The 55,272-nt window shown below is 64.0% G+C and carries 54 protein-coding genes; 18 read left to right on the top strand and 36 right to left on the bottom strand.

Annotated features, from left to right (window positions below; all coding sequences use genetic code 11):
* Window positions 1-48 precede the first annotated feature (48 nt).
* Window positions 49-1,173, top strand: a complete 1,125-nt coding sequence (locus tag PQQ53_RS26225) for a methyltransferase (protein WP_408327279.1) — start codon at window positions 49-51, stop codon at window positions 1,171-1,173.
* A 348-nt stretch (window positions 1,174-1,521) separates the two neighbouring features.
* Here the strand turns inward: PQQ53_RS26225 and PQQ53_RS26220 are convergent, their stop codons facing one another.
* Window positions 1,522-2,802 carry a TIGR03862 family flavoprotein gene (locus PQQ53_RS26220; RefSeq protein WP_408327276.1) on the bottom strand — a complete coding sequence of 427 codons (1,281 nt, stop codon included), beginning with the start codon at window positions 2,800-2,802 and terminating at the stop codon, window positions 1,522-1,524.
* A gap of 430 nt (window positions 2,803-3,232) precedes the next feature.
* Between PQQ53_RS26220 and PQQ53_RS26215 the strand changes: the two genes are divergently transcribed.
* Window positions 3,233-3,442, top strand: a complete 210-nt coding sequence (locus PQQ53_RS26215; RefSeq protein ID WP_408146502.1) for a DUF1059 domain-containing protein — start codon at window positions 3,233-3,235, stop codon at window positions 3,440-3,442.
* A gap of 106 nt (window positions 3,443-3,548) precedes the next feature.
* Here the strand turns inward: PQQ53_RS26215 and PQQ53_RS26210 are convergent, their stop codons facing one another.
* Both PQQ53_RS26210 and PQQ53_RS26205 read right to left on the bottom strand, forming a co-directional pair.
* Window positions 3,549-3,869 carry a type II toxin-antitoxin system HicA family toxin gene (locus PQQ53_RS26210; protein WP_042329129.1) on the bottom strand — a complete coding sequence of 107 codons (321 nt, stop codon included), beginning with the start codon at window positions 3,867-3,869 and terminating at the stop codon, window positions 3,549-3,551.
* Between the two features lie 14 nt (window positions 3,870-3,883).
* Window positions 3,884-4,105 carry a hypothetical protein gene (locus PQQ53_RS26205; RefSeq protein WP_408327273.1) on the bottom strand — a complete coding sequence of 74 codons (222 nt, stop codon included), beginning with the start codon at window positions 4,103-4,105 and terminating at the stop codon, window positions 3,884-3,886.
* 145 nt (window positions 4,106-4,250) lie between these two features.
* Here PQQ53_RS26205 and PQQ53_RS26200 point away from each other — a divergent pair, with 145 nt between their 5' ends.
* Entirely contained in the window at window positions 4,251-5,093 is an 843-nt protein-coding gene (locus tag PQQ53_RS26200) for a class I SAM-dependent methyltransferase (protein ID WP_408146602.1), read from the top strand.
* 108 nt (window positions 5,094-5,201) lie between these two features.
* Here the strand turns inward: PQQ53_RS26200 and PQQ53_RS26195 are convergent, their stop codons facing one another.
* On the bottom strand, window positions 5,202-5,756 hold the full coding sequence (locus tag PQQ53_RS26195) for a DUF1415 domain-containing protein (RefSeq protein ID WP_408146506.1): 555 nt from the start codon (window positions 5,754-5,756) through the stop codon (window positions 5,202-5,204).
* Between the two features lie 130 nt (window positions 5,757-5,886).
* Window positions 5,887-6,528: a TetR/AcrR family transcriptional regulator gene (locus tag PQQ53_RS26190; RefSeq protein WP_408146508.1), complete on the bottom strand. Its 642-nt coding sequence runs from the start codon at window positions 6,526-6,528 to the stop codon at window positions 5,887-5,889.
* 159 nt (window positions 6,529-6,687) lie between these two features.
* On the opposite strand from PQQ53_RS26190, the gene PQQ53_RS26185 reads away from it, so the two are divergent.
* Both PQQ53_RS26185 and PQQ53_RS26180 read left to right on the top strand, forming a co-directional pair.
* On the top strand, window positions 6,688-7,971 hold the full coding sequence (locus PQQ53_RS26185; protein WP_408327270.1) for an MFS transporter: 1,284 nt from the start codon (window positions 6,688-6,690) through the stop codon (window positions 7,969-7,971).
* 189 nt (window positions 7,972-8,160) lie between these two features.
* On the top strand, window positions 8,161-8,754 hold the full coding sequence (locus PQQ53_RS26180) for a nitroreductase family protein (RefSeq protein ID WP_175164739.1): 594 nt from the start codon (window positions 8,161-8,163) through the stop codon (window positions 8,752-8,754).
* A 52-nt stretch (window positions 8,755-8,806) separates the two neighbouring features.
* Here PQQ53_RS26180 and PQQ53_RS26175 read toward each other — a convergent pair whose 3' ends face one another.
* Window positions 8,807-10,282, bottom strand: a complete 1,476-nt coding sequence (locus PQQ53_RS26175) for an MFS transporter (protein ID WP_408146513.1) — start codon at window positions 10,280-10,282, stop codon at window positions 8,807-8,809.
* A gap of 186 nt (window positions 10,283-10,468) precedes the next feature.
* Between PQQ53_RS26175 and PQQ53_RS26170 the strand changes: the two genes are divergently transcribed.
* The gene (locus PQQ53_RS26170) at window positions 10,469-11,719 is read left to right on the top strand and encodes an Hsp70 family protein (RefSeq protein ID WP_408146604.1); all 1,251 of its coding nucleotides are present in this window, start codon (window positions 10,469-10,471) and stop codon (window positions 11,717-11,719) included.
* A 113-nt stretch (window positions 11,720-11,832) separates the two neighbouring features.
* Here the strand turns inward: PQQ53_RS26170 and PQQ53_RS26165 are convergent, their stop codons facing one another.
* Window positions 11,833-12,036, bottom strand: coding sequence for a cold-shock protein (locus PQQ53_RS26165; protein WP_007180251.1), 204 nt, complete (start codon window positions 12,034-12,036; stop codon window positions 11,833-11,835).
* Window positions 12,037-12,467: 431 nt separating this feature from the next.
* Between PQQ53_RS26165 and PQQ53_RS26160 the strand changes: the two genes are divergently transcribed.
* Window positions 12,468-14,063: an APC family permease gene (locus PQQ53_RS26160; protein ID WP_408146515.1), complete on the top strand. Its 1,596-nt coding sequence runs from the start codon at window positions 12,468-12,470 to the stop codon at window positions 14,061-14,063.
* A 129-nt stretch (window positions 14,064-14,192) separates the two neighbouring features.
* On the opposite strand, the gene PQQ53_RS26155 is transcribed toward PQQ53_RS26160, so the two are convergent.
* From PQQ53_RS26155 to PQQ53_RS26125, 7 genes are all read right to left on the bottom strand, one after another.
* Entirely contained in the window at window positions 14,193-14,978 is a 786-nt protein-coding gene (locus PQQ53_RS26155) for a DODA-type extradiol aromatic ring-opening family dioxygenase (protein ID WP_408146517.1), read from the bottom strand.
* 163 nt (window positions 14,979-15,141) lie between these two features.
* The gene (locus PQQ53_RS26150; RefSeq protein ID WP_408146519.1) at window positions 15,142-15,741 is read right to left on the bottom strand and encodes a UbiX family flavin prenyltransferase; all 600 of its coding nucleotides are present in this window, start codon (window positions 15,739-15,741) and stop codon (window positions 15,142-15,144) included.
* 44 nt (window positions 15,742-15,785) lie between these two features.
* On the bottom strand, window positions 15,786-16,097 hold the full coding sequence (gene grxD / locus PQQ53_RS26145) for a Grx4 family monothiol glutaredoxin (RefSeq protein ID WP_121315820.1): 312 nt from the start codon (window positions 16,095-16,097) through the stop codon (window positions 15,786-15,788).
* Window positions 16,098-16,189: 92 nt separating this feature from the next.
* The gene (prmC, locus tag PQQ53_RS26140) at window positions 16,190-17,119 is read right to left on the bottom strand and encodes a peptide chain release factor N(5)-glutamine methyltransferase (protein ID WP_408327267.1); all 930 of its coding nucleotides are present in this window, start codon (window positions 17,117-17,119) and stop codon (window positions 16,190-16,192) included.
* A 7-nt stretch (window positions 17,120-17,126) separates the two neighbouring features.
* Window positions 17,127-18,209: a peptide chain release factor 1 gene (gene prfA, locus PQQ53_RS26135; RefSeq protein ID WP_408146523.1), complete on the bottom strand. Its 1,083-nt coding sequence runs from the start codon at window positions 18,207-18,209 to the stop codon at window positions 17,127-17,129.
* 123 nt (window positions 18,210-18,332) lie between these two features.
* Window positions 18,333-19,619, bottom strand: a complete 1,287-nt coding sequence (gene hemA / locus PQQ53_RS26130) for a glutamyl-tRNA reductase (RefSeq protein ID WP_408146525.1) — start codon at window positions 19,617-19,619, stop codon at window positions 18,333-18,335.
* Between the two features lie 73 nt (window positions 19,620-19,692).
* Window positions 19,693-20,403: a response regulator transcription factor gene (locus PQQ53_RS26125; RefSeq protein ID WP_408327265.1), complete on the bottom strand. Its 711-nt coding sequence runs from the start codon at window positions 20,401-20,403 to the stop codon at window positions 19,693-19,695.
* A gap of 204 nt (window positions 20,404-20,607) precedes the next feature.
* On the opposite strand from PQQ53_RS26125, the gene PQQ53_RS26120 reads away from it, so the two are divergent.
* Genes PQQ53_RS26120 through PQQ53_RS26110 form a run of 3 tightly spaced genes read left to right on the top strand, consistent with a single transcriptional unit; the run spans window position 20,608 to window position 23,353 of the window.
* Window positions 20,608-20,862, top strand: a complete 255-nt coding sequence (locus tag PQQ53_RS26120) for a hypothetical protein (protein WP_408146529.1) — start codon at window positions 20,608-20,610, stop codon at window positions 20,860-20,862.
* A gap of 19 nt (window positions 20,863-20,881) precedes the next feature.
* On the top strand, window positions 20,882-22,696 hold the full coding sequence (locus PQQ53_RS26115) for an aminopeptidase P family protein (RefSeq protein ID WP_408327262.1): 1,815 nt from the start codon (window positions 20,882-20,884) through the stop codon (window positions 22,694-22,696).
* Window positions 22,697-22,729: 33 nt separating this feature from the next.
* Window positions 22,730-23,353 (top strand): HAD family hydrolase, encoded by a 624-nt coding sequence (locus tag PQQ53_RS26110; protein WP_408146533.1) that lies wholly within the window; start codon window positions 22,730-22,732, stop codon window positions 23,351-23,353.
* Window positions 23,354-23,538: 185 nt separating this feature from the next.
* Here PQQ53_RS26110 and PQQ53_RS26105 read toward each other — a convergent pair whose 3' ends face one another.
* The 8 genes from PQQ53_RS26105 to ychF all read right to left on the bottom strand — a co-directional run bounded on the left by PQQ53_RS26105 (window position 23,539) and on the right by ychF (window position 33,209).
* Window positions 23,539-24,660: a DUF748 domain-containing protein gene (locus PQQ53_RS26105; RefSeq protein ID WP_408155242.1), complete on the bottom strand. Its 1,122-nt coding sequence runs from the start codon at window positions 24,658-24,660 to the stop codon at window positions 23,539-23,541.
* Window positions 24,661-25,052: 392 nt separating this feature from the next.
* Window positions 25,053-26,720: an energy-dependent translational throttle protein EttA gene (gene ettA, locus PQQ53_RS26100; RefSeq protein ID WP_408146537.1), complete on the bottom strand. Its 1,668-nt coding sequence runs from the start codon at window positions 26,718-26,720 to the stop codon at window positions 25,053-25,055.
* A 268-nt stretch (window positions 26,721-26,988) separates the two neighbouring features.
* Window positions 26,989-27,294, bottom strand: coding sequence for a DUF3761 domain-containing protein (locus tag PQQ53_RS26095; RefSeq protein WP_408146539.1), 306 nt, complete (start codon window positions 27,292-27,294; stop codon window positions 26,989-26,991).
* Between the two features lie 60 nt (window positions 27,295-27,354).
* Window positions 27,355-28,443, bottom strand: coding sequence for a sn-glycerol-3-phosphate import ATP-binding protein UgpC (locus PQQ53_RS26090; protein ID WP_408155238.1), 1,089 nt, complete (start codon window positions 28,441-28,443; stop codon window positions 27,355-27,357).
* Between the two features lie 89 nt (window positions 28,444-28,532).
* Window positions 28,533-29,378, bottom strand: coding sequence for a sn-glycerol-3-phosphate ABC transporter permease UgpE (gene ugpE, locus PQQ53_RS26085; RefSeq protein ID WP_408146543.1), 846 nt, complete (start codon window positions 29,376-29,378; stop codon window positions 28,533-28,535).
* Window positions 29,375-30,259 carry a sn-glycerol-3-phosphate ABC transporter permease UgpA gene (ugpA, locus tag PQQ53_RS26080; protein ID WP_175164754.1) on the bottom strand — a complete coding sequence of 295 codons (885 nt, stop codon included), beginning with the start codon at window positions 30,257-30,259 and terminating at the stop codon, window positions 29,375-29,377. Before ugpA ends, ugpE begins: the two co-directional genes overlap by 4 nt.
* A 94-nt stretch (window positions 30,260-30,353) precedes the next feature.
* Window positions 30,354-31,679, bottom strand: a complete 1,326-nt coding sequence (gene ugpB, locus PQQ53_RS26075) for a sn-glycerol-3-phosphate ABC transporter substrate-binding protein UgpB (protein WP_408146546.1) — start codon at window positions 31,677-31,679, stop codon at window positions 30,354-30,356.
* A gap of 435 nt (window positions 31,680-32,114) precedes the next feature.
* Complete coding sequence (ychF, locus tag PQQ53_RS26070) at window positions 32,115-33,209, bottom strand: redox-regulated ATPase YchF (protein WP_408146548.1); 1,095 nt, start codon at window positions 33,207-33,209, stop codon at window positions 32,115-32,117.
* 328 nt (window positions 33,210-33,537) lie between these two features.
* On the opposite strand from ychF, the gene PQQ53_RS26065 reads away from it, so the two are divergent.
* The 5 genes from PQQ53_RS26065 to PQQ53_RS26045 all read left to right on the top strand — a co-directional run bounded on the left by PQQ53_RS26065 (window position 33,538) and on the right by PQQ53_RS26045 (window position 38,713).
* Window positions 33,538-33,894 carry a hypothetical protein gene (locus PQQ53_RS26065; protein WP_408146550.1) on the top strand — a complete coding sequence of 119 codons (357 nt, stop codon included), beginning with the start codon at window positions 33,538-33,540 and terminating at the stop codon, window positions 33,892-33,894.
* Between the two features lie 91 nt (window positions 33,895-33,985).
* Entirely contained in the window at window positions 33,986-35,158 is a 1,173-nt protein-coding gene (locus PQQ53_RS26060) for a UbiH/UbiF family hydroxylase (protein WP_408327260.1), read from the top strand.
* Window positions 35,159-35,278: 120 nt separating this feature from the next.
* Window positions 35,279-36,004 (top strand): DsbC family protein, encoded by a 726-nt coding sequence (locus tag PQQ53_RS26055; RefSeq protein ID WP_408146554.1) that lies wholly within the window; start codon window positions 35,279-35,281, stop codon window positions 36,002-36,004.
* A 167-nt stretch (window positions 36,005-36,171) separates the two neighbouring features.
* Window positions 36,172-37,962 (top strand): M61 family metallopeptidase, encoded by a 1,791-nt coding sequence (locus tag PQQ53_RS26050; protein ID WP_408327257.1) that lies wholly within the window; start codon window positions 36,172-36,174, stop codon window positions 37,960-37,962.
* Window positions 37,963-38,116: 154 nt separating this feature from the next.
* Complete coding sequence (locus PQQ53_RS26045) at window positions 38,117-38,713, top strand: FMN-dependent NADH-azoreductase (protein WP_408146558.1); 597 nt, start codon at window positions 38,117-38,119, stop codon at window positions 38,711-38,713.
* 131 nt (window positions 38,714-38,844) lie between these two features.
* Here the strand turns inward: PQQ53_RS26045 and PQQ53_RS26040 are convergent, their stop codons facing one another.
* The 8 genes from PQQ53_RS26040 to rpe form a co-directional block, all read right to left on the bottom strand.
* Window positions 38,845-39,675: a uracil-DNA glycosylase gene (locus tag PQQ53_RS26040; RefSeq protein ID WP_408327254.1), complete on the bottom strand. Its 831-nt coding sequence runs from the start codon at window positions 39,673-39,675 to the stop codon at window positions 38,845-38,847.
* Between the two features lie 77 nt (window positions 39,676-39,752).
* A complete protein-coding gene (locus PQQ53_RS26035) occupies window positions 39,753-40,379 on the bottom strand; it encodes a CYTH domain-containing protein (RefSeq protein ID WP_408327251.1) in 627 nt (208 codons plus the stop codon).
* Between the two features lie 31 nt (window positions 40,380-40,410).
* Window positions 40,411-41,196 carry an indole-3-glycerol phosphate synthase TrpC gene (trpC, locus tag PQQ53_RS26030; RefSeq protein WP_408146563.1) on the bottom strand — a complete coding sequence of 262 codons (786 nt, stop codon included), beginning with the start codon at window positions 41,194-41,196 and terminating at the stop codon, window positions 40,411-40,413.
* Between the two features lie 18 nt (window positions 41,197-41,214).
* Window positions 41,215-42,243, bottom strand: a complete 1,029-nt coding sequence (gene trpD, locus PQQ53_RS26025) for an anthranilate phosphoribosyltransferase (protein WP_408146565.1) — start codon at window positions 42,241-42,243, stop codon at window positions 41,215-41,217.
* 17 nt (window positions 42,244-42,260) lie between these two features.
* On the bottom strand, window positions 42,261-42,848 hold the full coding sequence (locus PQQ53_RS26020) for an aminodeoxychorismate/anthranilate synthase component II (protein WP_408327248.1): 588 nt from the start codon (window positions 42,846-42,848) through the stop codon (window positions 42,261-42,263).
* 13 nt (window positions 42,849-42,861) lie between these two features.
* Window positions 42,862-44,355 (bottom strand): anthranilate synthase component I, encoded by a 1,494-nt coding sequence (gene trpE / locus PQQ53_RS26015; protein ID WP_408146569.1) that lies wholly within the window; start codon window positions 44,353-44,355, stop codon window positions 42,862-42,864.
* Window positions 44,356-44,725: 370 nt separating this feature from the next.
* Complete coding sequence (locus PQQ53_RS26010; RefSeq protein ID WP_408155221.1) at window positions 44,726-45,442, bottom strand: phosphoglycolate phosphatase; 717 nt, start codon at window positions 45,440-45,442, stop codon at window positions 44,726-44,728.
* Between the two features lie 27 nt (window positions 45,443-45,469).
* Window positions 45,470-46,153, bottom strand: a complete 684-nt coding sequence (gene rpe / locus PQQ53_RS26005; RefSeq protein WP_408327245.1) for a ribulose-phosphate 3-epimerase — start codon at window positions 46,151-46,153, stop codon at window positions 45,470-45,472.
* Between the two features lie 283 nt (window positions 46,154-46,436).
* Here rpe and apaG point away from each other — a divergent pair, with 283 nt between their 5' ends.
* Window positions 46,437-46,811 carry a Co2+/Mg2+ efflux facilitator ApaG/CorD gene (apaG, locus tag PQQ53_RS26000; protein ID WP_408146575.1) on the top strand — a complete coding sequence of 125 codons (375 nt, stop codon included), beginning with the start codon at window positions 46,437-46,439 and terminating at the stop codon, window positions 46,809-46,811.
* A gap of 111 nt (window positions 46,812-46,922) precedes the next feature.
* On the opposite strand, the gene PQQ53_RS25995 is transcribed toward apaG, so the two are convergent.
* Window positions 46,923-47,084, bottom strand: a complete 162-nt coding sequence (locus PQQ53_RS25995; RefSeq protein ID WP_408146577.1) for a hypothetical protein — start codon at window positions 47,082-47,084, stop codon at window positions 46,923-46,925.
* A 28-nt stretch (window positions 47,085-47,112) separates the two neighbouring features.
* On the opposite strand from PQQ53_RS25995, the gene mltA reads away from it, so the two are divergent.
* Window positions 47,113-48,237 (top strand): murein transglycosylase A, encoded by a 1,125-nt coding sequence (mltA, locus tag PQQ53_RS25990; RefSeq protein WP_408146579.1) that lies wholly within the window; start codon window positions 47,113-47,115, stop codon window positions 48,235-48,237.
* Window positions 48,238-48,433: 196 nt separating this feature from the next.
* On the opposite strand, the gene paaK is transcribed toward mltA, so the two are convergent.
* From paaK to paaN, 5 genes are all read right to left on the bottom strand, one after another.
* Entirely contained in the window at window positions 48,434-49,738 is a 1,305-nt protein-coding gene (gene paaK, locus PQQ53_RS25985) for a phenylacetate--CoA ligase PaaK (protein ID WP_408146581.1), read from the bottom strand.
* 176 nt (window positions 49,739-49,914) lie between these two features.
* Window positions 49,915-50,376, bottom strand: coding sequence for a hydroxyphenylacetyl-CoA thioesterase PaaI (gene paaI / locus PQQ53_RS25980; protein WP_408146583.1), 462 nt, complete (start codon window positions 50,374-50,376; stop codon window positions 49,915-49,917).
* A 1-nt stretch (window position 50,377) separates the two neighbouring features.
* Window positions 50,378-51,169 carry a 2-(1,2-epoxy-1,2-dihydrophenyl)acetyl-CoA isomerase PaaG gene (gene paaG / locus PQQ53_RS25975; protein WP_408155217.1) on the bottom strand — a complete coding sequence of 264 codons (792 nt, stop codon included), beginning with the start codon at window positions 51,167-51,169 and terminating at the stop codon, window positions 50,378-50,380.
* A 50-nt stretch (window positions 51,170-51,219) separates the two neighbouring features.
* A complete protein-coding gene (gene pcaF, locus PQQ53_RS25970; protein WP_408327242.1) occupies window positions 51,220-52,422 on the bottom strand; it encodes a 3-oxoadipyl-CoA thiolase in 1,203 nt (400 codons plus the stop codon).
* Window positions 52,423-52,567: 145 nt separating this feature from the next.
* Window positions 52,568-54,268: a phenylacetic acid degradation protein PaaN gene (paaN, locus tag PQQ53_RS25965; protein WP_408146590.1), complete on the bottom strand. Its 1,701-nt coding sequence runs from the start codon at window positions 54,266-54,268 to the stop codon at window positions 52,568-52,570.
* A gap of 133 nt (window positions 54,269-54,401) precedes the next feature.
* Here paaN and PQQ53_RS25960 point away from each other — a divergent pair, with 133 nt between their 5' ends.
* Window positions 54,402-55,178, top strand: a complete 777-nt coding sequence (locus PQQ53_RS25960; RefSeq protein ID WP_408327239.1) for an enoyl-CoA hydratase — start codon at window positions 54,402-54,404, stop codon at window positions 55,176-55,178.
* Window positions 55,179-55,272: the final 94 nt, after the last annotated feature.

The raw sequence follows: 55,272 nt of genomic DNA, 5'->3' as shown, positions 1-55,272 counted from the left end.
CGCAACGTTTTCCGCGCGTCGCTTCCGCAACACCGATCCCACCTCACCATGACCAGCCCCGCAACCATTTCCTGGCCCGAAGCCGACGGCCCCCGCACCGCACGTTGGCGTTCCGAAGCCGCCGTGCCGCCACCCAAACGCGTGATCGTCGCGGACGATCGCACCACTGCCGACTCGGCCTACCGCCTCGCCTGCGAAGGCACGGCGCTACTGTGGAACAGCGACTTCCAGAACGCTCGTCAGTTGCTGCAGGCGGTCACGCGCCGACTCGAGCGCAAGCCGCGCAAGCGCGGCGAGACGCCGCTCGACGTGTTCAACCTGCATCGCCAGGCCCAGTCGCAACGCGCGCGAACGCTCGGCATGATCCTGATTCCGCTCGACGCCACTTACGGGATTCCACTGCGCCGCGCGCCTGACGTGCAGCAGGCCTGTACGGAAACCTACGGCCCGCCCACCGACGAAGCGTCGGTCGTGTCGCTTCGCGAACTGCTCGGTCTGATTGGCGCGTTCGAGTGGCGCAAGAAGGGTGTCGAGATTCCCGCGCTCGGCGAGCGCATCCATCCCCACTACGGCGTGTTTTCGCCGGTACGCGGCGAGTATGTCGATCTCGTTGCGCGCACGCCGCTGCCGTCGCTGAACAAGGCATTCGATATCGGCACCGGGACCGGCGTGTTGGCCGCGCTGCTCGCCAAACGCGGTGTGAAGAAAATCGTCGCCACTGATCAGGACCCGCGAGCGCTCGCCTGTGCGCGCGAGAACCTCACGCGCCTCGGCTACGATCAGCAAGTCGAGGTAGTACAGGCGGATTTGTTTCCGGAAGGCCGGGCGCCGCTCGTCATGTGCAATCCGCCGTGGGTGCCGGCGAGACCGGCCTCGCCGATCGAATACGCGGTGTACGATCCGGAAAGCCGCATGCTGCTCGGCTTCCTGAACGGCCTCGCGGAGCATCTGTCGCCAGGCGGAGAGGGCTGGCTGATCCTGTCGGATTTCGCCGAGCATCTCGGCTTGCGGTCGCGTGAATGGCTGCTTGCCGCAATCGAGAAAGCCGGGCTGACGGTAGTGGGGCGCGAGGATATTCGCCCGCGTCATCCGAAGTCGACGGATGAGACCGATGCGCTGCACGCGGCGAGGTTGGCCGAGGTGACGTCGTTGTGGCGTCTCAAGGCGCGTTGAGCGGGTGAGACGTGGCGCGATGCGTTGGCGCGGCGAGAGGCGGCGCATTACGCATCACGCGGACGCGACTCGCGTCTTGGGGGCCTCGTAATACGCCGCACGGTAGCGCCGTCGTTGCGGTGCCCAAAGTGCGTTGCGGTCAAAAAGTCGGCAAGAGGTGCGTTTGCCGCGAAACCGGGACGCCGCGTCTCGGCGCATCACGCCTGTGCGCCCCGCGTCTTGAAAGTCTGCGATACGCCACACGTCAGGCGTGTCGCTATGGCGCCCAAGCATCTCAGGTGATCGGGCGACGGAAGAAATGGTGAAGCGTGTTCCCGCGAGACCAGAAAGCGGCAACCCGTGGCGGCATCACGTCGGCGCGCCGCGCGCCTTAAGCGCCTTCAGATACGCCGCTGCCCCCGTGCCGGCCACCAGTCCACTGGCAAAGCAGGCGGTCAGCAGATAACCGCCCGTGGGCGCTTCCCAATCGAGCATCTCCCCCGCACAAAATACGCCGGGCTGCCGCTCGATCATCAGATGCGCGTCGAGCGCCTCGAACGCAATCCCGCCGGCGGTGCTGATCGCTTCCGCGATAGGCCGGGCGCGCGTTAGCCGCACCGGCAGCGCCTTGATCGCATGGGCGAGGCCGTGCGCATCGGCAAACGCCTCCTTCGACAAAATCTCGTGCAGCAAAGCCAGTTTTACGCCGCCAATCCCGATTCGTCCGTGCAGGTGACTTGCCGTCGAGCGCGATCCGCGCGGCCGCGTCACTTCGGCGACGACCCGCTCGAGCGACAAGCCTGGCGCCAGATCCAGCGCGATCGTCACCTCGCCGGCGGCCAGAATCCGCTCGCGGATCGCCGCTGACATCGCATAAATCAGGCTCCCTTCGAGGCCCGTTTGGGTCAGAAGTATTTCACCTTGTCGATTGTGGACGTTTTTGTCTACATCGGTGAGCGTGATGGCAACCGGCTTGACCGGCTGACCGGCAAAACGCTCGCGCAAATAAGGGCTCCAGTCGGCGTCGAAGCCGCAGTTCGCGGGCCGCAGCGGCGTCACCGGCACCTGACGGGCGGCCATCGGCGGCACCCAGGCGGCGTCCGATCCGAGACGCGGCCAGCTTGCGCCGCCGAGCGCGAACACGACAGCATCGCAGCTTACGGTGTGCTCGCCGTCGGGCGTCTCGAACCGCAGCGTGTGCGTGGTGGCGTCGTCCGCGTCAGGACCCCAACCGCTCCACTTGTGCCGCATATGAAACCGCACGCCCGTCTCACGCAGCCGATGCAGCCACGCGCGCAGCATCGGTGCGGCTTTCATATCGGTGGGAAACACGCGCCCGGAACTGCCGACGAAAGTGTCGACCCCCAGATCCTGCAACCACGCCCGCAGCGCGTCGGGTCCGAAGACGTCCAGCAGCGGCGCGATCCGTTCGCGGCGCGCGCCGTAGCGGTTGAGAAACGGCTCGCGCGACTCCGAATGCGTGATGTTCATGCCGCCTTTGCCCGCCATCAAAAACTTGCGGCCGACCGACGGCATCGCGTCGTAGACTCCGACTTGCACGCCCTGGCGGGCGAGTGCCTCGGCCGCCATCAGGCCGGCGGGGCCGCCGCCGATCACGGCGACACGGGCGGAATCCAGGGAAGAGGGCATGCGGACCTGCGGATAAGCGGAAGGAAGAAGCGGCGCGCCGGCCGGACCGACGACCCCGAGCGGCGCGAAGGGCGCTATTTTCACACCGTACACGGCACAGGGCAAACGCACGGCCAGAGCGAGGGGCCGAAAAAAGCCGGGTTCAGGCGCTTGCGTAGTCGTCCGCCGCGCGTTCGCATCTGTGTTCCGGACCCGCGCGACCTATACTTTTCAAACACCTTCCCTCGGACGCCGCGCGCGTCTTTCTCGCGTCAAACCAGCCCATCGACTGCTTACCGCCCCGACGCGGCCACCGCTGCGATCAATGCTGCACGCAAGGCCGGCAAATACCGGGGGCGCAGCGATCGCCGCCGCGCGACGGCCGGCGTCGTGGCTCGCGCGTGCGCCGCTCGCATGGGGGGCGATCGTTTGAAAAATCAAGGAGCCAGCCATGAGCCGCAAATACATCGATTGCCGCGAATTCCCGAGCGAAATGAATTGCACCGTCGCGCTATCCGCCGACAGCGACAGCGAATTGCTCGAAGCCGCCGTGCAGCACGCCGTCGCGATCCACCAGCACACGGATTCGCCGGAACTGCGTGCACAACTCAAGACGCTGTTTCATGAAGGCACACCGCCGGTTGAGGCACCGCGCGGGTGAGTGAATCGTCCTTGTGGACGAAAGATGTCTCGTCCGACCCGGGCAAGCGGCTTGGAGCCGCCGCCCGCGGGTCGCGGCGTTCTCGCGTGAAGCGTTCTCCTGAGCGCTAGCCGGGGTACGCCTCGTCCACCTTCAGCCCGGCGAGCTTGAAGATGACCCGCAGCGTTTGTGGTTTGATGTCGCGCCGCGACGCGAGCGTGGTCATCACGAAGTCGAGCACTTTGGCGTACTTGAGCATGGTCAGACACGTTTCCATGTCGACGCTGCCATCGCGCATGACTTCGGCCAGGCGCAGCATTTCGGTGGAGATGTCGCGCGCCATTTCCAGTTCGAGTTGCTGCTTCTCCGACCAGGCCGGCGTCGCGGTGAGCTTCGCCAGCATTTCCTGAAATTTCTGTTCCACGTTTCCGTTGGGTACCGTATCCATTGCCGCCTCTTCTATCATCCGAGCACGCGTCCGCTTGAAGTCTCGGCGCGCTGCTGGTTACGTAACGTTCGGCCCGCTTTCTGGGTCCGTCCTCCCCACATGCGTTCGGTTCGCGTGATCGGTGCCACGGCCGGCAGCTTCTTGTTATCGGCGACACGGCTCGCGCGATCGGCCAGAGCCGCGGCGCAAGCTGTTTCAGTCACTCCCGGCACGTTTCCGTGATGCTTTTCGAGCATGAAACGTTCCAGGCTGATGCATTTCTCGCATGGTTTCCGTGGCTCGCTGGGTGAGCGAGTCGCACTTTGGGTAAACTGGCAGCAACTTTTCCCTTTTTCCGTCATCTGTCGCACGTTCGCGTTGCAATTGATGGCGGTTCATACGATGTCCAGCAAAACCCACGAAATCCGTCCGAACCAATCCGTCGAGTTGCTGAAGGAGCTCCATATCCTCACGCGCGACGGCAAGATGAATCAGGACAGCCGCCGCAAGCTGAAGCAGGTCTATCACCTGTTCCAGTTCATCGAGCCGCTGCTCAAAGACCTCAAGGACAAGCAAGGCGCCCTGACGCTCGTCGACCACGGCGCAGGCAAGTCATACCTAGGTTTTATTCTTTACGATCTTTTCTTCAAGGAGTTTCAGAGCGCGGCGGGTGGGGCTTCACACATTTACGGCATTGAAACCCGCGAAGATCTCGTTACGAAGTCCGAAGAATTGGCGGCGCGGCTGGGTTTTACAGGGATGTCGTTTCTGAACCTGTCGGTCGCGGAGTCGATTACGTCGACACGTTTGCCAGCGCAGATCGACATCGTGACGGCGCTGCACGCCTGCAATACCGCCACTGATGACGCGATCCGGTTCGCGCTCGAAAAGCGCGCCAAGTACATCGTGGTGGTGCCATGCTGTCAGGCCGAAGTGGCCGGTGTGCTACGGCAGAACAAGGGCAAGTCGCTCGGCAATGCGTTGACGGAAATGTGGCGGCACCCGCTGCACACGCGGGAATTCGGCAGCCAGATCACGAATGTGCTGCGCTGCCTGCAGCTCGAGGCGCATGGGTATCAGGTCAGCGTAACCGAACTGGTCGGCTGGGAGCATTCGATGAAAAACGAACTGATCATCGCCCAATACAAGGATCTGCCGAGGCGTCGGCCGGCCGAACGGCTCAATGAGGTGATGGACACGCTCGGTATTCAGGAGTTGAAAGAGCGGTTTTTTGTTGAGGCCTGATTGGGTTCCGGCTGGCGCGGCGAAGCTTTTTCAATAAGAGAAACGGCCTTGGCGGTCGTGTGCCCATAGTGCCACCGGCACTGCCGCCCTCTGTCCGCGCGCGTACGTTCAGCGCTTCATCAATTCGTTCCAGCCTGCAAGGCCGATTCGCCGCAGCGTTGCCTGATTGCGTTCGTAAATATCTTCCGCATCGGGGAACGCCTGAACGGCCCGCTCGATGCTGTCTTCACGCAGCAGATGCAGGATCGGATAGGGCGCCCGATTGGTGTAGTTCTCGATATCGTCCGGGTCGCTGCCTTCGAACTGGTAAGAAGGGTGAAAGCTCGCGATCTGAACGACCCCTTCGAGCCGAAGCTGCTTGATGAGCCGGTCGGCGAAAAACAGGCAATCGTTGAAGTCGAGAAAATCGCCGAGCGCGCGCGGCAGAATGAGCAGCGTGGTGTCGATGGCTTCCGGATCGGCGGCGATCAGCGTCTGCAACTCCGCTTCGAGATCGGTCAACACGGCCTCCATGTCCGCGGCCTCGCTCACGGCATACCGAATCTGCCCCTTCACGTGCACGGCTTTCGCGAACGGACACAAATTGAGCCCGATCACGGCCTCGGTCAGCCAGTGACGGGTGGCGGCAACGACGGCATCGTGGGATTCGGCGGGCAACGGCATGGCAGGCGACACGGCGGATGAAAGCGGATGGGGAAAAGCACTATTCTAATGGCGCGAACCCGCACCGCTTTGCCCCCGGCGCAATCCTCGGCGCGAACGAGACGCAACCCCGACTCGACCCCGCTTCAGATCAAACCGCCCGCGTCCCGCCGCATGCCGCGGCGATCAACTGCGCGGCGACTTTCGGCGCGGCCCGAATGGGCCCGCATCCCGGGCCGTAAGTCTGGCTGGCCGCATAGACGCCCTCGATTACCACACCCAGTGCATTCGCGAGCGCCTCTGGATCGTCAGCGGCCGCCGCCGTCGACAGTTCGATGAGTCGTGCCATCAAACGCTGCTTGTTGCGAAAGACGAACTGCCGGGCCGGATGCGCGGGGTCCGAAAACTCCACCGACACGTTCACAAACGGACAGCCGCGATAGTCGTCCACCGAAGCGCGCACCGCGAGGTCGTCGAAATACTGCTGAAGCTGCTTTGCCGGTTCACCCGGATGCTTGGCGAAACTCCTCTCGACGTAGCCGAAGAACCGCTCGTCCTGCTGTTCCAGATAAGCCATCACCAATTCGTCTTTCGACGAGAACTGGCGGTACAGACTCATCTTGTTCACGCCCGCGCGCTCGACCACCGCGTCGACGCCGACCGTGCGCACGCCTTCGCGATAGAACAGCTCGCTCGCGGCGTGCAGCAGATTGCGCTGCGCCTGCGGCCCGGCCGTCTGCGCACCGCGCGCACGGGCTTTGCCGGTCGGCTTGGGAGTGTTGCTCTCGGACATGATGGGACACCTGATTGAACTGAATTGACGCCTTGACATGTTACCGACCAGTAACTAACATCGCAACACTATTGTGACTGATCTGTCACAAGTCATTTACGGAACCCGTAATAATACGAACGACGCAGCCGGCGAGGCGGAGCGTCGATTGGAGAACCAATGAACTGGGCAGCGAGACTGATTGGCGGACGGTTCCACTATGGCTGGTTGACAGTCGCGGTGGTGTTTCTGGTATTGCTGGCGGCGGCCGGCACGCGCGCCACGCCGAGCGTGATGATGGTGCCGCTCGAGCACCAGTTCGGCTGGAGCCGCGCCACGATTTCGCTGGCAATCTCCGTGAACATCGCGCTTTACGGTCTGATGGGGCCGTTCGCGGCGGCGGCGATGCAGCGCTTCGGCGTGCGCCCCACGCTGCTCGTCGCGCTCGGCACGATGGCTGCGGGCGTGGCGCTGTCGTCCCTGATGACGCATCCGTGGCAGATGGTGCTGATCTGGGGCGTGATGGTGGGCGGTTCGACCGGCGTCGCGGCGCTGTCGCTGTCGGCGACCGTGGTGACGCGCTGGTTCACCACGCGCCGCGGCCTCGTCATGGGCATTCTCACGGCCAGTTCGGCCACCGGCCAACTGGTGTTCCTGCCGATGCTCGCGGCCATCGCCGAGCATTACGGCTGGCGCCAGGTCGTGTGGGTCGTCGCACTTGCGGCGGCGGTGGTGATTCCGCTGGTCGCGTTTCTGCTGCCCGAACGCCCAGCCGACATGAAACTGCGTCCGTACGGCGAACCGCACGATGCGCCGGTCGCGAGCACCGTGACTAAACAGAATCCGCTCGCCATCGCGTTTGGCACGCTGGCCATGGCGAGCAAAACCCGCGACTTCTGGCTGCTGTTCTTCAGCTTTTTTATCTGCGGCGCGAGCACCAACGGCTACGTCGGCACCCACCTGATCGCGATGTGCGGCGACTACGGCATGACCGAGGTGCAGGGCGCGTCGCTGCTCGCCGCGATGGGCATCTTCGATCTGTTCGGTACGACGCTGTCGGGCTGGCTGTCGGATCGCTTCAATAGCCGCGTGTTGCTGTTTTGGTATTACGGTTTGCGCGGCTTGTCGCTGATGTACTTGCCGCACGCGTTCGGTATCGACTTCTTCGGTCTGCCGCTGTTCGCCGTGTTCTACGGGCTCGACTGGATCGCGACCGTTCCGCCGACCGTGCGTCTCGCAACTGACGTATACGGCAAGGAAGCGGCGCCCGTGGTGTTCGGCTGGGTGGTCGCGGGCCACCAGCTCGGCGCGGCGTTCGCGGCGCTCGGCGCGGGCATGCTGCGCGCGAGCCTCGGCACCTATACGGTGGCGTCGATGATTTCGGGTGGGCTGTGTCTGGTCGCCGCAATGATCGTGTTGCGGATCAATCGGCCTGCGAAGGTGCCGGAGCCGCAGGCGGTGTAAAGCTGCGCTTCGTAATGAAGCAACGAAGCAACAAGCGACGGCCGCTGGGTGAATCCGGTGGCCGTTTCCTTTTGCAAGCCGCGTGGAAACAAACTGACCGCTTGTTGGAGCGCGCGCGCCTAACCCCGGTTATCCTATGTGACCCTGGGCGACCGCCCGGCGATCATGAATTTCGACCGAGAGAAGCGCATGACCAACAAACCCGCCCCTACCGAAGTTGCCATTCACGAACTGATTGCAGGCCGTTGGAGTCCGCGCGCGTATTCGAGCGAGCCGGTGAGTCGCGAGCATTTGCGTTCCGTGCTCGAAGCGGCGCGCTGGGCGCCGTCTGCCTACAACGCGCAACCGTGGCGTTTTCTCGTCTTTGATCGCAGTGTCGATGAAGTCTCGTTCAAGCAGGCTTTCGCGACGCTGGTGCCGTTCAACCAGGGCTGGAACTCGCGCGCGCCGGTGCTGATCGCCGTGACCACGCACACGCTGACCAATAAGGGTGAAGTGAACCGTTGCGCCGCGTACGATGCCGGTTCCGCCGCCATGGCGCTGGTGTTGCAGGCGCATGCGCTCGGGCTGGCCGCGCATCAGATGAGCGGCTTCGATCCGAACGCGTTCCGCACGACATTCGCGCTGCCGAACGACGTCGACGTGATCGCGATCATTTCGCTTGGCCATTACGGCGAAGTCGACAAGCTCGATCCGGTGCTGCGCGAGCGCGAGAAGTCGGTGCGCCAGCGTTTGCCGCTGGCCGACGTCGCCTACGGCGGCGGCTGGAAGAAGGCCCTCTGAGCGGCTCACCACGCTAGATGCGAAGAGCGCGCGGCACCCGTTCGCGCGTTTTTTATTCCACCTCGTCCGCGAGGCTCGACAGCGGCGTTGCCACGTGTTCGAGCGATTTCCGCTCCGCGTCCACGCCCCAGATCGCCGCCACCACGGCCGCCGCGAGCATCAGCCCCGATCCCACCAGGTAGCCCGAGAACACCGCGCTGCGCTGATGCGTGTCGATCAGCCGCCCGAAAAACGCCGGGCCGATGATGCCGCCGAGCGCCGTGCCGAACGCGTAGAAGATTGCAATCGCCAGTGCGCGGATTTCGAGCGGGAACGATTCGCTGACCGTCAGATACGCCGAACTCGCCGCCGCCGACGCGAAGAAGAAAATCACCATCCAGGCAATCGTCTGCGTGACGACGGTGAGCAACTGCTGCTCGAACAGGTAGCCGCTCAGCGTCAGCAGGATCGCGGACATGCCGTAAGTCGCCGCGATCATCTTGCGCCGACCGATCACGTCGAAAAGCCGTCCGAGCAGCAGCGGTCCGAGAAAATTGCCGAGCGCGAAGGGCAGCAGATACCAGCCGATGTGGTCGCCCGGCACCTGGTAGAAATCGGTGAGCACGAGTGCGTAAGTGAAGAAAATCGCGTTGTAGAAGAACGCCTGGGCGGTCATCAACGTGAGGCCGACGAGCGCGCGGCGCCGGTGCACGTTGAACAGCGTATGGAACACCTCGCGCAACGGCGTATGCGCACGGGCGCGCAGCCGCAGACGTGTGAGCTGGTCGTCGGAGAGCGCGTGGCCTTCGGCACGAAAACGCGTTTCGATGCCTTCGACGATCGAGCGCGCGTCGCGCTCATCGCCGTGCGTCAGCAGCCAGCGCGGGCTCTCGGGCACCCAGATGCGCATTGGCAGGATCACCAGGGCGAGCACCGCGCCGATGAAGAAGCACGCGCGCCAGCCCCAGTCGGCCGGCAGCAGGTGAGGATCGAGCAGCACCAGCGAGCCGGCCGCGCCAAGCCCCGCGCCAACCCAGAACGTGCCGTTGATGCCCAGATCGGTCCAGCCGCGCACCCGCGCCGGCGTGAATTCCTGGATCGTCGAGTTGATCGCCGTGTATTCGCCGCCGATCCCCGCGCCGGTCAGGAAGCGAAACAGCATGAAGCTGGCCAGATTCCACGACAGCGCGGTCGCCGCTGTCGCGGCCAGATAGACGGCGAGCGTGATGAAAAACAGCTTGCGGCGGCCGAGCCGGTCGGTCAGCCAGCCGAAGCCGAGCGCCCCGAGCACCGCACCGGCAATGTATGCGCTGCCTGCCAAGCCGACATCGGCGTTGGAAAAGCGCAACGAAGGACTGGACTTCAGCGCGCTCGCGACGGCGCCCGCCAAGGTCACCTCGAGGCCGTCGAGCAGCCACGTGACGCCCAGCGCCACCACGATCAGCGAATGAAAGCGGCCCCACGGCAGCCGGTCGAGCCGCGAGGGCAGGTCCGTTTCGATCAGCGTGGCGTTTTTTTCGTGCACAGCGGCAGTCGGCGGCGCGCTCATTGCTTGAAGTCTCCTCAATCCGGAAATTTGGCGGCGTATCCTGTCGAAAAGAGCAATATTCGTTCCGTCGAGCGACCTCTTGTCTTATTGCGGCCAGCTCGAAAGCCTTAGTTGATGCTGATTGAGCTTTCGTGTTACAAAGCCGCTCCCCTTTATGTCCGCGCCAGCTGAGCGGCGATGCCTGCCATGAACTATTGCGCGATTGACTTCGGTACTTCCAACTCGGCCGTGGCCGTGCCTGACGGCGCTCTGCTCAAGCTCGCGCCAGTCGAAGGCGCCTACACGACGCTGCCCACCTCCGTCTTTTTCAATACCGACGAAGACACCCGCGAATTCGGGCGGGCGGCGCTGGCGGCGTACATCGACGGCTTCGACGGCCGCCTGATGCGCTCGATGAAAAGCATTCTCGGCTCGCCGCTCGCCGAAAACTCGACGGATCTGGGCGACGGTTCCGCGATCAAGTACACGGACGTGATCGCGATTTTCGTCGATCACCTCAAGCGCTCGGCCGAAAAGAGCGTCGGCGGCGCGATCGATCGCGCAGTGCTGGGCCGCCCGGTGTTTTTCGTCGACGACGATCCGCGCGCCGACCGGATGGCGCAGCAGCAGCTCGAAGCCGCGGCGCGCTCGGTCGGCTTGCGGGAGATTCATTTCCAGTATGAGCCGATCGCGGCCGCGTTCGACTACGAATCGCATCTGACGGAAGAAGGTCTCGTGCTGGTGGCCGACATCGGCGGCGGCACGTCGGACTTTTCGCTGGTGCGGGTCGGGCCGGAGCGGATGAAGCGTGTCGAGCGCAAGGAAGACGTGCTGGCGCACCACGGCGTGCACGTCGCCGGCACGGACTTCGACCGCCGCGTCGAACTGGCGACCATTCTGCGCGAGCTCGGCTATCAGTCGCTCGATCCGGAAGGGCGCGAGATTCCGAACCGGGTCTATTTCGATCTGGCGACCTGGCACCTGATCAATACAGTCTACGCGCCGAAGCGGGTCAGCGAACTCGCGCTGATGCGGCACCTTTTTACCGAGGTCAAGCATCACGACCGCCTGATGCGCGTCGTGGAGCGCCGTCTGGGCCACGCGCTGGCGGCCCATGCGGAAGAGGCGAAGATCGGCGTGGCCGCCGGCGGCGAGACCGTCATCGATCTCGACGAAGTGGAAAACGACCTCCGCCTCGCCTTCGACGAAGCCCAGCTCATCAGGGCCGGCCAAGATGAGACGCAGCGCATCGTGCAGGCGGCGCGCGATACGGTCCAGGTGGCCGGCGTCGCGCCGCGCGACGTCAGCGCCGTTTATTTCACAGGCGGGTCGACGGGACTCGCATTTCTATCGGGCGCATTGGCTGCGGCATTTCCGGATGCGAAAGCGGTATTCGGCGATCGACTCGCCAGCGTTGCAACGGGACTCGGTATTCACGCCCGGCGTCTGTTCGGATAACCAACAAACTAATCCCTCGCATACTGCGAAGATAATCAGCGCATTCAGTTGCGACGGATATAAAAAAACCCCGCCGAGGCGGGGTTTTTTGCGTCCAGAAGGAAGCGTGTCGCTTACACCGGCTTGATGTTAGCGGCTTGCTTGCCCTTCGGGCCCGTCTTCACTTCAAACGTAACCTTTTGGTTTTCTTGCAGCGTCTTGAAGCCTTCCGTGCGGATTTCCGAGAAATGCGCGAACAGATCTTCGCCGCCGCCGTCCGGCGTGATGAAGCCAAAGCCCTTTGCGTCATTGAACCACTTGACGGTACCGGTTTCCATATTACTTGTTCCTAAAGATGGTAAATAAGGCCGAAGCCCAGAAGGTGCATGAAAATCAAGGAAGGGGGTAATGGGACCAACCGGAGTACCGTTGATGGGCGAACTACGAAAGACCAATTCACTCGCCGCTTGAAATCCTGCCCGGACGTTATACGGCCATTTCGAGAGAAGGTCAACAGTATCGTCAAATCTTTACCAATATTCGATGTGTAGGCGCAGTTTTTGCTTACAAACCTTGCTGTCGCCTCGATCTTTTTGTCAGGGAGAACCCTTAGTTTCGCTGCATCAAGTCGGTGCAACCGTTAAACTACGCGCCGCGCGTCGGTTGCACCTGTGAGAATGGGTCCGTCGCGCATGCATGCGCGTCACCCGTCTCCAGCGCCACAAGCGATGTCACGCGGTGCCGACATGGTTCTGATACAGGAGAAGACGTGAAAAGTTCTATACAACGGAACATCGGGCCGTTCGCACTACTGCTGACCGGCCTGGGCTCGATCATCGGATCGGGCTGGCTGTTCGGCGCATGGAAGGCCGCCAAAATTGCCGGTCCCGCCGCCATTTGTGCCTGGGTCATCGGCGCTGTCGTGATTCTCGCGATTGCTCTGACCTACGCGGAACTCGGTGCGATGTTTCCGGAATCCGGCGGTATGGTGCGCTACGCGCGCTATTCGCACGGTGCGCTGGTCGGTTTTATCAGCGCGTGGGCCAACTGGATTGCGATCGTTTCGGTGATTCCGATCGAGGCCGAGGCATCCATTCAATACATGAGCACGTGGCCCTACGCGTGGGCGCATGCGCTCTTCGTCGACGGATCATTAACCACTAACGGGTTATTGCTGTCCGCCGGCCTCGTGATCATTTACTTCCTGCTGAACTACTGGGGCGTCAAACTGTTCGCGCGCGCCAATTCGGCGATCACGATCTTCAAGTTTCTGATCCCCGGCGCGACGATTCTCGGCTTGATGCTGACGGGCTTCCACAAGGAAAACTTCGGCGAAGCAAGCACGTTCGCGCCGTACGGCTGGTCGTCGGTGCTGACGGCGGTCGCGACGAGCGGCATCGTGTTCGCGTTCAACGGTTTCCAGAGCCCGATCAACCTCGCTGGCGAAGCGCGCAATCCGGCCAAGAGCGTGCCGTTCGCGGTGATCGGCTCGATCCTGCTGGCGCTGGTGATCTACGTGTTGTTGCAGATCGCGTATATCGGCGCAGTGAACCCGAGCGACGTCATGAAGGGCTGGAGCCACTTCAATTTCGCGTCGCCGTTCGCTGAACTTGCGATCGCGCTGAACCTGAACTGGCTCGCAATCCTGTTGTACGTGGATGCTTTCGTCAGTCCGAGCGGCACGGGTACGACCTATATGGCGACCACCACCCGCATGATCTACGCGATGGAGCGCAACAACACGATGCCGAAGATGTTCGGCAATGTGCACCCGTTCTATGGCGTGCCGCGTCAGGCGATGTGGTTCAACCTGTTCGTGTCGTTCATTTTCCTGTTCTTCTTCCGCGGCTGGAGCTCGCTGGCGGCGGTGATCTCGGTCGCCACGGTGATCTCGTACCTGACGGGCCCGATCAGCCTGATGGCGCTGCGCCGTGCGGCGACGGACCTGGAGCGTCCGCTGCATATCGTCGGCATGAAAGTGATTGCGCCGTTCGCGTTCGTGTGCGCCTCGCTGATCCTGTACTGGGCCAGGTGGCCGCTCACCGGCGAAATCATTCTGCTGATGGTCGTCGCGTTGCCGGTGTACTTCTACTTCCAGGCGAAGTCGGGTTTTGCCGGCTGGGGCCGCGATCTGAAGGCGGCATGGTGGCTGGTCGCCTACCTGCCGATCATGGCGGTTCTGTCGCTGATCGGCAGCAAGGAGTTCGGCGGTTTCGGCATCCTGCCGTACGGCTGGGACATGCTGGTGGTGATCGCGTTCTCGCTGGTGTTCTACTACTGGGGCGTCAATAGCGGCTACCGGTCGGAGTATCTGGAAGAGCGTCAGACCCACGACGAAGTGCTCGAAGGCATGGGCGCGCACTAAGCGCCGCGCTGAGCCTGTCGGCCGGATCGTGGTTGGGTCCGGGACGAGAAAAAGCCCGCCTGAGTTGCTCAGGCGGGCTTTTTTGTTGGCTGCCGCGTGGGTGTTGCGTGCGGCTTACCGGCGCCAGGATCAGGCGGTGCCGAACACGTAGTTTGTCATCGCGAGCGAGCGCTGATAGGTGCCGAGCGACTGGATGGCCAGCGAATAATCGTCGTCTGCCGCGCCCAATGCCGCGAATACGGGCAGCAGATGCTCGTCGGTCGGATGCATCAGCACCGCGTGCGGCGCCTGGCGGCGGTAGTCGAGCAGCGCGTCGATATCGTGCGCGGCGAGTTTCGTTTCGAACCAGTCCGTGAACTCGGTCACGCGCGGATCGGCATCTTCCGGGCGCGCGGAGAAATCGGCGGCGCGCAGATTGTGCGTGATCTGGCCGGAGCCGATCACCATCACGCCATCGTCTCTCAATGCGCGCAGCGCGCGGCCCACGCGGAAATGATGTGCGGCGTCCATGTGCGGCTGGATCGACAACTGCGCGACCGGCAGGTCCGCGTGCGGGAACATCAGCAGCATCGGCACCCACGCGCCGTGGTCGAGCCCGTGCGGCTGGGTGTCTGCGAGGATACCGCTTGCGCCGAGCAGCACGGCGGCGCGGCGCGCGACATCGGGCGCGCCCGGCGCCGGATACTGAATTTCGTACAACTGACGCGGAAAGCCGTAGAAATCGTGGATGGTTTCCGGCGTCGTGGCCGTGCTCGCCAGCGGATGCGCGGTGCCCCAATGGGCCGACAGCATCAGCACGGCCGCCGGACGCGGCAGTTGCGCGCCCAGGACGCCGAACTCCGCGGACGGCATCGACGGATCGATCGGCAGCGTGGGCGCACCGTGGGACAGGAAAAGCGAGGGTAGGCGGTTCATGGCAGCAACGCAGTCGCGAGGACACGGCGCAGAAGTTGGGTTGCTATCAATATAGGCTCACACCACCGTTTGATAAACCGGCGAAAACAGAATTGATTGCGTCGCCATTGTTGACAATTGACGCGCGTCAACATACCTGGCAGAGGCGGCAGGATGCCGTCCGCTACTTCTGAGCGTCGCGCAAACCCGTCCACGAGGGCGACAAAGCCGGCCCGAGCGCGAACAGGTCCAGCACACGCGCCACGGTGTGATCGACCATTTCGTCGATGGATGCGGGTTGGTTGTAGAACGCGGGCAGCGGCGGGAAGATCACGCCGCCCATTTCGGTGACGGCCGTCATATTGCGCAGATGCGCGAGATTGAACGGCGTCTCGCGAACGAGCAACACGAGGCGGCGACGCTCCTTGAGCGTCACGTCGGCGGCGCGGGTGATCAGGTTGTCGGAGAAGCCGTGCGCGACGCTCGCGAGCGTCTTCATCGAACAGGGGGCGACCACCATGCCGTCGGTGGCGAACGAGCCGGACGCGATGCTCGCGCCGACATCGCGCACCGAATGGACGACATCCGCGAGAGGATGCACGTCTTCTTTGCTCAACTGGAGTTCGTGCTGGATATTGAGCCAGCCTGCACTCGAAATCAGCAGGTGGCTCTCGACGCCGCCGAGCCTGCGCAGCGTTTCGAGCAGCCGGACGCCGTAGATGGCGCCGGTCGCGCCGGTGATCGCGACGATCAGCCGGCGTGGCGCCGCAGCGCGTGTTTCCATGGCTCGCGGCGCCTTAGCGGGATGAACGGAACGGCCGGGGCCGCTCAGGCCGCGGCGAACAGTTGTTGCAGTTCGCCCGATTCGTACATTTCCATCATGATGTCCGAGCCGCCGATGAACTCGCCCTTCACGTAGAGCTGCGGAATGGTCGGCCAGTTCGAGAACGTCTTGATGCCCTGGCGGACTTCGTCGTCTTCGAGGACGTTGACGGTCTTGAGTTCACCGACGCCGCACGCTTTCAGAATCTGGATGGCGCGGCCGGAGAAGCCGCACATCGGGAACTGGGCGGTGCCCTTCATGAAGAGGACGACGTTGTTTTCGTCGACGATTTGCTTGATGCGTTGTTGCGTATCCATGACTGACCTTGCGGTTCCGTGATGTGTAGGGAATAGGCTGAAATGATAGCGGATTTCGGTACGGCCGGCCGAAGGTCGATTCGTCCGTGCGTCTATTGTGAGTGTTCGCCCGGGTGTTCGAGGCATGCGGCCGCCTCGCCGAGTCGCCCGCCACTGATCCGCTCGATACCGGCTAGATCCCGTTCCGAGCGCACCTGCGCGAAACCTTGCGCGCTTAGCAGTGCGCGCACCGCTTCGGCCTGATCGTAGCCGTGCTCGATCCACAAGGCGCCATGAGCGGCGAGGCGAGCGGGTGCGCCGGCGACGATCGCGCGGATCGCGCTGAGGCCGTCGGCTTCATCGGTGAGCGCGCCGCGCGGCTCGAAACGCAAATCACCTTCCGACAGATGCGGATCGCCGCTCGCGATATACGGGGGATTGCTGACGATCACGTCGAAGCACAGTGCGGCGTCGAGTGAGTCGTACCAGTCGCTTTGCCTGAGCGACATGGCGCCGCCCGGGCGTTTCGCGTCCAGCAGGCGAGTGACGTTGCGCGTGGCCACTGCCAGCGCTCCGGCGGAACGGTCGAGCGCCCAAACCCGCGCGTCGGGCCGCGTCGACGCAATCGCCACGGCAATCGCGCCGGTGCCGGTGCCGAGATCGAGCACGCGCGGCCGCGTGATGTTTTCCATCGCCGCCAGCGCGGTTTCGACCAGCAATTCGGTTTCAGGACGCGGAATCAGCACGTCCGGCGTGACTTCGAACTCCAGCCCGAAAAACTCCCGCGCGCCGACCAGTTGCGCGACCGGCTCACCGGCCACGCGCCGCGCTTGCAACACCAGGTAACGTTCGACGCTCGCGCTGTCGAGCCCTTCATCGCTGCGCGTGATCAATTGCGTATGCCGCCAGCCGAGCACGTGCGTGAGCAGAATCCGCGCCTCGAGCGGCGGCAGCGGCGAGGCGCGCAGCAGTGCGGCGGGCGTGGCGGCCGTGGCCGTCGGGCTAGCCGGGGTGGTCGGATTGTCTGGCGTGGCGGGTGTCATCGGTGCGTCAGTCCGCGTCGCCCAGCGAGGCCAGCAACTCCGCCTGATGCTCGCTGACGAGCGCCGCGATCAGTTCGTCGAGATCGCCATCCATGATTGCGTCAAGCCGATACAGCGTCAGGTTGATCCGGTGATCGGTCAGCCGCCCTTGCGGGAAGTTGTACGTGCGAATCCGCTCGGAACGGTCGCCCGAGCCGATCAGGCTCTTGCGCGTCGCCGCTTCCTTCGCCTGCTGTTCGTGCGACTGCTTGTCTTTGATGCGCGCGGCGAGCACCTTCAGCGCGCGGTCCTTGTTCTTGTGCTGCGAGCGGTCGTCCTGACACTCGACGACGATGCCGGTCGGCAAGTGCGTGACGCGCACCGCGGAGTCGGTCTTGTTGATGTGCTGCCCGCCCGCGCCGGACGCGCGGAACGTGTCGATGCGCAGATCGGCGGGATTGATCTCGACTTCGCCGATTTCGTCGGCCTCGGGCATCACCGCGACCGTGCAGGCTGACGTGTGAATGCGGCCCTGCGTTTCGGTGGCCGGCACGCGCTGCACGCGATGACCGCCGGACTCGAACTTCAGCTTCGAATACGCGGCTTCGCCGGCGATCCGCACGATCACTTCCTTGTAGCCGCCGAGATCCGATTCGCTCGCCGACATCATCTCGACCTGCCAGCGATTGCGCTCGGCATAGCGCAGATACATGCGCAGCAGATCGCCCGCGAACAGCGCGGACTCGTCGCCGCCCGTGCCCGCACGGATTTCGACGAAGATATTACGATCGTCGTTCGGGTCTTTCGGCAGCAGCATTTTTTGCAGGCCGGCGCCGAGTTGCTCCATCCGGTCGCGTGCCGCGCGAATTTCCTCTTCCGCGAAGTCGCGCATTGACGTGTCCGCCAGCAGCTCCTGCGCGGTTTCCTCGTCGCTGCGCGCCTCGCGCCAGAGCGCGTAATGCTCGACCACCGGCCCAAGCTCGGCGTGCTCGCGCGTGAGCTTGCGGTATTGATCGAGATTCGAGGTGATGTCCTCGCGGCTCAACAGGTCGTTCAGTTCGGCCAGCCGCGTAGTGAGCTGGTCGAGCTTGCGTTGCATGCTCGTTTTCATCGGACGGGTTTCGGAGCGGGCTCCGGCAAGGACGGCGACTAGGGGAGTGGGCGGATGCCCTGATCGGAAGCATGTCGCGCGCCACTGGCGGGCGGCGCGGACAGCGCGGCGCTGGCTGCGCCGCTAACGCTCGGTGGAACCGGAGTGCTTGTAGAAACCGCTCATCAGTTCGATGAGCGTGTCGCGGTTATCGCTGCTCGCGCGATTGAGCGCGTGCGTCGGGCCGTGGATCAGCTTGTTGGTGAGCGCCTGCGACAGCGCTTCGAGTACTGCGGCCGGGTCGTCGCCGCGGGCGAGCATCTTCTGCGCGCGCTCGACTTCGGCGCGGCGCAGCACGTCGGCCTGCGTGTGCATATGGCGGATCACCGGCACGATGCTGCGCGCGTCGAGCCACTGCATGAAATTCTGCACACGCGTTTCGATGATCGCTTCGGCCTGCGCGACCGCGGCTTGCCGCGACGCATTGCCTTCGCGGACGATCGCGCCGAGGTCGTCGACGGTGTACAGGAAGACGTCTTCGAGCTGGCCGGCTTCGGGCTCGATATCGCGCGGTACGGCGAGATCGACCATGAAAATCGGCCGGTGACGGCGCGCTTTGACTGCCCGCTCGACCGCGCCGAGCCCGATGATCGGCAACGTGGACGCGGTGCACGACACGATGATGTCGAATTCGTGCATCCGCGCCGGCAGTTCCGACAGCGGAATCGCCCGGCCGTTGAAGCGCTCGGCGAGCCGCGAACCACGCTCGGCCGTACGATTGGCGACCACCAGTTCACGCGGATGTTGCGCGGCGAAGTGCGTCGCGCACAATTCGATCATTTCGCCCGCGCCGATGAACAGCACGCGCTGGTTCGAGACCTTGTCGAAAATCCGTTGGGCGAGCCGGACGGCGGCGGCCGCCATGGAAACCGACTGCGCGCCGATTTCAGTCGTGCTGCGCACTTCCTTCGCGACGGCGAAGGTGCGCTGAAACAACTGGTTCAGATAGGTGCCGAGCGCGCCGGCTTCGGAGGCGGTGCGCACCGCGTCCTTCATTTGTCCGACGATTTGCGTCTCGCCCAGCACCATGGAGTCGAGCCCCGACGCGACGCGGAACGCGTGGCGCACGGCTTCCGACTGCGGCAGCGCGTAGACGTGCGGCGCGAGTTCGTCGATGGGCAGATTGTGGTACTTCGAAAACCACTGGATCGCGGCTTCGCGCGCGGCCTGGTCGTCGGTGGCGCAGTAGAGTTCGGTGCGGTTGCAGGTGGACAGAATCGCCGCTTCCGGCGCCGTGCGGGCCGTGCGGCCGAGCCAGACGCTCTTGAACGTGTCCAGTGCAGGCTTGATCTGTTCGAGCGGAAACGCCACGCGTTCGCGCAAGGCGACAGGCGCAGTGTGGTGATTGATTCCGATCGTTAGAAGCTGCATTTTGGGGGGCTATGGTTTAGCCCAATATTATAGCGTTTTCACGATTCTTACATCCTGCACCCGTCAAGCCGCCTCAATCCGCCTCGACGACGGTCTCTGGCGGGATCGCGTCGAGCTGATAGCCGTAGCCGTAAACCGGCGTGAGGGCATAGCCGAGTTCGGGGCGCAGCTGCAATTTGCTGCGTACCCGCGATGCGTGCGTGTCAATGGTGCGCGACTTTACGTCGCGGCGGCGCGCCCAGACGGTTTCGAGAATATGCGCGCGCGACACCGGACGTGCCAGATTGTTGAACAGCAGCAGCGCGAGGCGGAATTCCTTGGGGGTCAGGATGACCGTCAGTCCGCGGAAGGTGACGGCGGAATGCGCAGTGTCGAATGCATAGCCGCCGATCGTGTCCCGCCGCCGGTTGGCCGGCCGCCGCAGGCCGGCACGGCGCAGCAGTGCGTCCACCCGGGCCAGCATTTCCGGGCCGCGGACCGGTTTGCTGAGGCAATCGTCGGCGCCGGCGTGCAATGCGGCGACGATCTGGCTTTCGCGCGGCGCCGACATGAGCACGATGACCGGCAGGCTCGGCAGGATGGCGCGGGCGCGCGCGATCACGTCTTCGGCGCAATGGTCGCCGGCCCAGCTTGCGGTGATCAGAAGATCGAAGAACTCGTCCGTGGCGCGCTGCAGGAAGGGCGCGCTGGCGGTGAACTGCTGGCACACATGGCCGCCCGCGAAGATCAGCTGGTCGACCAGTTTGGCATGTCGCACATCCGGTTCGATGAGGGCGATTCGCATGGCGCGGCTTCAGCTGGCAACGACCGGGAATTGGATTTTTCCGCACCGTTTGCGGCTTGCCTAACCTCATCCCGACCCCTAAACTCAACCGCTATGCGGAAAGCGCCGTGCTGAACTTCCTAAAGTTAATGAGACAAAAATGCTAGCTGTCTTGCCCCCTTACGAGTATCAGACAAATCTGAAAATGCACGAGATCGGCCGCTAATGGGTTGGCCCGGCATCATCGTGTTGGGGGTGGCGATCGGACTGGCGGGCTGGTGGCTGCATCCGTTGCGGCGCGCGAGCCGCGCCCGTTGGTGGATGGCGCTGCTGGCCGGCGTGCTCGGCACGAGCGTCGCGCGCATGGCCGGCAACGTGACCGGTCTCTTTCATGACGGCGATACACTGGAATGGCCGGTATGCACCGCCATCGCAGTAATCGCCGTTGCCGCGACGGTCGGCTTGCTTTCCCGTCGATGAATCTTTGCAGGTGACTCCCATGAATGCCCGACTCCCCGAAACTTCCTCCATCCCCGAACGGCTCGCGAGCCTGCGCAGCGCGATGGCGCGCGAAGGCGTCGCCGCCTATCTGGTGCCGTCCTCGGACCCGCACCTGTCCGAGTATCTGCCTGAGCGCTGGCAAGGCCGTCAGTGGCTGTCCGGCTTCACCGGCTCGGCCGGCACGCTGGTCGTCACCGCCGACTTCGCGGGCGTCTGGACGGACAGCCGCTATTGGGAACAGGCCGGTGCGCAACTGGCCGGCACCGGCGTGCAATTGATGAAGATGACCGGCGGCCAACAGACCTCGCCGCATTTCGAGTGGCTCGCGCAGAACGTGGCGACTGGCGGCACGGTCGGCGTGGACGGGACGGTGCTCGGCGTGGCGGCGGCGCGGGCATTGGGCCAGGCGTTGAGCGCGCGCGGGGTGCAACTGCGCACTGACGTCGATCTGTTCGACGCGATCTGGCCGCAGCGTCCGTCGTTGCCGAACGCCGCCGTGTTCGAGCACGCCGCGCCGCATGCGAGCGTCGAGCGCGCGGAAAAGCTTGCGCGGATTCGTCGCGCGATGGCGGACCAGGGCGCGCAATGGCACTTCGTCTCGACGCTCGACGACCTCGCATGGCTGCTGAATCTGCGTGGCGCCGACGTCAGCTACAACCCGGTATTCGTCGCGCATGCGCTGATCGGCGCCGATCGGGTGGCGCTGTTCGTCGCCGACGGCAAAGTGCCGCCGGAACTGGCCGCCGCGCTGGCGCGCGACGGCATCAGCGTCGAGCCGTACGCGAAGGCGGCGGACGCGCTCGCGGCGCTGCCCGCCGGCAGCACGCTGCTGATCGATCCTCGCCGCATTACGTACGGTTCGTTGCGAGCGGTGCCGTCGACGGTCAAGGTGGTCGAGTCCGTCAACCCCTCCACCTTCTTCAAGTCGTGCAAGACCGCGGCGGAAGCCGGGCATGTGCGCGCGACGATGGAGCAGGACGGCGCGGCGCTGGCCGAATTCTTCGCGTGGTTCGAAAGCGCCTTGGGCCGCGAGACGATCACCGAGCTGACCATCGACGAACGCCTGTCGGCCGCGCGTGCGCGCCGTCCGGGCTTCGTGTCGCTGAGCTTCGCGACGATCGCGGGCTTCAATGCGAACGGCGCGATGCCGCACTACCGCGCGACAGAGGAAGCGCATTCGGTGATCGAGGGCGACGGCCTGTTGCTGATCGACTCCGGCGCGCAGTATCTGAGCGGCACGACGGACATCACGCGCGTGGTGCCGATCGGCACGCCCAGCGACGCGCAGCGGCGCGATTTCACGACCGTGCTCAAGGGCACGATGGCGCTGTCGCGCGCGCAATTCCCGCGCGGCATCCGATCGCCGATGCTCGACGCGATCGCTCGCGCGCCGATCTGGGAAGCGGGCGCCGATTACGGCCACGGCACCGGTCACGGGGTGGGCTACTTCCTGAACGTGCATGAAGGCCCGCAGGTGATCTCGCACTACGCGCCAGCCGAACCGTGGACCGCGATGGAGGAAGGCATGATCACGTCGGTCGAACCGGGCATTTACCGGCCCGGCAAGTGGGGCGTGCGGATCGAAAATCTCGTGCTCAACGTACCCGCCGGTAAAACCGAACTCGGTGATTTCCTCAAGTTCGAGACCTTGACGCTGTGCCCGATCGACACCCGCTGCCTTGACCTGTCGCTGCTGCGCGAGGACGAGCGCGCGTGGCTCAACGCGTATCACGAAACGGTGCGCACCCGCCTGTCGCCGCATGTGTCGGGCGACGCGAAGGCGTGGCTGGAACTGCGCACGCAACCCATCTGAGCGCCGCCACCAGAGTTGGCTAACGGAGAACGCATGGCGATCAAGGCAGTGGTGTTCGATTTCGGTGGTGTGCTGATCGACTGGAGTCCGGAGTATCTGTATCGCGAGCTGATTCCTGACGACACCGAGCGTCGCTGGTTTCTGACGCACGTCTGCTCGATGGACTGGGTGATCCGTCAGGACGGCGGCCAGCCGATCGTCGAGGCTACCGAGGAACTGATCGCGAAGTATCCCGATCACGAATCGTTGATCCGTGCGTTTTACGAGCGCTGGCATGAGATGGTGGCTGGCGTGCTGGAGGAGGGCGTCGCGATCATGGAAAAGCTCGAAGCCGCCGACGTGCCGCTATTCGGGCTGACCAACTGGTCGGCTGAGACATTTCCGTATGCGTGGGAGCATTACCCGGTGCTGCGGCGGTTTCGCGACATCGTCGTGTCGGGGCGGGTCGGGCTAGTGAAGCCGGATCCGGCGATCTTCGCGGCCATGTGTGAGCGGATCGACGCGCAGATGCCCGGCATCCAGCCCAGCGAACTCGTTTTCATCGACGACAATCCGAAAAACGCGCAAGCCGCGAGCGCGCTCGGCTGGCACGGCGTGCATCACACCAGCGCCGCGCAGACCGAAGCGAAGCTGCGCGAATTGGGACTGCCGGTTTGAGACGCGCAAAGCTCGTTTGACCGGCGCGAAGAGGGAGAAAGGCGCGTGCGTTTTATTCGCGGCGCCGACTCGTTTCACTATTGCGCCCCGGCCCGCCTGCTTTCACCGGCTTTAGCCTGTCACGGTTTGCAAGCGCGAGCGGGCCCCCACGCCTCACACCCACAAGCCGCACCCCGGCGTCCGATCTACTGACCCAGCAGATTCTTCAACGCATTCTCCAACCCTTTCACCGTCTCCCCCGTGCCCTTCGCGACGCCTTCGACGCTCACGCCCAACGCCTTCGCAAAGCCCGCGCCGAGCCGCATCATGATGCCTTCCCGCACCGAAAATTTCGGGTCGCGCAAATCTCCGTCCAGCACGAAATGCAGTGTGATGTCACCGTTGTGCGCCTTGAGCGCGGCGACGGCCGCCTTGGTCGGGATCGACAGGAAGGTGTCGAACGGATTGCCGCTGTCGGCGAGTTGCAGATTGTGGACCGTCACCGTGCCGGGTGCATGCAGCCGATAGTTGCGCACCGTCGATTCAACCGTCAGGTCGACCGTGCCGCCCGCCACCTGCGTCCGCGTGCCGGCCTTCTTCAGCAGATACGGGTCGAGCATCACGATGTCGACGCCGCGCAGCTGGCTGGTGGTCTGCGAATCCCTGCTGGCGATCTTGATCCAGCCGCCGAACGACACGGTGCCCGTATGCGCCGGGCCTTTGATCGAGCCGCTGACGCTGACGGTGGTCGGCTCGCTGAGCGCGGGCAGTTTCAGATTGTCGACGCTCGCGTTGGCGTTGCTGACCGTCACCTTGAACGGCGGCGGCCCGACCGTCATGTCGTAAAAATGGAAGTTGCCCTGCTCGAAGCGGATGTGATCGACCTGCTTCTCGTGCGAGGCGGGCGTCACCACACCGCCGGTGTCGCCATCGGAGCGGTTCACCGCTTCCCGCAGGTTCGGCAGCAGGTTGATCGAACCGTCCCTGGTGCGCAGCACGGCCATGTCGAAGCCGCGCACCACCACGCTGCGGATATGCATGCGCCGCGCGAGCAGATCGCGGATGTCGGGGGTGAGGGTGATCTCGTCGGCTCTGAGCGGGTCGCCGGCCGGCCAGCCGGGCGGCGCCTTGATGAGCACGCGCGTGAGATGAATCGAGGTCAGGCCCACGTCGATGCTTTCGGCGCTGCCGAGCGGGCCGAGCGCCGCCACCAGGCGATTCTTGACCTCCTGCTGCGCGAACCGCAGCGCGCCAACCGCCAGGACGATCAGCACCAGCAACACGCCGCCGACGGCGACCAACCAGCGCTTGCCCTTCGACATCGCCATGCTTGCCTCCTCGTCACCACGTGGCGCGTGGTGCGGCTGTGACTGGCTTGGGTTTGCATGCGCCGTTGGGGCGCACGACTATTCCGGCGGGACGGGCCGCGTCTGCCGGAACGACGACATGTATCACGCCTCGACCCGCAATGCGTGTGCCCTGCCGCCTATTTCGTCCGACGTGCTGCGCGTGAGGCACGGGCATTGTGTGCGAGGCATGGCCAGGCGACTGTGCGCAGAGGAGCCGCAGGGAAGCCGCGGGGGAGCAAAACGGTCGCCGGAATGATCCGATACACCACAGCCGGAATGGACCGACAAAGCGAACCAGTCAGGCGGACCCATGAAACGAAACAGCAAAGCGGCCCGCCTCACACCCACGAGGCGGGCCACCGAACGCCACGTTACCGCGTGATCGGCTTGTAACGCAGACGCTTCGGCCGCGCAGCCTCTTCACCGAGACGCGCGCGCTTGTCCGCTTCGTATTCCTGGTAGTTGCCGTCGAAGAACGTGACTTGCGAATCGCCTTCGAACGCGAGGATGTGCGTCGCGATCCGGTCGAGGAACCAGCGATCGTGCGAGATCACCATCACCGAGCCTGCGAACTCGAGCAATGCATCTTCGAGCGCGCGCAGTGTTTCGACGTCGAGGTCGTTCGACGGTTCGTCGAGCAGCAGCACGTTGCCGCCCGCGATCAGCGTCTTGGCCAGATGCAGCCGGCCGCGCTCACCGCCCGACAGATTGCCGACGACCTTCTGCTGATCGCCGCCCTTGAAGTTGAAGCGGCCGATGTACGCGCGCGACGGCGTTTCGTACTTGCCGACCGTCAGCACATCCGCTCCGCCGGAGATCTCCTCGAACACGGTCTTCGAGCCGTCGAGCGCGTCGCGGCTCTGGTCCACGTAAGCGAGCTTGACGGTCGGGCCTTGCACGATCTCGCCCGAATCCGGCTGTTCTCGGCCGGTCAGCATGCGGAACAGCGTCGATTTACCCGCGCCGTTCGGCCCGATGATGCCGACGATCGCACCCGCCGGAATCTTGAAGCTGACGTCGTCGAGCAGCAAACGGTCGCCATAGGACTTGCGGACGTTCTTGAACTCGATCACTTCATTGCCGAGACGATCGCCGACCGGAATGAAGATTTCCTGCGTTTCGTTGCGCTTCTGGTAGTCCTGGCTGTTCAGTTCCTCGAAGCGGGCGATACGCGCCTTCGACTTCGCCTGACGGCCCTTCGGATTCTGGCGCACCCACTCCAGTTCCTTCTTGATCGCCTTCTGACGCGCCGATTCCGACGACTCTTCCTGCTTCAGACGCTCTTCCTTCTGATCGAGCCAGCTGCTGTAGTTGCCCTTCCACGGAATGCCGTGGCCGCGGTCGAGTTCGAGAATCCACTCGGCGGCGTTATCGAGGAAGTAGCGGTCGTGGGTCACGGCGACGACGGTGCCCGGAAAGCGCGTCAGGAACTGTTCGAGCCAGTCGACCGACTCTGCGTCCAGGTGGTTGGTCGGCTCGTCGAGCAGCAGCATGTCGGGCTTTTCGAGCAGCAGCTTGCACAGCGCGACACGGCGCTTTTCGCCGCCCGACAGATTCTCGATCTTCGCGTCCCACGCCGGCAGGCGCAGCGCGTCGGCGGCGATTTCGATCTGCTGTTCGGCGCTGCCGCCATCCGACGTGGCGAGGATCGCTTCGTACTTCGCCTGCTCGGCGGCGAGCGCGTCGAAGTCGGCGTCCGGCTCGGCGTAGGCCGCGTAGATTTCGTCGAGCTTCTTCTGCGCGTTGAACACGTCGCCGAGACCTTCCTCGACCGCTTCACGCACCGTCTTGGTCGGGTCGAGCTGCGGCTCCTGCGGCAGGTAGCCGATGTTCAGATTCGGCATCGGCGTCGCTTCGCCTTCGATGTCCTTGTCCACACCGGCCATGATGCGGATCAGCGTCGACTTGCCCGAGCCGTTCAGGCCGAGCAGGCCGATCTTCGCGCCGGGGAAAAACGACAGCGAGATGTCTTTCAGGATTTGACGCTTGGGCGGCACGATCTTGCCGACCCGGTTCATGGTGAAGACGTATTGGGCCATTTGCTTGCAATAGACGTTGACGACGCCGGCCGCGTGGGGGCGGGCAGTCGTTGGGTGGATGGGTAATCGGTGTTAGCGGTGTTGAGGCCAGGCGGCATGCCCGGCGCCGGCCGGCGCGGCATCGAGCGCGGCGTCGAACTTCGCGACGCCCCGCGCGCGGGCGGGTGGTTCAGGTGGCATTGTACTTCGCGCGGCGGGTGGGGCGGCAGGGGGCGGCGCGCGGTGTCGGCGGTCGGCTCGTGTGTAGATGCGCGGGGGGTGTGGATGCTCAGAGCCAGTCGGCGACGCCGCCGTGCCGCGAACAGGTGCCGCTGTGATGTTTGCTGAAGCTGTAGGTGCCGTCGCGGCAGCGCGCGCTCGCGCCTTGCGGCGCTTTGCCGGACAGCGCACGGGCAGGCGCGTGGACGGCATTGCCGTCGCGATTGGTGTAGGTGTTGTGGTTGCTGAGGTCGGCTTCGTCGGGTGTCGTGCCGGGCGCCACGTAAGCGAGCACCGGCGCTGCCGCCACGCCGAACAACAGCGCGACGGCCACCGCCGCATGGCGGCCAAGGCGCTTGAGGGCGATGCCTGTCATGGTCTTTCGGGTGATTGTTATTCTGCTTGTGCGTGAGTGTGCGTGTGCTTCGGGCGGGTCTCAGTTAGCGCGCCGTCCCGTCGCCGGATCGAAGAAATGCAGATGCGCCGCCGGCAACGCCACTTGCAACGCCTCGCCCCTCGCGGGCCGATGGGCGTGCGGCAAGCGCACCGTCACATCGTGCTTGCCCCAGCGGCCGTGCGCGAGGTTGTCCGCGCCGAGCAACTCACAAGAATCGACGCTGAGCGTCGCGTGCGATGCGTCCGCGTGGCCAGGGCTCATGTGCTCGGGGCGAATGCCGAGCGTCCACTCACGGCCTTTGGCGACCTCCCTGCCAATCGCCGCCACACCCGCTAACGGCAGTTTCGGACCGTTGCCGGCGACATCGAACGTCGCGCCGTCGTCGGATACGCGGCCTTCCAGCAGATTCATCCCCGGCGAGCCGATGAAGCTCGCGACGAATACCGTGGCCGGCCGCTCGTAGACCTCGGTCGGCGCGCCGATCTGCTCGGCGTGGCCCTTGTTCATCACGATCACACGCTGCGCGAGCGTCATCGCTTCGATCTGATCGTGCGTCACGTACAGGCTCGTGGTGGCGAGGCGCGCATGCAGCCGCTGGATTTCGAGGCGCATCTGCACGCGCAAACGCGCGTCGAGATTCGACAACGGTTCGTCGAACAGAAACACCGCCGGCTCGCGCACGATCGCGCGGCCCATCGCGACGCGCTGCCGTTGTCCGCCGGACAGCTCGCGTGGCCTGCGTTGCAACAGCGCTTCGAGTTCGAGAATCTGCGCGGCGGCCTCGACGCGCTTCGCGATCTGCGCGCGCTCGACCCCCGCGATCTTCAGCGCGTAGCCCATGTTCTCGGCGACGCTCATATGCGGATACAGCGCGTAGTTCTGGAACACCATCGCGATGTTGCGATCCTTGGGCTCCAATTCGTTGACCACTTTGCCGGCGATCGAAATACGGCCTTCGGAGATGCGTTCGAGTCCGGCCACCATCCGCAGCAAGGTGGACTTGCCGCAGCCGGACGGCCCGACCATCACGACGAATTCGCCGTCGGCCACGTCGACGTCGATGCCGTGCAGCACGAACTGTTTGCCGTCGTAGGTCTTTTTAACGCCTTGCAGAGTCAGTGCAGCCATGCCGTTTTAGCCTTTTGTTGCTTGCCGCGTGGTGCGCGGTGTTGTCTGTTCAATGCCGGCGTGCCCGAGTGTCGCGCACGCCGCGCGAATCACTTCTCCGAATCCACCAGTCCGCGCACGAACCAGCGCTGCATCGTCAGCACGACGGCGAGCGGCGGCAGCATCGCGAGCAGCGTCGCGGTCATCACGAGGTGCCATTCGGTCGCGGTGTCGCCGGACGCGATCATGCTGCGGATGCCGACCACCGCGGTCATCAGCGACTGCTGGCTCGTAATCAGGATCGGCCACAGATACTGATTCCAGCCGTAAATGAAGGTGATCACGAAGAGGGCGGCCATGTTGGTCTTCGACAACGGCAGCACGACGTCCCAGAAGAAGCGCATCGCGCCCGCGCCGTCGATGCGCGCCGCTTCCATCAACTCGTCGGGTAGCGTCATGAAGAACTGGCGAAACAGGAACGTCGCGGTGGCCGACGCGATCAGCGGCAAGGTCAAACCGCTGTATGTATTGCTCAGATGCATCGACGACACGACCTGCACGGTCGGGAAGATCCGCACTTCGACCGGCAGCATCAGCGTCATGAAGATCAGCCAGAACGACAGCATGCGAAACGGAAAGCGGAAGAACACGATCGCGTACGCGGAGATCATCGACACGGCGATCTTGCCGATCGAAATCGCCAGCGCCATCACGAGGCTGTTGAACAGCATGCGGCCGAACGGCGCCGCCGCATTGCCGCTGCCGTGCGACCAGATGGTCGCGACGTTCTCGAACAGATGCGTGCTCGGCACGAGCGACAGCGGCACGGTGAATACCTCGTGCTCGCTCATCGTCGCCGCGCAGAACGCGACGTACACCGGAAACACCACCAGCGCGACGCCGAGAATCAGCACCGCGTGGCAGAACAGGTCGAAACCGCGGCGGTTCTCGATCATGAGTATTGAACCCTGCGTTCGATGAAGCGGAATTGCACGACCGTCAACGCGACGACGATCACCATCAGAATCACCGACTGCGCGCCCGAGCTGCCGATGTCGAGCCCCTGGAAGCCCTCGGCGAAGATCTTGTAGATCAGCGTGCGGGTCGCTTGCGCGGGGCCGCCGCCGGTCGCGGCGTCGATCACCGGGAAGGTGTCGAAGAACGCGTAGGTGATGTTGATCACCAGCAGGAAGAAACTGGTCGGCGATAGCAACGGCAGTGCGATGCCGAAGAAGCGCCGCACCGGACCGGCGCCGTCGATCGCGGCGGCTTCGATCAGCGAGCGCGGAATCGCCTGCAAGCCCGCATAGAAGAACAGGAAGTTGTAGCTGATCTGTTTCCAGACCGACGCGAGCACCACCAGAAACATCGCCTGGCCCGCGTTCAGCGCGTGATTCCACACGATGCCGTACTTCGCGAGCGCAAAGGTGATGAGGCCGATGCTCGGGTTGAACAGGAACGACCACAGCACCGCGGCGATCGCGGGCGCGACCGCGTATGGCCAGATCAGGAGCGTCTGATAGGTCTTCGCGGCGCGCGTCACGCGATCGGCGCAGACCGCGAGCAGCAGCGAAATCACGAGCCCCGATACCGTGACGAGCGCGCAGAATATCAGCGTCGTATTGAACGACGACAGATAGAGCGGATCGGCGAGCAGTTGCCTGAAGTTGGCGAGTCCGACGAACTCGCTCGACGTGCCGAACGCATCCTGGCTCTGCGTGGATTGCCAGAGCGCCTCGCCGGCCGGCCACAGGAAGAACAGCAGCGTGATCGCGAGTTGCGGCGCGACGAGCAGATAGGGCAGCAGACTAGTGCCGAAGCTGGAGCGCTTTTCCATCGAAGATTTCCTGGGTTTGCTGCGACCATGGGTTTCGGCGCGAGCGCGCCGAAACCGTGCCGGTGAATGCCGGGTTGCCAGCTTGGCTGCCGGCCTAGTTGCCGGCTTTTTCGAAGCGGCGCAGCAACTCGTCACCGCGCGAAACCGACGAGTCGAGCGCCTGTTGCGGCGTCTTCTTCTGCGCCCAGACCTGTTCGAGTTCTTCGTCGATCACCGTGCGGATCTGCGGCATGTTGCCCAGACGCAAGCCCTTCGTGAACGGCAGCGGCGGCTTGTTGAGCATCTGGCGGATCGCGGTGTCGCTGCCCGGGTTCTTGTCGTAGAAGCCTTGCTGGCGAGTCAGGTCATAGGCGGCGGTCGTGACCGGCAAGTAACCCGTGTCCTGATGCCACTTCGCGGCGACCGGCGCCGAGCTCAGATACGCGAGGAACTTCGCCACGCCCTTGTAGACGGCCGGATCCTTGCCCGACAACACCCACAAACTCGCCCCGCCGATGATCGCGTTCTGCGGCGCGCCCTTCACGCTGGCGTCGTACGGCATCATGCCGGTGCCGAAGTTGAACTTCGCGTATTTCTTGATCGTGGCGAGCGAGCCCGACGAGTTCGTGATGATCCCGCAGTCGCCGCTATAGAACTTCGATACCGGTTCGTCCTTGCGGCCGACATAGGTGAAGGTGCCGTCCTTCTGCATGTTCTGCAGGAACTGGATGTGTGCGACCTGCAGCGGCTTGTTGAATTCGAGTTGCGCGTCGAGGCCGTCGAAACCATTGTTCTTCGACGCGAACGGCGCGGCATGCCACGCGCTGTAGTTCTCGAGCTGAATCCAGCTCTGCCAGCCCGACGAATAGCCGCACGACATGCCCGACGCCTTCAGCTTCTGCGCATCGGCCTGCAATTCGGCCCAGGTCTTCGGCGGCTGGTTCGGGTCGAGCCCGGCTTTCTTGAACGCGTCCTTGTTGTAGTAGAGCACCGGCGTCGAGCTGTTGAACGGCATGGAGATCAGCTGGCCGGTTTTCGCGTCGCTGTAATAGCTCGCGATGGTCGGCACGAACGCCTTCTGGTCGAGCGGGACGCCTGCCTGCTTGAACACGTCGGTGACGGGAATCACGGCCTTCTTCGCCTGCATCATCGTGGCGGTGCCGACTTCGTAGACCTGCAGGATGGCCGGCGCATTGCCGCTGCGATACGCGGCGATGCCGGCGGCAAGAGTCTGGTCGTAGGTGCCTTTGAACACCGGCACGATCGTGTAGTCGCTTTGCGATTTGTTGAAGTCGTTGGCGATGTCGTTCAGGCGTTCGCCCAGCGCGGCTTCCATCGCGTGCCAGAACTGGATTTCGGTCGCGGCGTGGGCCGCCTGGCTAAAGCCGGCGCTCAGCACGGCGGCAATGGACAGCGAACGGAACAGCGGCTTGCAATTCATCGATTGTGTCTCCTGTGTCGATCGGAGTGGGTGCATTAGCACGTGGTCCGATCCCATGCACGGCAGTGCGGAACGGGCGCGGATGCGAATCGCGCGATTCTATTTGTATTCGATGACAGTCCGGCGTCGGTTGCGGCTTCGGCGGCCGGACGGCGTGGACCGCGGACGGCGGGCGCCGGAAGCCGCAATTTAACATCGGCTGTCATGAAACGGAAACAATCGAAATGGGCGGTGCCGGTGGAGTCGGTGCGGTGAACGGCCGCCGCAGCGGCACTGTGACGAAGCCGAGCGAGTGGTTCGCGCTCCTTTGCAATCGGCTGGCGACCATAAAAAAGCCCGCTGGAAGCGGGCTCTTTTTGAAGGCGGACGCTGCGGACGATGGCGCTCGGACTTTGCGCACTCGTGCGGTGCGGCGACGCCGCAGCTTGAATGCCGTTAGACGTTAAACAGGAAGTTCATCACGTCGCCGTCATGCACGACGTATTCCTTGCCTTCCGCGCGCATCTTGCCGGCTTCCTTCGCGCCTTGTTCACCCTTGTAGGTGATGTAGTCGTTGAACGCGATGGTCTGCGCGCGAATGAAGCCGCGCTCGAAGTCCGTGTGAATCGCACCCGCCGCCTGCGGCGCGGTGTCGCCGATATGGATCGTCCATGCGCGCACTTCCTTCACGCCGGCGGTGAAGTAGGTTTGCAGGCCGAGCAGCTTGAAGCCCGCGCGGATCACGCGGTTCAGGCCCGGCTCTTCCATGCCCATGTCGGCGAGGAACACTGCCATGTCGGCTTCGTCGAGGTCGGCGATTTCCGCTTCGATCGCCGCGCACACGGCGACGACCGGCGCGTTCTCGGCGGCCGCGAATTTCGCCACGGCGTCGAGGTGCGGATTATTTTCGAAACCGTCGTCCTTGACGTTGGCCACGTACATGGTCGGCTTCGCCGTGATCAGGCAGAACGGCTTGAGCGTCGCCTTTTCGTCGTCCGACAGATCGAGCGCGCGGACCGGCTTGGCCTGGTCGAGCTGCGCGCGCACCTTTTCCAGCACGGCGGCGTTCTTCGCGGCTTCCTTGTCGTTACCCGACTTGGCGGCCTTCGAATAGCGCGTGAGCGCCTTTTCGACCGTGGCGAGGTCGGCCAGCGCCAGTTCGGTGTTGATCACTTCGATGTCCGACAGCGGATCGACCTTGTTCGCGACGTGAATCACGTTGTCGTCTTCGAAGCAGCGCACCACGTGCGTGATCGCGTCGGTTTCGCGGATGTTCGCGAGGAACTGGTTGCCGAGCCCTTCGCCCTTGCTGGCGCCCGCCACCAGACCGGCGATGTCGACGAACTCCACCACCGCCGGCAGGATACGCTCCGGCTTGACGATCTCGGCGAGCGCCTTCAGACGCGCGTCCGGCACCTCGACCACGCCGACGTTCGGCTCGATCGTGCAGAACGGATAGTTTTCGGCGGCGATGCCCGCCTTGGTCAGCGCATTGAACAGGGTGGACTTGCCGACGTTAGGCAGGCCGACGATGCCGCATTTGAGGCTCATGGAAATCCTTCAGTGAATCAGTAAGTTGCGTGATGCGCTCGACGCTGAGTGCGGCTTCGGAAAGCCTTCGCGTGTGGCGTGGGGGCAAACACAGCGGAGCGGGACAGGTCACCGAATCGGGGCGTTGGCTCGACGATTGGGTGCGAGTTTTCACGGAAAACGCAATTGTAACCCGTTCGGATGGGCGTACCGGTGCGCCGGCGGGAAAGCCGGGCGCGCCGAGCGAACGTGCGGCGGACGCGATCTAGGGTCTGTTTTTGGGCGGCCACTGTAGAATCGACGGCTTAGGGCCGTCAGAGCTCTTTTTCGGGGGATAGCTGTGCGAGCAGTGAGATGGCTGGGAACCGGCGTGGCGGTGGTGCTGGTCGGCGGTGCGGTCGCGACGTGGTTGTCGCAGAATTTCGACGAAGCACAGGCCAACACGGACCGGCAGACGGTCGAGTGCCTCACGAACCACCTGACGCAGGACGACCGGGCGCGCATCGCGCAGTTCGCTGATAAAAACGACTTCGAATCACTCTGGCGCGTGTACGACCAGGTTTTCCCCGATTGCGCCGTACGCGGCGACCAGCGCGAGCGCAAAGCCCAGCTCGAAGCGAGCGCATGGCGCATTCTCCAGTCCGACCCGCGCTTCATGCGTCTGCGCGAAGCGAATGCGGCGATGGCGTCAGGTTCACAGCACTAGCCCTCAGGCGTGCGCCAGGCCGGATTTTTCGGGCGCAATTGCCGCACCCGCCGATCCGTCCCCCGCAACCCCCCGCGGCTATAATGCGCGGATGAACGCACACCACCAGACCTTTGATGCCGCCGTGATCGGCGGCGGGCTCGTCGGCAAGACCGCGGCGCTCGCGCTCACGCAAGGCGGCCTGCGCGTGGCGCTGCTCGCGCAAGCTTGCGCGGCATTGCCCGCCGGTGCCGCTTTCGATTCGCGGGTCTACGCGTTGTCGTCGAGTTCGCAGGCGCTGCTCGAGCGCTTGCGGGTCTGGCAGGCGCTCGATCTGTCGCGGCTCGGGCCCGTCTACGACATGCGGGTCTACGGCGACGCTCATGCCGAGCTGCATTTCTCCGCATTTCAGGCGTCGGTGCCGCAACTGGCGTGGATCGTCGAGTCGTCGGTGATCGAACGCGCGCTGGATGCGGCGCTGCGCTTCCAGCCGAATCTCACCTGGATCGACTCGCGCGCTCAGGCGCTGGACTTCACTGCCGAAAGCGCGAGCGTCGGTCTCGCGAACGGCAACGTCGTCGAGGCCGATCTGGTGGTCGGCGCGGACGGCGCGCATTCGTGGGTGCGCGCGCAGATCGGCTCGAAGATGAACCGGCGCGACTACCGGCAAACCGGCGTGGTCGCCAATTTCAAGGCCGAGAAGCCGCATGGCGAAACCGCCTACCAGTGGTTCCGCGACGGCGAGATCATCGCGCTGCTGCCGATGCCGGACGGCTATGTGTCGCTGGTCTGGTCGGCGCGCACCGAACACGCCGGGCAACTGCTCGCGCTCGATCCGGCGCAGCTCGCCGCCGAAGTGGAACGCGTGAGCGGCGGCCAGTTCGGCGCGCTCGAATGCGTGACGCCCGCGCAGGGCTTCCCGCTCGCGCTGCAAACGGTGGACCGGCTGGTGGCGCCGCGCGTCGCGCTGGTCGGCGATGCCGCGCATCTGATTCATCCGCTGGCGGGGCAAGGCATGAACCTCGGCTTGCGCGACGTAGCGGCGCTCGCCGAGACGGTCGGGGGCAAGGAATCGTTCCGCGATCTCGGCGACATGGTGCTGCTGCGCCGCTACGAGCGCGCCCGCCGCGAAGATATCCGCGCGCTGATGATCGCCACGGACGGCTTGCAAAAGCTTTTCTCCGTGCCCGGTCCGTTCGCGAAGGCACTGCGTAATAGCGGTATGGCTTTCGTCGGCGCGCAGCCGTTCATCAAGCGCTGGCTGGTGTCGGCCGCGCTGGGGTAAACGTGGGGCCGGCGGCCACGGCCGGCAACACAGGTATCATGAACGGATTGACGGCGTGCCGGTCCGACCCGGCACGTGACACAACGCGCGCGACGCGCGATCGAAACCCAGGAATTCAGCATGAAAAAAACCTTCCGCATGGTGGCGGGCGCGCTCGCGATTGCCGCTTTCACGATCGGATGCTCGGCGCAGGCCGACCAGACGACCGACAAGCTCAAAGCCACGCTGCAAACGCGTCTGGCCGACGTGACGATCAAGAGCATCACGAAGTCGCCGATCGCCGGGTTGTACGAAGTGAACCTCGGCAGCCAGATCGTCTATAGCGACGCGAACGGCGATTACCTGATGCTCGGCGACATGGTCGACGCGAAGACCCGCAAGAATCTGACGGAAGCGCGTCTGTCCGAGACCAACCGGATCGATTTCGCGAGCCTGCCGTTCGCGAACGCGGTGAAGGTCGTGCGCGGCAACGGCGCACGCAAGATCGCCGTGTTCTCCGATCCGAACTGCCCGTATTGCAAGCAGCTCGAAACGTCGCTGAAGTCGCTCGACAACGTGACGATCTACACGTTCCTGTACCCGGTTCTGTCGCCGGATTCGACCGCCAAGTCGAAGTCGATCTGGTGCTCGACGGATCGCGCGAAAGCGTGGGAAGCCTGGATGCAGGACCACCAGGCGCCCACCGCCGCCGGCACTTGCGACACCGCCGCGATCGACAAGAACCTGACGCTCGGCCACGCGATGAACGTCGAGGGCACGCCCACGGTGTTCCTCGCCGACGGCCGCCGCCTGCCGGGCGCCGTGCCGGCCGACCGGCTAGACCGCGAAATGTCCGCCGTGCACTGAACCACGCGGCACATGCAGGAGCAAGGAGGCGCGCAGGGCGCCTCCTTTCGCGTCCGGCCCGCCGCAGCCATGCCGACGCGTCGATTCTCATGCCTAGATCCGACGCCTTGATCGACGCATTCGACGCGTTGATCAACTTTTCGTCCCCCATCTCCTAATCGCCGCCGATGAAGCCGATCCGCTACACCATCGTTCCGAAGCAACCCGCCGCCCATCTGTTCGAAGTCACCGTGACCGTCGCCGATCCCGATCCGGCCGGCCAGCGTTTCATGCTGCCGGTGTGGATTCCGGGCAGCTACATGGTGCGCGAGTTCGCGCGCAACATCGTCACGCTGCGCGCCACCAACGACGCGGGCCGCAAGGTGCGGGTGGAAAAGACCGACAAGCACACGTGGCAGACCGCGCCGGTCAAAGGCGCGCTGACGCTGCGCTACGAGGTGTACGCGTGGGACCTGTCGGTGCGCGCCGCGCATCTCGACGACACGACGGGCTTTTTCAACGGCACGAGCGTGTTCTTGTCGCCGCTCGGTCACGAGGAAGCGCAGTGCGTGGTCGACATTCAGAAGCCGCAAGGCGCGGCGTACCGCAACTGGCGGGTCGCGACCGCGCTGCCGGAAGCGCGCGGCACGAAGCGTTACAGTTTTGGCGAGTATCGCGCGCAGAACTATGACGAGCTGATCGATCATCCGGTCACGCTCGGCGAATTCGCTCTGGCGACCTTCGACGCGCATGGCGTGCCACATGACGTCGTGATCGCGGGTCGAGTGGTTGGGCTGGATATGGCGCGCCTGAGCGCCGACCTGAAGCGCATCTGCGAAGCGCAGATCGCATTGTTCGAACCGAAGACGAAGAAAGCGCCGGTCGACCGCTATGTGTTCATGACGCAAGCCGTTACCGACGGCTACGGCGGCCTCGAACACCGCGCGTCCACGGCGCTGATCTGCAATCGCGGCGATCTGCCCGTGGAAGGCCGCGAAGCGATGAGCGAAGGCTACCGAACCTACCTCGGCCTGTGCAGCCACGAATATTTCCACACGTGGAACGTCAAGCGCATCAAGCCGGCCGTGTTCGCACCGTATGACCTGAGCGTCGAAAACTATACGTCGCTGCTGTGGCTGTTCGAGGGCTTCACGTCTTACTACGACGATCTGATCCTCGTGCGCAGCAGCCTGATTTCGCAGAACGACTATTTCGGCATGCTCGGGAAGGTAATCGGCGGCGTGCAGCGCGGCAGCGGACGGCTCAAGCAGACTGTTGCCGAAAGCTCGTTCGACGCGTGGGTCAAGTACTACCGGCAGGACGAGAACGCGCCGAACGCGATCGTCAGCTATTACACCAAGGGCTCCCTCGTCGCGCTCGCGTTCGATCTGACGATTCGCGCGCAGACCGGTGACCGCAAATCGCTCGACGACGTCATGCGTCTGTTGTGGCAGCGCTTTGGCCGCGACTTCTATCGCGGCAAACCGGTCGGCGTCGCCGAAAGCGAGATCGAAGCGATATTCGCGGAAGCGACTGGGGCGGACCTGGGCGAAATGTTCGCGCAAGCCGTGCACGGCACGCGTGATCTGCCGCTCGGGCCGTTGCTCGCGCCATTTGGCGTCGCGCTCGCGCCTGAACTGGACAATAACGGTAAGCCTTCGCTCGGCGTGCGTCTGCGCGGCGGCGCGGATTGCACGCTGGCGGCGGTCCACGAAGGCAGCGCGGCGCAAAAAGCGGGACTCTCGGCCGGCGACGTATTGATCGCGCTCGACGGCCTGCGCATCACTGGCGCGAATCTTGACGGGTTGCTCGCGCGTTACCAGCCGGGTGCGAAGGTCGAAATCCATGCGTTCCGTCGCGACGAGCTGCGCACCACGCAAGTCAAGCTGGACGGCCCGGAGGTGGCGCGCTACAAGCTCGCCGTCACCGACAAGCGGGCCGCCGCGCGCAAGGCGCGCGAACGCTGGCTGGCAAGCTGATCGTCAGCCTTTGCGGCATTCATTGGCGGGCGAGGGCGGGGGATTGTTCTACCAGCGCAACAATCCTTCGCTGCCGGATGGCTTTTTCCCAGGTCGGTAAAAAAACACAATGCCTCCACTCGCGCAACATTGCGCGCCCCTACTGGAGTCAACCATGACCACGATCCTGCAAATCAACTCGGCAGCCCGCTCGCAAGGCGCGAACTCGACGCTGCTCGTCAACGAGCTGACCGCAAAGCTGCAACAATCGAATCCGGGCGCGCAAGTCGTCGTCCGCAACCTGCAAGCCGAACCGCTGCCGCACCTGGACGACGCCGTCCTTGGCGCGTTCTTCACGCCGGCTGAACAGCGCACGGCCGAGCAAGTCGCCATTGCCGCCCGCAGCGAAGCGCTGATCGCCGAACTGCAAGCCGCCGACATCATCGTGATCGGCGCGCCGATGTACAACTTCGGCATCTCGTCGCAGCTCAAGACGTACTTCGACTTCATCGCCCGCGCTGGCATCACGTTCCAGTACACGGCGAACGGTCCGGAAGGTCTCGTGAAGGGCAAGAAGGTTTATGTCGTCTCGGCACGCGGCGGCAAGTACCTGGGCACGCCGAACGACAGCCAGACGCCGTATCTGACGAGCTTCCTCGGCTTCCTCGGCATGACCGACGTGAACTTCATCTACGCCGAAGGCCTGAACATGGGCCCTGACGCGGCCACCGCCGCGCTGGCTGCCGCGCGTGAAGCGATTGCTGCTGCGTAAGATTGTTGCTGCTTCGACGCCGTTGCTTCGAAGCAGTCAATAACGGTGGATAGCTGCGGATAGCGGTGAAATGAAAAACGCCACGGATGTGAGTCCGTGGCGTTTTCTTATTGCGGCGCGGCTCGCGGTTCTCACGCCAGCATTTGCGCTTCGCCGGGCAGACGCCAGTCGATCGGTGCGCGGCCATGCTTCACGAGATACTCGTTGGCCTTCACGAAGTGGCCGCAGCCGAGAAAGCCGCGATGCGCCGACAGCGGCGACGGATGCGGCGCCTCCAGCACGTAATGCGACTTGCCGCCGAGCAGCGCGCGCTTCGCTTGCGCATGCGCGCCCCACAGCATGAACACGAGGCCGTCATGGCGCATCGCCAGTTCGTGGATCAGCGTGTCGGTGCATTTTTCCCAGCCGCGTTTCGCGTGACTCGCCGCGCTGTCGCGTTCGACGGTCAGCACCGTGTTCAGCAGCAACACGCCTTGTTTGGCCCACGTGTCGAGGCAGCCGTGACGCGGCGTTTCGTGGCCGAGACTCGTGGCGATTTCCTTGAAGATATTGCGCAGCGACGGCGGCGTGCGCACGTTCGGCGCGACGGAAAACGCGAGCCCGTGCGCTTGCGGCGTGCCGCGGTCCTCGCCGTGATACGGGTCCTGGCCGAGGATCACCACTTTGACTTCGTCGGGGCTCGTCAGGCGCAGCGCGCGGAACACGTCGGCGGGATAGACGGTTTTGCCGGCCGCGCGCTCACCGTCGACGAAACGGCACAGCGGCGCGTATGCGTCGCTGTCGATGAAGGGCTTCAGATGCATGCGCCATGCCGGGGGCAGGGCGGCGAATTGGGCTTCGAGCGTCGGTGTGGCGAAGTCGGTCGGCGATGGTGTGGTCATCTCACTGGCCGATGTGGATGCGGCGTCGCCGAACAGGGAAGCCTGCGACGGATTGGAGCGGGTTCGGAAAGCGGAGGTCATGGCGGGGGAGTGTCGCAGCAAACGGGCTTCGGCTCAAGGTGCGGCGGCGCCACGCGGGGCGCGTTCAACGCCTCAGTTCAACCCGCCCGCAACTGATACCCGCGCTGCGCCTTGCTGACGTTGTCCGGCGCGAGTCCGCTTATCTGCTTGCCGAGTTCCGCCGCGAGCGCGTGCAGCGCAGCTTCCTCGCCGGACTTCAGTTCAAGCTCGACCTCCGAGATGGGCGCACGGCGGTTCTCGCCGTCGACTACCGCGAGCACGTCACCCTGATCGATCGCCGCTTCGATTTCCGCACCGCCCAGTTCGACGTGCCACAGCGTGCGCGTGAAATTCGTGCGGAACAGTTCGATCAACGTGGACGCCGCCTGGCGTAACGCATCTGCCGCAACTGGCTCATCGCAAGCGTGCAGCAGCGCGTCGATCTCCAGCTTCGGGCCCGCCACCGGCATTTCCCATTCGTGCCGGCTGTGCAAACCATCCTTTGCATTGCCCACCGTCTTGAAGGTTTGCAGCCAGCCATCCGGCGTTTGACGCAGACGCAGCGCGCTCTTCGAACTCGCCAACCCAAGCTGCGGCGTATCGAAGTAAATGTTCACCAGCTTGACCGGGTGGCCTTCCTGACCCGTGCGCGAGACGAACCACTGTTGCGCCGCCTGCACCTGCCCGGCCGGCAGCGCCAGCTTGATTTCGCGTTCCATGCCCATGATGCTTTCCTTGCGTGTACCGACGCGGCGTCTAGAAAAACATCCGCGCAAGTTCCACGCCCGGCTCGTCCGCGCGCATGAACGCTTCGCCGACGAGGAACGTGTGCACGTCCATCGCGCGCAGGCGCTCGACATCGGCGCGCGACAGAATGCCCGATTCGGTGACCACGATGCGGTCATCCGGAATCGCGTCGAGCATGCCGATGGTCGTCTCGATCGACGTTTCGAAAGTGCGCAAGTTGCGGTTGTTGATGCCGATCAGCGGTGTCTTCAGCGTCAACGCTTCCTTAAGCTCGTTGCTGTCGTGCACTTCGACCAGTACCGCGAGGCCCAGCGAATGCGCGAGCGCTTCGAGGTCCTGCATCTGCGCGGTGTCGAGCGCGGCTGCGATCAGCAGGATCGCGTCGGCGCCCATCGCGCGCGCTTCGACGATCTGGTACGGATCGACGATGAAGTCCTTGCGCAGCACCGGCAACTGGCACGCGGCGCGCGCCTGCTGCAGATACGCGACGCTGCCCTGGAAGAACTGCACGTCGGTGAGGACGGACAGACAGGCCGCGCCGTGCTTCTCATACGAACGCGCGATTTCGGCCGGGTCGAAGTGCTCGCGCAGTACGCCTTTGGACGGACTCGCCTTCTTCACTTCGGAAATGACCGCGGCCAGACCCGCCGCGTGCTTGGCGCGCAGCGCGCCGACGAAATCGCGGATATCGCGCGACGACGCTTCGAGGCGCAACTCTTCCAGCGGCGCGCTCTGTTCGGCCGCGCGGACTTCTTCGCGTTTGACCGCGATGATGCGGTCGAGGATGTCGCTCATAAGTATCTCGCTACGTGATTACTTGAATTGCTGGGTGAAGCGAATCAGCTCGTCGACCTTCGCGCGGGCCTTGCCGCTCGCGATCGCTTCGCGCGCCAGTTGAATGCCGTCCGCGATCGACGCCGCCACGTTCGCCGAATACAGCGCCGTGCCCGCGTTCAGCGTGACGATTTCGCGCGCGACGCCCGGCTTGTTGTCGAGCGCCTCGAGCAGCATCGCTTTGGATTCGCTCGCGTCGGCCACTTTCAGCGTGCGGTTCGACACCATCTGCATGCCGAAGTCTTCCGGATGAATCTCGTACTCGCGGACTTCGCCGTCGCGCAACTCACCGACTTGCGTGGCCGCGCCGAGCGACACTTCGTCCATGCCGTCCATCCCGTACACGACCAGCACGTGCTTCGCGCCGAGACGCTGCATCACGCGCACCTGAATGCCGACGAGGTCCGCATGGAACACGCCCATCAACTGGTTCGGCGCGCCGGCGGGATTGGTCAGCGGGCCGAGAATGTTGAAGATGGTCCGCACGCCGAGTTCGCGGCGCACGGCGGCGATGTTCTTCATCGCCGGGTGATGGTTCGGCGCGAACATGAAGCCCATGCCGGTTTCCGCAATCGACGCCGCCACCTGATCCGGTTGCAGATCGATATTCACGCCGAGCGCTTCGAGCACGTCCGCGCTGCCTGACTTGCTCGACACGCCGCGATTGCCGTGCTTCGCAACCTTCGCGCCGGCCGCGGCCGACACGAACATGGTGGCGGTGGAAATGTTGAAGGTGTGCGCGCCGTCGCCGCCGGTGCCGACGATATCGACGAAATTCGAGTTGTCCTGCACGTCGACGTGGCGGGCGAATTCACGCATCACCGTGGCGGCGGCGGTGATTTCGCCGATGGTCTCTTTCTTGACGCGCAAGCCGGTGATGATCGCGGCCGCCATCACGGGCGAGAGTTCGCCACGCATGATGAGGCGCATCAGATGCAGCATCTCGTCGTGGAAAATCTCGCGGTGCTCGATGGTCCGTTGCAGCGCTTCCTGGGGCGTAATCGACATGATCTCGTCTCTCTTCATCAAGCGGTGCGGTGGGCGGTTTTCGACTGCTTCACGAAGTTTTCGAGCAGCGCGTGGCCGTGTTCGGACAGGATCGATTCCGGATGGAACTGCACGCCTTCGATGGCCAGTTCCTTGTGCCGCACACCCATGATCTCGCCGTCTTCGGTCCATGCCGATACTTCGAGGCAGTCCGGCAGCGATTCGCGTTCGATCGCGAGCGAATGGTAGCGGGTCACGACGAAATGCTTCGGCAGATCGGCGAACACGCCTTTGCAGTCGGTTTCGATCGTGCTGACCTTGCCGTGCATGATGGTCTGCGCGCGCACCACGCGGCCGCCGAACGCCTCGCCGATTGCCTGATGGCCGAGGCAGACGCCGAGAATCGGCGTCTTGCCGGCGAATTTGCGCAGCACGTCGAGAGTGATGCCGGCATGTTGCGGATTGCTGGGACCGGGCGACAGACAGATGCGCTCGGGGTTGAGCTTCGCGATGTCGTCCAGCGTGATTTCGTCGTTGCGGTAGGTGCATACGTCTTCGCCAAGTTCGCCGAAGTACTGCACCAGGTTGTAGGTGAACGAGTCGTAGTTGTCGATCATGAGCAGCATGGTGTGTCTCCGGTCAGAAGTCGCTATCGAGGCCGTCTTGGACCTGTTCGGCAGCACGCAGCACGGCGCGCGCCTTGTTCTCGGTCTCTTGCCATTCGGATTCCGGCACCGAATCCGCGACCACGCCCGCGGCCGCCTGCACATACAGATTGCCGTTCGCGATCACGCCGGTGCGGATCGTGATGGCGAGATCCATCTCACCGGTGAACGACAGATAGCCGACCGCACCGCCATACAGGCCGCGCTTCACGGGCTCCAGTTCGTCGATCAGTTCCATCGCGCGGACCTTCGGCGCGCCCGACAGCGTGCCGGCCGGGAAGGTGGCGCGCAGCACGTCGAAATTGGTGGTGCCGGGCTTCAGCTTGCCCTCGACCGAACTCACGATGTGCTGCACGTGCGAGTACTTTTCGATCACCATCTTGTCGGTCACGACCACCGAACCGATCTGCGCGATGCGGCCCACGTCGTTGCGCGCGAGGTCGATCAGCATTACGTGTTCGGCGATTTCCTTCGGGTCGTTCAGCAGTTCGGTCGCGAGTTCTGCGTCGCGTTCCGGCGTGTTGCCGCGCGGACGCGTGCCGGCGAGCGGGCGAATCGTCACGATGCGGTCCTCGCCGCGCTTTTCCTGGCGCACCAGAATTTCGGGCGACGCGCCGACCACATGAAACTCGCCGAAGTTGTAGTAGTACATGTACGGCGACGGATTCAGCGAGCGCAGCGCGCGATACAGCGACAGCGGATTGTCGCGGTATGGCTTGGTCAGACGCTGGCCGACCTGCACCTGCATCAGTTCGCCGGCGGCAATGTATTCCTTCGCCTTGCGCACGGCGGCCAGATAGTCGTCCTTCGCGAATTCGCGGTAGGTATCGGTGCGCACGCTGGCCGAGGTGACCGGTGGCTGCACGGTCGTACGCAAACGCTGACGCAGTTCGCGCAGACGGTGTTTCGCCTTCGTGTAGGCCTCCGGCTGCGTCGAATCGGCGTACACCACCAAATAGAGCTTGCCCGCGAGGTTGTCGATCACGGCGACTTCTTCGGTGAGCAGCAGCTGGATATCGGGCAGATTCAGATCGTCTTTCGGCGCGCTGTGCGCGAGCTTTTTCTCGATGTAGCGCACCGCGTCATAGCCGAAATAACCGGCGAGGCCGCCCGCGAAACGCGGCAAGCCGGGGCGTTGCGCCACTTTGAAGCGCCCCTGGAATTGCTGGATGAACTCGAGCGGATCGCCCTCGTGCGTTTCGACGACCTTGCCGTCGCGCACCACTTCCGATACGCCGTTGCGGGTGCGCAGCAGCGTGCGCGCCGGCAGTCCGATGAACGAATAGCGGCCGAAACGCTCGCCGCCCACCACCGATTCCAGCAGGAACGAGTTGGCGCCGTTGCGCTCGGTCTGCGCTAGCTTCAGGTAGAGCGAGAGCGGCGTTTCGAGGTCGGCGAGCGCTTCGGCGATCAGCGGAATGCGGTTGAAGCCCTCATTGGCGAGGGACTGGAATTCGAGTTCGGTCATGTTCCGATCCTGTACGGTGGTCCGGCGGCAGCGTGCGTCGGACAAAGCGGGGCGTTGCGCGACCGGACGGAGCGTGCGTCGACGTTGCGACGCGATGATACCGACCGGCGCGAGTTTCCCATCGACGCGAGCAAGGGGTTTCAGCGCACAGCTGTACTTTGCGGGTACACGCAGGCCGAATCAACCAATGCAGCGAAACTAGACGATGGAAAAAACGCGTGAGCGCAGCGAAGTAAAAAACGGTTGCCGAAGACGAGCTTCAGCGTACCTCAGGCGAGGTTAGCGCGACCAGCGACGCCAGGGCCAGGCTCCCCGGTCGATGCTAATCAGACTCCGTTTTTTATTCAGAAACATGAGGATGAAGGACTTTTCAAGTCGTGGAATGGTGCGCTGCGATCGCCTTGGCGGCGTCGAGCAGCGAGGCAACTATACCATCGGATTTTATTGTTTGTATAGCTTGGCCGTGGTTGTAGCCGTACGGCACGGTGAGCGTCGCCATGCCGGCCGCGCGGCCCGCCAGCGCGTCGTTTTCGGAATCGCCGATGGCCACCGTGGCTTGCGGTTCGACACCTAGTTGTGCCGCGGCGGTGAGCATCGGCAGCGGGTCCGGCTTCTTTTTCGCGAGGCTGTCGCCGCCGAGCACGACGCTGAAATATTGCGCGAGCCCGTACTGTTGCAGCAGCTCGACGGCGAACCGGTGCGGCTTGTTGGTGACGCACGCCAGCTTCACGCCGGCATCGCGCATCGCGATCAGCCCGGCTTCGACATCGGGATAAAGCCGCGTGTGCAAGCCGTTGATCTTCGCGTATTCCGCCTGATAGATCGCGAGCGCTTCGTCGAAGCGATCCTGCGCATGGTCCGCTTCGAAGCGCGGCGCGAGCACGCTGCGGATCAGATGCTCCGAACCCTTGCCGACATAGCCGACCACTTCCTCGCGTGAGGTTTCCAGCGCGTCGAGTTGCGCGAGCATGCCGTTCAGGCCGGCGGTGAAGTCATCGGCGGTGTCTATCATCGTGCCGTCGAGGTCGATGATCGCGGCTTGCAGGCGCGGGCTGCTGAAGGTCGGGGCGGGGAACGGAGCGGTCATAGGGCGTGCGGGCTTGAGTGCTGAACCTTAGTGCTGAATATTCGCGAGGGCGGCGCGCATCTTGTCGATCACGACCTTGTGATCGGGCTGGCCGAAGATCGCCGAACCGGCCACGAACGTGTCCGCGCCGGCCGCCGCGATTTCCGCGATGTTGTCGACCTTCACGCCGCCGTCCACTTCCAGATGGATCTCGCGGCCGGTCCGTCCCTTGTACGCGTCGATACGCTTGCGGGCTTCGCGCAGCTTATTGAGCGCTTCGGGAATGAACGACTGGCCGCCGAAGCCCGGATTCACCGACATGATCAGCACGAGGTCGAGCTTGTCCATCACATGGTCCAGATAGCTCAGCGAGGTGGCCGGGTTGAACACGAGGCCGGCCTTGCAGCCGTGGTCGCGGATCAGCGACAGCGTGCGGTCGATATGGTCCGAGCCTTCCGGATGGAAGCTGATCAGGTTCGCGCCGGCCTTCGCGAAGTCCGGCACGATGCGGTCGACCGGGCGCACCATCAGATGCACGTCGATCGGCACGTCGACGTGCGGGCGGATCGCTTCGCACACGAGCGGGCCGATGGTCAGGTTCGGCACGTAGTGGTTATCCATCACGTCGAAGTGAATCCAGTCGGCGCCGGCGGCGACGACGTTGCGGACTTCCTCGCCGAGGCGGGCGAAATCGGCGGACAGAATGCTGGGGGCGATGCGAAATTGCGTCATGGCGGGAGCGGGTGCAAGCGGGAAAGCGCCATTTTACCGTTTTGTAGCGGCCCCGAAGCGGCGCGCGGGCGGTTTGTGGTCGATTGCGGGCTCACCGCGGCCGCGGTGACAGTGACAACGCTCCGTAGCGGCCCTTGGCCGAAAGATATGTCCGGTTGCGGGCATGCCGCGCATCAAGCAGAATGCCAATCCATGCATATCGCTTCGCCGATGTACGGCAAACCATTGGCGTTCGGGGTTTCCCGAGATTTTTCACAGCCCGTTTCATCAGACCGGAATCAGGATGAGCCAGTACGAATTCAGCGTCTCGGCGCAGGTGCAATATCTGCCTGAAGAGTCGGACCCGGAGCGCCGCCAGTATGCATTCGCATACACGCTGACTATCCGTAATACCGGCCAGGTCCCCGCGCAGTTGATTGCGCGTCATTGGGTGATCACCGATAGCGAAAATACGGTGCAGGAAGTGAAGGGCCTGGGTGTGGTCGGCCATCAGCCGCTGCTCAAGCCGGGCGAGCATTTCGAATACACGAGCTGGGCGGTCATCGCGACGCCGGTTGGCACCATGCGTGGCGATTACTTCTGCGTGGCGGAGGACGGTGAGCGTTTCGACGCACAGGTGCCGGAGTTTATTCTGCGCATGCCGCGCACGTTGCATTGAACCGGAGGGCGGGCCCGCGGTCATTAAACATTCAAATGCGCATTCAACTGCGCGATTGAACGAGCAGGCGAGCCCCTGATTCAGCTTCGGCGCGCGGTTTATCGCATAGCGTTACTGAGGTTTTTGCTGCTTCGGTTGTTCGCTTCGGGCGGCGCGCGTGGCTTTCTTCCTGCCGGATGATGTCCATACAACGATGAAGACGAGCAGGAAAAGCGCGAGGAGCGCTTCCAGCGCGAAGATGAGCATCGGGTATTCGTCGAACAGATCAGACATGGCGGTTTCCATCAAGAACGAACATTGTATGCGTTTTGTCCGCACGGCCGGAGCATGGCTCGGCGCGCTTTCGGTTGCGGTGCTGCTGGCGTCCTGCGGCGGCGGCGGGGCGGTCCGGCCGTCGGTTGCGCCGCCCACGGGTGCCGCGATCATACCCGGACAGATTGCTGCGACGCGCCTCACGGCAGTCGCCTGGCGGCAGGTGCCGGGCTGGCAGGACGATTCGCTGATCGGTGCGACGGCCGCGTTGCGGCAGAACTGCGCGAGGCTCGCACGTCAACCGAACTGGTCGCGTGCCTGTGCCGCGGCTTCGCAAATCGACGATCTCGACGTCACCAGCGCGCGGTCTTTTTTCGAGGCTTATTTCACGCCGTTCCAGCTAGCCAATAACGACGGCTCGCTCGACGGGCTCGTCACCGGTTACTACGAGCCCTTGCTGCGTGGCTCGCGTACGCGGCACGGCGTGTATCAGACGGCGCTGTATCGCTGGCCCGCCACGTATCGTGCGGGCACGGCGCTGCCGGCGCGTGCGCAGCTCGAGCGCTCGGGCGTGCTCAACGGCAATGAACTCGTCTGGGTCGACGATCCGATCGAAGCGTTCTTCCTGCAGGTACAAGGGTCTGGGCGAATCGTGATGGAAGACGGCAGCGTCATGCGCGTCGGCTTTGGCGGCACCAACAATCAGCCGTACAAGTCGATTGGGCGGTGGCTGCTGGATCGCGGCGAACTCACGCCGGCACAGGCGACCATGCAGGGCATCAAGGCATGGGCGCGCGCGAACCCGACGCGCGTCGATGGGCTACTCGACACGAATCCGCGCTTTGTATTCTTCCGTGAGATGCCATCCGGTGAAAGCGCACCGAGCGGCGGCGCGGACGGTCCAGTTGGCGCGCTCGGTGTGCCGTTGACGCCGGAGCGGTCGATCGCGGTCGATCCGACGTCGATTCCACTGGGTACGCCTGTGTTCTTGCAGACCACGCGTCCGTTGACGAACTCGCCGATGAACCGCCTCGTGTTCGCGCAGGACACCGGCTCCGCGATCAAGGGTGGCGTGCGCGCCGACTACTTCTGGGGCCTCGGCGACGACGCCGGCGATCTGGCCGGCAAGATGAAGCAGGGCGGCCGGATGTGGTTGTTGCTGCCGAATTCGTGAGTGTTGGGTGATCGGTGTAGCTGCGGCTTTCTGATAACGGAACCGCTGACGCGTGCTTTGGCTTTGCACACCGTGTGCCGCAGCAGCACGAGCATTCAACATGATTCCCGCTTGCGGGAGAGCTACGCTGCATTATTGAAAAAGGCGTCACACCCGGTTGGGATTCCGGACGTGACGCCTTTTTTGTAGGGGCGGCTTAGAGCCCTTGCTTGCGTTTGTCCACCACGCGCCGTGCCTTGCCAACCGAACGCTCGATGCCGTTGACCGCCAGCACGTTCACCACCGCGCTCACGCCGATCAGCGCCTTGATGTCGTAGGCGAGCGCCTGTTTGGCTGTGTTCAGCGCTGCCGTATCCGGCGCGGTTTCCGGGCAGGGTTCGACGTTCAACGTCAGCACGTCGAGCGGGCCTTCCTTGGTCAGCACGATCTGATAATGCGGCGCGAGTGCGTGCTGCTTGAGCAGCAGTTCTTCGATTTGCGTCGGGAATACGTTCACACCGCGCACGATCATCATGTCGTCCGAGCGGCCGGTGATCTTTTCCATCCGGCGCATCGTGCGAGCGCTGCCTGGCAGCAGACGCGTGAGGTCGCGCGTGCGGTAACGGATGATCGGCAACGCTTCCTTGGTCAGCGAGGTGAACACCAGTTCGCCGAGTTCGCCGTCCGGCAGCACCTCGCCGGTTTCGGGATCGATGATCTCGGGATAGAAATGATCTTCCCAGATGGTCGGGCCGTCCTTCGTTTCCACGCACTCCGATGCGACGCCTGGGCCCATCACCTCGGATAACCCGTAGATGTCGACGGCATCGATGCCCATCCGCTTTTCGATTGCCTGACGCATGTCGTTGGTCCACGGCTCCGCGCCGAAGATGCCGAGGCGCAGCGAGCAAGTGGCCGGGTCGATGCCTTGACGTTCGAGTTCGTCGGCGATCGAGAGCATGTAGCTCGGCGTCACCATGATGATGTCCGGGCGGAAGTCCTGGATCAGTTGCACCTGCTTCTCGGTCTGGCCGCCGCCGAATGGAATCACGGTGAGGCCCGCGCGCTCGGCGCCGTAGTGCGCGCCGAGGCCGCCGGTGAACAGACCGTAGCCGTAGCTCACGTGAACCTTGTCGCCGCGCTTCGCGCCGGCGGCGCGAATCGAACGCGCGACGAGATTCGCCCACGTGTCGATGTCGCGCGCGGTGTAGCCCACGACGGTCGGCTTGCCGGTCGTGCCGGACGACGCGTGAATGCGTGAAATCTGCTCCTGCGGGACGGCGAACATCCCGAACGGGTAGCTGTCGCGCAGGTCTTTCTTGGTGGTGAACGGAAAGCGCGCCAGGTCCGCGAGTGTCTTGACTTCGTTCGGGTGCACGCCGGCTTCGTCGAATTTGCGGCGATAGACCGGCGAATTCTCATACGCATGGTTCAGCGACCATTTGAGCCGTTCAAGTTGAAGCGCGGCAAGTTCGTCGCGGCTGGCGGTCTCGATCGGATCGAGCGGAAGGGCGGTCGTCATTGAATGTCTCCTTGCTGCCTCAATGCTTGAGTCTATGGTGCGCTTGTGCGCTAAAAACCGGGGACTGGCTGCTATTTTGGATAGCGTCGATGAACCGACGCTGCGTCGCACGTTTGCCGCGGCACCACTGCGGCGTTGGCCGCTGCATTACCGTGGGTTCGCCGCGCGCTGGCCCTTCAATCGCCCGTGGGAATCAGGTTGCCCTTGATTTGTGCCGATTTGCCGCGAAACATGGCGACGGTTTCGTCGGCACGATTGGTGACGCGAATATCGTAGATGCCGGTGCGGCCGCTCAGTGTCTGCTCGACCGCTTCCGCTGTCAGCACGTCGCCGCCGCGTACCGCTTTCAGGAACTCAATCGAACAACCGGCCGCGACCGTGTTGATGTTGTAGGTGTTGCAGGCGAACGCGAACGTCGAATCGGCGAGGGTGAAGATCAGGCCGCCGTGGCAAATCTGGTGGCCGTTCAGAAAGTCGTCGCGCACAGCCATGCGCAGGCGTGCATAGCCTGGACGCACTTCCAGGATTTCGAGCCCGAGCGCACGGCTGCAAGCATCGTTCTCGTACATCGCAGCTGCGGTTGCACGGGCGAGTTCATCCGGCGTCATCTGCTTGGCGTGAGTGGTTTGGGTGGACATATCAGCGGCCCTCGAAGCGTGGTGCGCGTTTTTCCACGAAGGCTTGCACACCTTCTGCGTAATCATGGGATGCACCGAGCTCACGTTGCAGATCGCGCTCGAGATCGAGTTGCTGGTCGAGGGTTTGCGTCGCGCCCGCGCGCATCGCCTGCTTGATTGCGGCGATGGCGCGCGTGGGTTGCTGCGCGAGCTGAGCCGCGAGTTTGGCCGCAGCGGCGGCGAGTTCCGCGTCGTCGTGCGTCTGCCAGATCATGCCCCAGCTTTCGGCTTTTTCCGCGCTGAGTTTGTCGCCGGTGATCGCAAGCCCCAGCGCGCGCGCCATGCCGACGCGCTGCGGCAGCAACCAGGTGCCGCCCGAGTCCGGCACGAGGCCGATCTTCACGAAAGCCTGAATGAAGCTCGCGGAGCGCGCCGCGAGCACGAGGTCGCAGGCCAGCGCGAGATTCGCGCCGGCGCCGGCAGCCGTGCCGTTGACCGCGGCGATTACCGGCAACGGCAGCGCTTGCAGATGGCGGATCAGCGGGTTGAAATGCTCGTCGATCAGATTGCCCAGATCCGTCATTGCGCCGGGCGTGAAGTCGAGGTCGGCGAGATCCTGGCCGGCGCAGAAGCCGCGCCCCGCCCCTGTGAGCACGAGTGCGCGCGCGCCCGATTTTTCGACCTGGTCGAGTGCGTCGCTCAATTCCCGATGCATGGCGCGCGTGAAGCTGTTGAGCTTGTCAGGGCGGTTCAGCGTGATGGTTGCGACATGGCTCGACGTGTCGAGATCCAGGCGAATCGCTTCATATGACATTGGGTGTCTCCTCAAAGTCTCTTTAGCCGATGGTCACCGCGGCGTTGCTCCTAAAGCCGTTCGATGACCAGCGCAATGCCTTGGCCCACGCCGATGCACATCGTGCACAGCGCAAAGCGGCCGTTGATCCGTTCCAGTTGATACAGCGCGGTCGTGATCAGACGCGCACCCGAGGCGCCCAGCGGATGGCCGAGTGCAATGGCGCCGCCATTCGGATTGACGCGCGGATCGTCGTCGCGCAGACCGAGCGTGCGCAGCACGGCCAACCCTTGAGACGCGAATGCTTCGTTCAGCTCGATCACGTCGAATTGTTCGAGCGTCATGCCGAGTTGCCTGAGCAGCTTTTGCGTCGCCGGCGCCGGCCCGATACCCATGATGCGCGGCTCGACGCCCGCGGTTGCCATGCCTGCCACGCGTGCGCGGCGGCGCAGGCCGTACTGATCGGCTGCCTGCTGATTCGCGAGCAACAGTGCGCAGGCGCCGTCGTTCACGCCGGAAGCGTTGCCGGCCGTCACACTGCCGTCCGGACGAACCACGCCCTTGAGCTTGCCCAGACTTTCGAGCGACGTTTCCCGCGGATGCTCGTCGAGCATGACACGCACGGGGTCACCCTTCTTCTGCGCGACATCGACGCCGACGATTTCCTCGGCCAGCGTGCCGTCACGTTGCGCGCGGGCTGCTTTTTGCTGGCTCGCGAGCGCGAACGCGTCCTGGTCCGCACGGCTCACGTCGAATTCGACGGCGACGTTTTCCGCGGTCTCGGGCATCGAGTCGACGCCGTACTGGCGCTTCATCAGCGGATTGACGAAACGCCAGCCGATGGTCGTGTCGTGAATGTCGGCTTGGCGCGAGAACGCGCTCGTTGCTTTGCCCATCACGAACGGCGCGCGCGTCATGCTTTCGACGCCGCCGGCAATCATCAGGCGCGCTTCGCCTGCCTTGATCGCGCGCGCGGCGGTGCCGACCGCATCCATGCCGGAGCCGCACAGGCGGTTGATGGTGGCGCCCGGCGCGTCCGTAGGCAGACCGGCCAGCAACGCCGACATGCGAGCGACGTTGCGATTGTCTTCACCGGCCTGATTGGCGCAGCCGTAAATCACGTCGTCGAGGGCTCGCCAGTCGACGCCGGGATTGCGCTCGATCAATGCCCTGATCGGCACGGCGCCGAGGTCGTCGGCACGGACGTCTTTCAGGGCGCCGCCGTAGCGGCCGATGGGTGTGCGAATCGCATCGCAGATGAAGGCGTCGTTCATTGGAGTTTCCGCTGGACGGAGCGGCGCGCAATGCCGATCCGATGTCTCATGTTAGTTGGGGCGCACGACCCGGTCCATTCGGCCAAACGGCATAGGAACGAGGCCGTGCTTTTTCTTATGCCGCTGTCTCTGTCTCTTACGCCATTCAGCCAGCTACCGCCGGTGCCGCTTTCGGTTCAACATGAACGCGGCTTTGAACGACGCGGAAGCGATTGGCGACAAAGGCTGCATCGGCCAGCGCGGCATTGGCAGCGGGGTTCGCCCCCGTGCCGTGGAAGTCGGAGAAGGCGGCGGACTGGTTGACGAACACCCCGCCCGTCAGATTGATCGACAGGGCTACGCCGCCGCGAATCGAGGCCTCATGGGCGTCGTCGAGCACAGCCGGGTCGGTGCTGTAAACCGACAGTGTCAGCGCGCCATGCTCGGCGGCGATCGCGCCGGCGAGATCGAGCGACTGCGCGGTCGAGTCTGTCGCGATAACGAACGAGATCGGGCCGAACCACTCCTTGGTGAACTGGGCGTGGTCGTTGGCGGCGTCCAGTTGGAGCACGAGCGGCGTGCGCACGCGAGCGCCCGCAAACGCCGGATGTTCGAGCGCCAGGCTCTCGACCAGGACGCGACCGAGTTTTGAGGCTTCACCGATGCGCTGAATCACGCCTTCGTTCTGAATCGCGCCGAGCAGTTCGACTGCACGGGCCGGGTCGGCGACGAGCTTTTGCACCGCGTCGGCAATGGCTTGAGCGACGTCGTCGAAACTGAGCGAGCCGTCGGCGGTGCGGATGCCGCTGCGCGGCACGTAGATGTTCTGCGGCGCCGTGCACATCTGGCCCGAGTACAGCGCCAGGGAGAATGCGATGTTGCGGGCGGCTGCCTTGATGTCGTCGACGGAGTCGATCACGATCTGGTTGACGCCCGCTTTCTCGGTGTAGACCTGTGCCTGATGTGCGTGGCGCTCGAGCCACGTGCCGTTCTGGGTGCTTCCGGTGAAGTCGATGAGCTTGATTTCCGGGCGCAGGGCCAAGTCCTGGACGAGTGCGCCGTCGTTCGGCTCGGTGGCTAGCAATGTGACGACGTTCGGATCGAAGCCTGCTTCGCGCAAAACGTCGCGCGCGATTCGCACGGTCAGCGCGAGCGGCAGAATCGCGCCCGGATGCGGCTTGACGATGACCGTGTTACCGGTGGCCAGATCGGCGAAGAGGCCTGGATAGCCGTTCCATGTCGGAAATGTGCAGCAGCCAAGTACAAGGCCGGTGCCGCGCGGCACGACGGTATAGCGCTTGTGCATCGCGAGCGGTGGATTCTTGCCTTGCGGTTTTTCCCAGTGCGCGTCGGCGGGGATGCGGCGCAACTGGTCCCATGCGTACACCACTGCCTCGAGGGCGCGGTCCTGTGCATGCGGGCCGCCGGCCTGAAAAGCCATCATGAACGCCTGGCCGGTCGTGTGCATCACGCTGTAGCCAATTTCGAAGCTGGCGCGATTCACCCGCGCGAGGATTTCGAGGCTCACGCCGATCCACGCTTGCGGGCCAGCCGCGCGCCAGTCACGTTGCGCGGCGGCGGCTGCCGTGATCAGTGCGTCAGGGTCCGCTTTCGGATAGCGCACGCCGAGCGGGAAGCCGAACGGAGAAACTTCGGCGCCGACCGTTTCTCCCGTCGACGGTTGATCCAGTTCGAACGTCGTGTTGAGCAGCGCTTTGAAAGCGGCTTCGCCGTCCGCGTTGGCTGTTTCCCCGTACACTTTCGGATTGGGCATTTCGACGAACGGGCTCCAGTAGCCGCGCGTTTCAATCGCGGTGAGAGCCTTTTGCAGCGTGTCTTCGTGCTTGGTGAATAGCGGATGTGTCATGGCAGAGGGGCTTGGCTGTGCGTTGGGGAAAAGCCTGTCTAATAATTGACCGACCGGTTGGTTGGTGAATGGTAGCATTATTAAGAGAGCCGCGCGAAGCGTTTTCGCGTGTGATTAACCATTAGGAGGCGGCATGGTTTACGAGAACATTCTGGTTGAGACGCGGGGGCGGGTTGGGCTGATCACGTTGAATCGTCCGAAGGCGTTGAACGCTTTGAATGACGCATTGATGGACGAGTTGGGGGCCGTGCTGCGCGAGTTCGACGCCGATGACGCGATCGGCGCGATTGTGGTGACTGGGAGCGAGAAGGCGTTTGCCGCCGGCGCCGACATCGGCATGATGTCGACCTACACCTATATGGATGTGTACAAGGGCGACTACATCACCCGCAACTGGGAAACGGTTCGCTCGGTGCGTAAGCCGATCATTGCCGCGGTGGCAGGCTTTGCTCTTGGCGGTGGCTGTGAGCTGGCGATGATGTGCGACATCATTTTTGCCGCCGATACCGCGAAGTTTGGTCAACCGGAAATCAAGCTCGGCATCATGCCGGGGGCGGGTGGGACGCAGCGATTGCCACGCGCCGTGTCGAAAGCGAAAGCGATGGATCTTTGTCTGACCGCCCGCTTTATGGATGCGGCTGAGGCTGAACGCGCCGGGTTGGTTTCGCGTGTTATTCCGGCCGCCTCCCTGCTTGATGAGTCGATAGCGGCGGCTGCGACCATCGCGGAATTCCCGCTGCCGGCAGTGATGATGGTGAAGGAGTCGGTCAACCGCGCATATGAAACGACGCTCGCGGAAGGCGTGCATTTCGAGCGCCGTCTGTTCCATTCGCTCTTCGCCACGGAAGACCAGAAAGAGGGGATGGCCGCGTTTGTGGAGAAGCGCAGGCCGGTTTTCAAGCATCGTTAATACGCTTGTCAAAATAACGCTTGCAAGTCCCCTTGGGGCTCGCTAGAATTCCGCTCTTTCGTGCTTCGGATACCGGGGCACAGAGAAGCGGGAA

This window comes from Paraburkholderia strydomiana, from assembly GCF_046030495.1.
GTDB classification, from domain to species: domain Bacteria; phylum Pseudomonadota; class Gammaproteobacteria; order Burkholderiales; family Burkholderiaceae; genus Paraburkholderia; species Paraburkholderia strydomiana_A.
Note: the sequence above shows the minus strand (reverse complement) of the source record. Positions and strands in the feature narration are given on the sequence as shown.

Excerpts from the sequence above, each read along its gene's own strand:
- PQQ53_RS26110 (WP_408146533.1), top strand. The coding sequence starts at position 22,730 with ATGGCGATCAAGGCAGTGGTGTTCGATTTCGGTGGTGTGCTGATCGAC.
- PQQ53_RS26035 (WP_408327251.1), bottom strand. The coding sequence starts at position 40,379 with ATGGGCATGGAACGCGAAATCAAGCTGGCGCTGCCGGCCGGGCAGGTG.
- ugpA (WP_175164754.1), bottom strand. The coding sequence starts at position 30,259 with ATGGAAAAGCGCTCCAGCTTCGGCACTAGTCTGCTGCCCTATCTGCTC.
- PQQ53_RS26040 (WP_408327254.1), bottom strand. The coding sequence starts at position 39,675 with ATGACCTCCGCTTTCCGAACCCGCTCCAATCCGTCGCAGGCTTCCCTG.
- rpe (WP_408327245.1), bottom strand. The coding sequence starts at position 46,153 with ATGACGCAATTTCGCATCGCCCCCAGCATTCTGTCCGCCGATTTCGCC.
- apaG (WP_408146575.1), top strand. The coding sequence starts at position 46,437 with ATGAGCCAGTACGAATTCAGCGTCTCGGCGCAGGTGCAATATCTGCCT.
- PQQ53_RS26060 (WP_408327260.1), top strand. The coding sequence starts at position 33,986 with ATGAACGCACACCACCAGACCTTTGATGCCGCCGTGATCGGCGGCGGG.
- PQQ53_RS26210 (WP_042329129.1), bottom strand. The coding sequence starts at position 3,869 with ATGGATACGGTACCCAACGGAAACGTGGAACAGAAATTTCAGGAAATG.
- PQQ53_RS26195 (WP_408146506.1), bottom strand. The coding sequence starts at position 5,756 with ATGCCGTTGCCCGCCGAATCCCACGATGCCGTCGTTGCCGCCACCCGT.
- PQQ53_RS26175 (WP_408146513.1), bottom strand. The coding sequence starts at position 10,282 with ATGAGCGCGCCGCCGACTGCCGCTGTGCACGAAAAAAACGCCACGCTG.
- PQQ53_RS26220 (WP_408327276.1), bottom strand. The coding sequence starts at position 2,802 with ATGCCCTCTTCCCTGGATTCCGCCCGTGTCGCCGTGATCGGCGGCGGC.
- PQQ53_RS26125 (WP_408327265.1), bottom strand. The coding sequence starts at position 20,403 with ATGCGAATCGCCCTCATCGAACCGGATGTGCGACATGCCAAACTGGTC.
- paaN (WP_408146590.1), bottom strand. The coding sequence starts at position 54,268 with ATGACACATCCGCTATTCACCAAGCACGAAGACACGCTGCAAAAGGCT.
- grxD (WP_121315820.1), bottom strand. The coding sequence starts at position 16,097 with ATGGATACGCAACAACGCATCAAGCAAATCGTCGACGAAAACAACGTC.
- ugpB (WP_408146546.1), bottom strand. The coding sequence starts at position 31,679 with ATGAATTGCAAGCCGCTGTTCCGTTCGCTGTCCATTGCCGCCGTGCTG.
- PQQ53_RS26020 (WP_408327248.1), bottom strand. The coding sequence starts at position 42,848 with ATGCTGCTCATGATCGACAACTACGACTCGTTCACCTACAACCTGGTG.
- PQQ53_RS26045 (WP_408146558.1), top strand. The coding sequence starts at position 38,117 with ATGACCACGATCCTGCAAATCAACTCGGCAGCCCGCTCGCAAGGCGCG.
- prmC (WP_408327267.1), bottom strand. The coding sequence starts at position 17,119 with ATGACACCCGCCACGCCAGACAATCCGACCACCCCGGCTAGCCCGACG.
- paaI (WP_408146583.1), bottom strand. The coding sequence starts at position 50,376 with ATGTCCACCCAAACCACTCACGCCAAGCAGATGACGCCGGATGAACTC.
- hemA (WP_408146525.1), bottom strand. The coding sequence starts at position 19,619 with ATGCAGCTTCTAACGATCGGAATCAATCACCACACTGCGCCTGTCGCC.
- PQQ53_RS26010 (WP_408155221.1), bottom strand. The coding sequence starts at position 45,442 with ATGACCGCTCCGTTCCCCGCCCCGACCTTCAGCAGCCCGCGCCTGCAA.
- PQQ53_RS26095 (WP_408146539.1), bottom strand. The coding sequence starts at position 27,294 with ATGACAGGCATCGCCCTCAAGCGCCTTGGCCGCCATGCGGCGGTGGCC.
- PQQ53_RS26200 (WP_408146602.1), top strand. The coding sequence starts at position 4,251 with ATGTCCAGCAAAACCCACGAAATCCGTCCGAACCAATCCGTCGAGTTG.
- trpD (WP_408146565.1), bottom strand. The coding sequence starts at position 42,243 with ATGTCGATTACGCCCCAGGAAGCGCTGCAACGGACCATCGAGCACCGC.
- paaK (WP_408146581.1), bottom strand. The coding sequence starts at position 49,738 with ATGACGACCGCCCTTCCGCTCGATCCGATCGAGACCGCCAGCCGCGAC.
- ettA (WP_408146537.1), bottom strand. The coding sequence starts at position 26,720 with ATGGCCCAATACGTCTTCACCATGAACCGGGTCGGCAAGATCGTGCCG.
- PQQ53_RS26185 (WP_408327270.1), top strand. The coding sequence starts at position 6,688 with ATGAACTGGGCAGCGAGACTGATTGGCGGACGGTTCCACTATGGCTGG.
- PQQ53_RS26090 (WP_408155238.1), bottom strand. The coding sequence starts at position 28,443 with ATGGCTGCACTGACTCTGCAAGGCGTTAAAAAGACCTACGACGGCAAA.
- mltA (WP_408146579.1), top strand. The coding sequence starts at position 47,113 with ATGCGTTTTGTCCGCACGGCCGGAGCATGGCTCGGCGCGCTTTCGGTT.
- ugpE (WP_408146543.1), bottom strand. The coding sequence starts at position 29,378 with ATGATCGAGAACCGCCGCGGTTTCGACCTGTTCTGCCACGCGGTGCTG.
- PQQ53_RS26180 (WP_175164739.1), top strand. The coding sequence starts at position 8,161 with ATGACCAACAAACCCGCCCCTACCGAAGTTGCCATTCACGAACTGATT.
- PQQ53_RS26105 (WP_408155242.1), bottom strand. The coding sequence starts at position 24,660 with ATGGCGATGTCGAAGGGCAAGCGCTGGTTGGTCGCCGTCGGCGGCGTG.
- pcaF (WP_408327242.1), bottom strand. The coding sequence starts at position 52,422 with ATGAACGACGCCTTCATCTGCGATGCGATTCGCACACCCATCGGCCGC.
- PQQ53_RS26205 (WP_408327273.1), bottom strand. The coding sequence starts at position 4,105 with ATGCTCGAAAAGCATCACGGAAACGTGCCGGGAGTGACTGAAACAGCT.
- PQQ53_RS26170 (WP_408146604.1), top strand. The coding sequence starts at position 10,469 with ATGAACTATTGCGCGATTGACTTCGGTACTTCCAACTCGGCCGTGGCC.
- PQQ53_RS26120 (WP_408146529.1), top strand. The coding sequence starts at position 20,608 with ATGGGTTGGCCCGGCATCATCGTGTTGGGGGTGGCGATCGGACTGGCG.
- PQQ53_RS26115 (WP_408327262.1), top strand. The coding sequence starts at position 20,882 with ATGAATGCCCGACTCCCCGAAACTTCCTCCATCCCCGAACGGCTCGCG.
- PQQ53_RS26190 (WP_408146508.1), bottom strand. The coding sequence starts at position 6,528 with ATGTCCGAGAGCAACACTCCCAAGCCGACCGGCAAAGCCCGTGCGCGC.
- PQQ53_RS25995 (WP_408146577.1), bottom strand. The coding sequence starts at position 47,084 with ATGTCTGATCTGTTCGACGAATACCCGATGCTCATCTTCGCGCTGGAA.
- prfA (WP_408146523.1), bottom strand. The coding sequence starts at position 18,209 with ATGAAAACGAGCATGCAACGCAAGCTCGACCAGCTCACTACGCGGCTG.
- PQQ53_RS26150 (WP_408146519.1), bottom strand. The coding sequence starts at position 15,741 with ATGGAAACACGCGCTGCGGCGCCACGCCGGCTGATCGTCGCGATCACC.
- PQQ53_RS26055 (WP_408146554.1), top strand. The coding sequence starts at position 35,279 with ATGAAAAAAACCTTCCGCATGGTGGCGGGCGCGCTCGCGATTGCCGCT.
- PQQ53_RS26225 (WP_408327279.1), top strand. The coding sequence starts at position 49 with ATGACCAGCCCCGCAACCATTTCCTGGCCCGAAGCCGACGGCCCCCGC.
- PQQ53_RS26050 (WP_408327257.1), top strand. The coding sequence starts at position 36,172 with ATGAAGCCGATCCGCTACACCATCGTTCCGAAGCAACCCGCCGCCCAT.
- paaG (WP_408155217.1), bottom strand. The coding sequence starts at position 51,169 with ATGTCATATGAAGCGATTCGCCTGGATCTCGACACGTCGAGCCATGTC.
- PQQ53_RS26165 (WP_007180251.1), bottom strand. The coding sequence starts at position 12,036 with ATGGAAACCGGTACCGTCAAGTGGTTCAATGACGCAAAGGGCTTTGGC.
- ychF (WP_408146548.1), bottom strand. The coding sequence starts at position 33,209 with ATGAGCCTCAAATGCGGCATCGTCGGCCTGCCTAACGTCGGCAAGTCC.
- PQQ53_RS26215 (WP_408146502.1), top strand. The coding sequence starts at position 3,233 with ATGAGCCGCAAATACATCGATTGCCGCGAATTCCCGAGCGAAATGAAT.
- PQQ53_RS25960 (WP_408327239.1), top strand. The coding sequence starts at position 54,402 with ATGGTTTACGAGAACATTCTGGTTGAGACGCGGGGGCGGGTTGGGCTG.
- trpE (WP_408146569.1), bottom strand. The coding sequence starts at position 44,355 with ATGACCGAACTCGAATTCCAGTCCCTCGCCAATGAGGGCTTCAACCGC.
- trpC (WP_408146563.1), bottom strand. The coding sequence starts at position 41,196 with ATGAGCGACATCCTCGACCGCATCATCGCGGTCAAACGCGAAGAAGTC.
- PQQ53_RS26155 (WP_408146517.1), bottom strand. The coding sequence starts at position 14,978 with ATGAACCGCCTACCCTCGCTTTTCCTGTCCCACGGTGCGCCCACGCTG.